This is a genomic window from Streptomyces sp. NPDC002838 (genome assembly GCF_040295365.1).
Lineage (GTDB): Bacteria > Actinomycetota > Actinomycetes > Streptomycetales > Streptomycetaceae > Streptomyces.
Map to the genome: position 1 here is coordinate 276,020 of NZ_JBEOVF010000004.1, position 56,740 is coordinate 332,759.

Below are 56,740 nucleotides of genomic sequence, written 5' to 3' on the forward strand. Positions count from 1 at the left end.
TCCTCGGTGAACTCGGACGACTTGCGGACCGAGCGCGGCAGCGCCGGTACCTGGTCCGGCGGCAGGAACGTGAGGAAGATCCGTCCCTGTGCCGAGGACGTGAGGTCGAGACGCGAGCCGACCCGCACGCTGATGCGCACCATGTGGGCGGTGTTGTCCACCGAGCGCACCACGGTCGGCGACTCGCCGTCCCACACCGACAGCACGATCGTCTCGTCGATGCGCCGGACCAGCTCCTCCATGTACGGCTCGGCGGCGGCGACGATCGGCAGGCCCGCCCGCGCGGCCGTAGCGAGCGTGAGCACCTGGGGGCCGAGGGAGTAGAGCGAGGTGCGCTCGTCGTACCGCAGCAGGTTCGCCGCCCGCAGCGCCTTCGTGTACCGGTGCGCGGTCGCCTTGCTCGCCCCGAGACGCGCGGTGATCTCATTGAGGCTCATGTGCGGCTTGCCGACCGTGAACGAGCCGAGGATCAGCGCCGCACGCTGCACCGTCTGGATGGTCGGCGCGGTCGTGTCGGGACCGCCTCGCTCGCCGGTGCCCGCCTTGGTGGCCATGGATTCTTGCTCCTGTCCCGTACTTAGTAAGTTGGTAAGACGTTGAATGGAACGCCGTATTGGAAAGCGTAACGTTGAGGGCCGCGCACATGTGCGGGAAGAGCTGAGGTGCTCCACCCGCCGGGTGCGGGCACGAGCTCGGCCGGCCCGGCCTCACACATCGGAGGAGTGCCCCGGCGTGATCGAGCGTGCCGGGTCGAGCAGGGAGGCGATGTGGTTGACGGCGAGGGCCGCCTCGCCGAAGCCGATCGAGATGAGGCTGACCTTGCCGTCGTAGTCGGCGATGTCGCCGGCCGCGAAGACGCGCTGCCGGCTCGTGCGCATCGTGCGGTCGACGAGGATGCGCCGGCGGCGCAGCTCCAGCCCCCACTGCTCCATGGGGCCGAGGTCGGCGATGAAGCCGAGCGCGGCGACGACGGACTGGGCGGCGAGGCTGATCCGGTCGCCGTCGGAGCGCGCGACCACGACCTCCGACACCGACCCGTCGCCGGAGATCTTCTCGACCTCGTAGGGCGTCAGGACCCGCACGGAGGACGCGTGCACCTGCTCGACGGTGCGTTCGTGGGCCCGGAACCGCGTACGTCGGTGCACCAGCGTCACCGACGAGGCGATCGGCTCCAGCGACAGCGCCCAGTCCAGCGCGGAGTCCCCGCCGCCGACCACCACGACGTCCTGTCCGGCGAGCTCGGCCAGCCGCGGCACGAAGTACCGCAGCCCCCGGCCCAGGTAGTCGGAGCCCACCGGGAGCTCGCGGGGGACGAAGTTGCCGATCCCGCCGCAGACGAGCACCGCACCCGCGGTGATCCGCGCGCCGGCGTCGGTGGTGGCGACGATGCCCTCGCCCGCGTCGTCCAGCCGGGTCACACCGTGCCCGAGCAGGTAGGCGGGGTTCCACCGCCCGGCCTGCTCGGCCAGCCGGTCCACCAGGTCCTGGCCGCGGACGGCGGGGAAGCCGGCCACGTCGTAGACGAGCTTCTCGGGGTAGAGCGCGGTGATCTGGCCGCCCACCTCGGGCAGGGCGTCGGCGACCGCGACGCTCATGCCGCGGAAGCCGGCGTAGTACGCGCCGTACAGCCCCGTCGGTCCGGCGCCGATGACGAGCAGGTCGACGGTCACCTCGGCGTCGGCGCCCGTGGCGGCCTGGAAGCCGCTCACGCTCCCACCTCGGGGTGGTCGCGGCCGACCCGGCCGACCTTGCGTGCGCCGCCGGGCGAACCGAGCGGTTCGGCTCCGAGTCCGAGGGTGAAGAATTCGGCGTTGATGCGCTGGGACTGCTCGGCCTCCGCCGGCAGGTCCTCGTGGTGGAAGATCGAGATCTGCGGGCAGACGGGTTCGCAGCGCCCGCACTCGACGCATTCGTCGGGCTGGATGTAGAGCATCCGGTCGCCCTCGTAGATGCAGTCGGCCGGGCACTCCTCCATGCACGACTTGTCCATGACGTCGAGACATGCCTGGGTGATGACGTACGGCACGGGCTTCTTGCCCTTCACACGGTCGCACGGAATGCGAGATGGTGTCTTCTAATGTGGAATGGATGATGACGGCGTCGGCCCGGGGTGTCAACCATCGGGCGATTGCTTGACACTGTCGCGTGTGCTAGGCGAAGCTAGCGCGACATACGAGATGGCGTCTCATAACGCGCCACTCGGGTCGGGACTTGTGAGAGGCAAACTCCGTAATGGGAAGCAACCCCCGGACCGTCCCAGCACCGATGATCGTTGAGGACTGGGACCGGCTCACCTTCCGGGTCAACCGCGAGGCCTACCGCAGCGCGGAGATCTTCACCCGGGAACGTGGCTGGGTATGGACGCACACCTGGCTCTACCTCGGCCACGAGACCGAGATACCCAACCCGAACGACTTCAAGGCCCGCACCCTCGGCGGCCGACCGCTGATCTTCTGCCGGGACACCGCCGGCGAGGTGCACGCGTTCCTGAACTCCTGCCCGCACCGCGGCACCGTGCTGTGTCGCGAGAGCGAGGGCTCGACCCGGCTCTTCCAGTGCTTCTACCACGCCTGGACGTTCCGCAACAACGGTGAGGTCGCCGCGATCCCCGACGCCGGCGCGTACGAGTCGAGCGACGAGTTCCGGGAATCCATGGCGCTGCGCAGCGTCCCGCGCCTGGAGATCCACGAGGGATACGTCTTCGTCGCCTTCGACCCTGACGTTCCGCCGCTGCTCGAGCACCTCGGCGACGCGGCCGACTACATGACGATGATCGAACAGCAGCACGTCGGCGGCATGACCACGCTGCCCGGCACACAGCAGTACAGCGTGCGGGGCAACTGGAAACTCGCCGTCGAGAACGCGATGGACGGATACCACTTCGCGCCGACCCACAACACGTTCGTGGGCTACCTGCGGGAGAGCGGCTTCGCCGTTACCGACGACAACCAGTACGCGTACAACCTCGGCAACGGCCACGGGCTCCTGGTCCTGACCGGGCACGGCGGGCGGATCAGCATGATCTGGGAACCGCGCTTCGGCGAGGACGAGCGGGTGCGCACCGAGCAGCACCGAGCCGAGATGACACGGCGGCTGGGGGAGAAGCGGGCGCACTACGTGGCCGACGAGAGCCACATCCTGTTCGTGTTCCCGAACCTGCTGCTGTTCGACATCGAGGGGCTGTCGATCCGGCAGCTGGAGCCGGTGGCGCCCGACCAGACCGACGTGCGCGCCTGGCAGCTGGTCCCGCGCGACGAGGACCCGGCCGCGCGCGCCCTGCGCATGAAGACGGTCGTCAGCTTCGTCGGCCCGGGCGGGCTCGCCACGCCGGACGACATCGAGGCGTACGAGGCGGTCCAGCGCGGCATCCAGGCCACGGCGGCCACCGCTGCGCCCGAGCTGGACTACAGCGACATGTCCCGCGGCATGGCCGACGAGGTCAAGGGCGTGCAGGGCAGGTCGACCGACGAAGGCGCGATGCGGGGCTTCTGGCGGCACTGGATCGAAGCCGTCGGGCTCGATGAGGGCCTTGAGATCCACGGCGAGCGCCCGACGTCCTTCCTCGAGGGGAGGGACGTGCGATGACCACCATCAACAACAGCAACTCCGTGCGGTGCGGGGGACGCACCGTCACCCGGCCGGAGGTGGAGGACTTCCTCTACGCCGAGGCGGACATCCTCGACCACTGGGACTACGACGGCTGGCTGGCCCTCTTCGAGCCCGGCGCCCGCTACGAGATCCCGACCACCGACTACCGCCCCGGCTGGTCGCCGCACGAGACCGGATCCTTCGTCGACGACGACTGGGACCTGCTGCGCGCCCGGGTCAAGCGCCTGAAGTCCCGCAAGGCGCACGCCGAGAACCCGCACTCGCGCACGCACCGGCTGGTGTCCAACGTGCGGCTGTCCGAGCACACGGAGGATTCCCTCCGGGTGGCGGCGTCCTTCGTGGTGCACCGCGCCCGCGACGGGCACTTCGACGCCTACGTCGGGTGGTACGACCATCTGCTGGTGCCGACCGAGGACGGACTCCGTTTCCGGTTGCGGCGCTCGGTCCTCGGCCACGAGTCGCTCGCGGCAGGCGCCCGGCTCAGCTTCATCCTCTAGCCGGCGACGGAAGGTGACCCGATGATCCGACACACCCTGTCCTTCCGCTTCGCCGACGGAATCGACCAGGCCACGCGGGAGTCCGTGCTGGCCGAGCTGCGTACCTTTCCGGACCGGTACCCGGCCATGCGCGGCTTCGTCCTCGGCGAGAACATCAGCACCCGCGACCGGACCTTCACCCACACGATGGCCGTCGACTTCGACAGCCAGGACGACCTGCTCGCCTATCTCGGCAGCGAGTCCCACGAGAGCTTCGTGCACACGCGCTGGCGACCGGTCATCGGCCGGCAGGCCATCACCTCGTTCGAGTACGCCGAGCGTCCGTCGCTCGCTGCAGGAAGGACATCCCCAGTGAGCACACGCCCGCACGGCCCGTACGGCATGGAGTACGCCCGGATCGAGGTTCCGGACATGCAGGCCACGATCGACTTCCTCGAGTACCACGTCGGGCTGCAACTGGAGCAGCGTACGGACGAGTACGCCTACCTGCGCGCCGATATAGAGCACCACGCGATCGAGCTGATCCACGCGCCCGAGCGCACCGACGGGTGGACGACCGCGGTCGGCTACAGCGTGGAGAGCGAAGAGGTCCTCGAGCAACTGCACAAGAGCGTCCTCGACGCCGGCCTCGAGGTCCTCGAACTGCAGGAGCGGCAGCAGGCGCTGTGCGAGAACGGCTTCGCGGTGAAGGACCCCAACGGCCTCGTCGTCGAGCTGTTCACCGAGTTCCAGGAGTACGCCGAGCCACCGCACATCGAGATCCGGCCGCTCAACCTGGTGCACCCCTTCATCGCCACCGCCAAATACGAGGAGACGCAGGACTTCTACCGGAACGTCCTGAGGTTCCTGCCCTCGGACTACGTCGTCGGCTCGACCACGTTCTACCGCGGCGAGGACCGCCACCATCACAGCCTCGCGGTGCAGAACAACAAGGAGCACTACGTCGCGCACCTGTGCTTCGCGATGAAGAGCCTCGACCACGTCATGCGGATGCGCGCCCGCGCGCTGTACAAGGGCGCGCCGATCGCCTCCGACATCGTCAACCACTCGGCGTCGACGTCGATCGCGTTCTACCTGCACGACCCGCGCTTCGGCCCGCGCTTCGAACTGTGCGACCGGCACCGGGTGTTCACGCCGGAGGAGCACGAGACGCACCGGGCCCGCAGGATGCCGGCCGACCCGCGCAACATCGACGTGTGGCGTCCGGCGTCCGACGACTGGGGACGTTTTTGAGACAGCGGCTGCTCGACGTCCTGCACCTGCTCGACGCGACTCCCGCCCCACGCGGGAACGAGCGCACTGCGGCCCACCGGCTGCGCGCCTGGTGCGCACACCGGTGGCCGCACGTCGAGTGGCGGGTACTGGAGCACGGCCCCGCCGGCGGCAGCCTTGTCGCCACGCACGGGGCCGGGCCCCTGCTGTATTCCCACCTCGACACGTCGCTGGACGACGGCGGGGCGCACAACGGGCTCGTCACCGGCGACGCCGCGCCGGTCGGTCCGCTCGGCTTGGACGGCGACGTGGTGGCCGGATTCGGTCTCGGGGTCGCCCGCGGGCCGGTGGCCGCCGCGCTGGTCGCGTTCGCCGAGGCGGGTGCCGGGCGGCTGCTGCTCGCAGGCTCCGGGACGCACCGCCGCTCCGGCGGGATCACCGGCCTTGAGGCCTACGCCGACGCGTACCCGCTGCCGCGGTCGGCGATCGTCGCCAAGTGCGGTCCGCCCACGCTGCTGTGGCACGAGCCGGGCGCGCTCTATCTGACCGTCAGGGTGACCGGCCGCTCCGGGGCCGCGATGGTGGCGGAGTCGGCCACGCCGCCCGGGGGAGTCGTCGCCTCGGCCGGCGTCGTCCTGGACGAGCTGGCCCGCTGGCGCACGGACTACCTGGCCGCCGACCCGCGGGCGGGGCAGACCGGCCGGGCGTGCGGCGTCGGCGCGATCAGCGGGGGATGGCCGGACAAGCCGGACCTGCTGCCGGCCCAGCTGCGGATCGATCTGTACGTCGTCGCCGGTGACCGCGTGGATCCGGCGCTGCTGGCCGCCGAGCTGGCCGACCGGCTGCGGGCACGGTGTGCGCGGTCGGTGCTGCGGGACTGCGCGGTCGTTGTGGAGGCCGAGCCGGTCGCGGCAGCCGCGGCGACGCCGGCCGACGCCCCGGTGGTGACGGCCGCCCGGGCGGCCTGGCTCGACGAGTTCGGTGCGCAGCCGCCGCCGATCACCGGCTGGACGGGATCGACCGACGGCGTCGTGCTGCGCGCCCGCGGCGTCGACACCGTGCGCCTCGGCCCGCAGGCGAAGCCGGCCGCCGACGATCCACGTCGCGATGCCCTGTCGTTGGGGCGGCTGACCGCCTGCGCGCGCATCTACCGCCGGTTGTTGACCGAGCTGCCGGCGTAAAGCCGCAGATCCAGCGAACAATCAGCGCAGGGCGCAATCGTCCCGCAGAAGAGTGGGCAGGCGGATGGCCAAGGTTGTCGCCTCCGTGGCCGAGGCGGTGGCGGACGTCCCCGGGGTTTGGTTCAGGGCGCGGAGTGCCCGTACCGCTGTCGGCATCGCCGAAGTGGTCCGAACACGCGTTCCCATGATCGCTGGTCGGGGTGGTGGCTGTGCGATCGGGGTGCGTTTGTGCTGCTGTCGTACATACGGTCCTTAGGAGAGTTCGGGACGGCGCAGTGTCCCGGCCGGGGCCGTGAGGGGGCGAGATGGTGCAGGTGGCGGCGGCTGCGGAGGACGGGCGTGCCCGATATACCTACCGGCTGCGCGTGTCGTCCACCGCTCGCACCGTCCTGGCGGCGGAGTGGGACCGATGCCGGTGGGTGTGGAACGAATGCGTTGCCAAGTCCAAGGCTGTACACCTGCACAACAAGTCCACCGGCCAGAAGGCCACGTGCGGCCCGGCTCAGCTCGACAGGATGCTGACCCAAGCCCGCGCCCGTACGCCATGGCTGCGTGAGGGCTCATCGGTTGTCCAGCAGCAGATCATCCGCGAGGGGGCGACCCGCCGCAGGCCGAAGAAGGGCCGGCCCGGATCGAAGGGCTACCGCGAGGCGAAGAAACTGCGGGCGAAGGCATATAAAAAGGTCGCGAGGCAGCGTGAGGATACCGGCCGCAAGTGGGCCAAGAAGGTTGTACGCGACCACGACGCCATCGCTGTCGAGGACTTCCGTCCGAAGTTCCTCGCCAAGACCACCATGGCCCGCAAGGCCGCTGACGCCGCCATCGGCGCCACCAAGGCCGCTCTGACCGAGATGGGCCGCAGGCATAGGCGGAACGTCCGCCTGGTACACCCCGCGACACACGACGATGGACTGCGCGCACTGCGATGCGAGAGCCAAGCATCGTCTGCCGCTGGGTGAGCGCACCTACACCTGCACCGCGTGCGGAACCGTGTCCTCACGGGACAAGAACTCCGCACGCGTCATGCTCGTCCGGGCTGGTCTCAACCCGGCTGGTGCTGATGGCGGAAGGCCTCCTGGAGCGCTGCTCCAGGAGGCGGCCTGAGCCAGGAATCCCCTTCCCTTCAGGGAGGGGAGGATTCAAACTCCCCAGTCGTCGTTGACGGTGACGGCGTCCGCGATGCGGAAACGGCCGCCGGTCACCAGAGGTGTGGTGGGCTCACCCATCACGACGACGTGCTTGCCGAACTGGGGGGCCAGCGGTCGGCCGACGTCGCGCTTGAGCCACAGACGCAGCAGGTGCCGGCGGCGCTCCGGTTCCGGGTGGTCGATGTAGCTGGTGCGCGAGTGCAGTGCGGCGTAGTTGAGCAGCCACTGCACGTCCCCCGGCTGGAAATCCATGTCGATCGGCAGGCCGGGCTCCTGCGAGATCTCGTCGAAGAGGGTGATGGCCGCGGCCTGGTCGGGCGTCAGTTGGGGGACACCGGGGTACTCCTGGGCGCTGAAGATCATCGAGCTCCCCGCGTAGGTGCTGAAGACGCCGTTGACGTGGCTGATGATCGGCGAGGTGTAGGTGAGTTCCGGGGAGTCCGGGTCCTGGCGCCGCCAGTCCCAGTGGTAGGTGTCGAAGAGCCGCGGAGCGAGGTCCGGCCGGCGGCGCAGCATCTCGTTGTAGATCGTGGTGCCGCTGACCAGGCTGGAGGCCCCGCCTTCCTTGGCGCCGCGCAGGCACATGAGGGCGACGACGTCGGAGCTGTCCGAGTGGAACGGCAGCCGGTCCCGCACGCGGGAGGGCAGCGCGCCCTCGTCGGACATCGTCTTGTTCGACGTGGCGATCACGTGGTCGAGCAGGTCGCCCCTCTGGTTCTGCCCGATCGGCTGGCCGAGGTGCAGGCCCATGATGAAGAAGATGGCCCCTGCCATCGCGTTCCCGTACTCCTCGGTGCGCAGGCCACGCACCAGGATGAAGCCCCGGCCGGCGTCCATCTGGTGGGCGCACTCGTCGTTGAGGGCGCGACAGGCGTCGAACGGGTAGTCGGCGGCGGTGACGGTGCGCAGGTCGGGGTCGTCGGCGACGAAGCGCCGTCCCAGGTCTTCCAACTCGGCGCGCTCGGCGTCGCTGAGTACGTAGATCCATTCGGTGGACTTCGACAGCTCGTCGCCGCGCCAGGCGGACGGCCCGGAGATCGGCTGGAGGCCGACAGTGGTGGTCACGGTGATGCACTCCTCGAACATGATGGAAAGCCCGTCGGCGAAGACACGACGGACGACGAACGTTTCGGTACGGCGGGGCTCGTCGCGCGGCGACGAGCGGCGCTCAGAAGGGGGTCTGAGGCTCGCCGACAGCCGTGCCGGGGCGCAGTCCCTCCCGGGGCGGGAAGTAGCTGAGCGGCTCGTCGTAGGTCCGGCGGCCGGCGCACGACACGAGCAAGACGCCGATCAGAGCGACTGGCCTCATGCTGGTCCCGTCCTTTCGAGAAGTGCCTCAACCATAGGAGACGCCCGAGCCTCGGTCAATGGACGAGACACCGTCTCGTGATGCAGTACGTCAGGGTGAATGGCGGCACCGTGGAGCTTGGGGGCGGGGCGCCCCCGGAACCCGGCGCCAACCGCCCGGCACCGGGCGTGCGTTCTCGGGCCGGTGCCCGTGCGCCGGCGGGCACGTGCCGTCGTTCCCGCGGCTCTGGCCTCGGCCGCACCTTTCATGGCCACGAGCAGAGGCACGGCTCTGGGAGCGCTGAGCGGAACCGAGATCACCGGCTCGCTCGTCCTCGCCGCAGGCGTCCGACGCGCGTTCGAGGAGGGTGACCCGCGGGTCATCACCATTGGATACGTCGCGCTGCGGACGACGTTGGCCGCGCTGTGGCTGCGCGCCGCACTGTCCGCCCTGGGGGGCGGGCCTGGCGGCGTACGCCGACCACGTCACGCGCCACGGCGACGCCTCGTCGGCCGCCGCGGGCGCGGCGGTCATCGTCCCGGCGGCTGTCTTCCTGGTCACCGTCCGGGCGGTGATGCTACGGACCCACCAGCGGCGTACGGCCGAGTGGGTGCCGTGAAGAAGGAAGAAGGCGGTGCGGGCGGACACCGTACGGGAGTCCGTCCGCACCGCCCGTCGCCCCGTCAGCGCGTAGCGCGTACCGCGTCCCGGATCAGGTCGGCGACCTCCTTGGGCTGGGACACCGCCACAGCGTGCGAGGCGCCTTCGAGTTCGACGATCGTGGCCCCGGCCCGCTTGGCGCCGAAGCGCTCGACCTCGGGGTTGATCGCCTGGTCCGCGCCGGCCACGAGGGCCCAGGACGGCTTCGTCTTCCACGCCGCCGCCGAGGCCGTCTCCTCGAACGCCGCCGCGGCCAGCGGGCGTTGTGCCGCCGCCAGGACCTTGGTGACGGGGGCGGGGACGTCCGCGGCGAAGATCTCCGGGAACGCCTCGGCCTTGATGGTGACCTCGACCGCGGGCTCCGCGCCCTCGACCGGGTACGTCCACTCCTTGAGGTTGCTGACGAGCGGCGAGAGCGGGAAGCGGCCCTGCAGCTCGCCGAGGCTCTCGCCCTCTTCGAGGACGTAGGCGGCGACGTAGACCAGGCCGACCACGTTCTCCGTGGTGCCGGCCATGGTGATGAGGGCACCGCCGTAGGAGTGGCCGACGAGGACGACCGGGCCGTCGATCTGGGACGCCACAGAGGCGACGTACGCGGCGTCGGAGGCCAGGCCACGCAGCGGGTTGGGCGGCGCCACCACGGGGATGCCGTGGTTCTGCAGCTCCGCGATGACGCCGGACCAGCTGCCGGCGTCCGCGAAGGCGCCGTGCACGAGGAGGGCGGTGGGGAGGGGAGTGGTGGACATGGCGAGGTTCCCTTCTCGGTGTCTCAGCGTCCGTGCAGCGCGGTGCGCAGGGTGTCGACGGCCAGCGTGATCGCGGCCTCGGCGGCGTGGGTCCCGCGCAGGGCGTTGAGCATCACGAAGTCGTGGATGATGGCCTGGAAGCGGACGGCGGTGACCGGGACTCCGGCCTCGCGCAGCTTGTTGGCGTACGCCTCGCCCTCGTCGCGCAGGACGTCGGCCTCGCCGGTGATGACCAGGGCCGGCGGCAGCCCGGCGAGCTGCTCGGTGGTGGCCCGCAGCGGGGACGCGGTGATCTGGGCGCGCTCCGCCTCGTCGGTCGTGTACTGGTCCCAGAACCACTGCATGCCGTCGCGGCGCAGGAAGTAGCCGGTGGCGAACTGGTGGTAGGAGCCGGTGTCGAAGCTCGCGTCGGTGACCGGGTAGAACAGCACCTGCTGGACCAGCGGGACGTCGCCGCGCTGCTTGGCCATCAGGGTCAGCGCGGCGCTCATGTTGCCGCCGACGGAGTCGCCGGCCACGGCCAGGCGGGAGGCGTCCAGGTCCTTGGACGCGCCCTGCTCCACGACCCACTTCGCGACCGCGTAGTTCTGTTCGATGGCGACCGGGTAGCGCACCTCGGGGGAGAGGTCGTACTCGGGGAAGACCACGGCGGCGTTCGCGCCGACGGCGAGTTCGCGCACCAGGCGGTCGTGGGTGTGGGCGTTGCCGAACACCCAGCCCGCGCCGTGGATGTAGAGGATCACCGGGAGCGTTCCCCCGGCGCCGGCGGGCTTGACGATGCGGGCCCGGACGCTGCCCGTCGGACCGCCCGAGACGGTGATCCACTCCTCGTCGACCGCGGGCTTCTCGATCTCGCCGGACTGCACCTCGTCGACCGCCTTGCGGCCCTCGGCCGGCGGCAGGTCGAAGAGGTACGGCGGATTGGCGGTCGCCTCCACGAAGGCGGCTGCCGCCGGCTCCAGCACCGGCTGAACCGGTTCGACGGTTTCGGACATGTGGTTCTCCTGGGTTTCGTGTGAGAGCTGCTGAGATCTGCGGAGTCCTCGATCAGCACGTTAAGAGCGCCGGGGTGGCGAGAATTGCCCCTCCGCGCACAGATGCTGACCTGGCAGTGCACGGGAAGCCAGGATGTGCACTTCAAGACCGGATTCAGTGCACTGACGACGAACTCGGCTGCTCGGTCTCGGAATAGCGTGGCGGAGCCGCAGTCACGAACGGCTGCGGAATTCGCCGTCATTCATTCCGCAGGAGGTTGCCGAAAGGTGTCCACGATGCCGGTCGGTGGGCTGGTTGCCCATGCCATCGACGACGCCGCGGATCTCGTCGTCCGCAACGCGAAGATTCACACGGGAGACCCGCTCCGCCCGCAGGCAGGGGCGATCGCCGTCCGCGACGGTGTCATCACGGCCGTCGGCGACGACAACGACGTGGCTCCCCATGCCGGCCCGGACACGCAGGTGGTCGACGCCCTCGGCCGGCGGATGATCCCCGGCCTCAACGACTCCCACCTGCATGTGATCCGAGGCGGGCTCAACTACGTACTGGAGCTGCGTTGGGACGGTGTCCCCACTCTGCGCCAGGGCCTCGCGATGCTGCGTGAGCAGGCCGCACGCACGCCGAAGGGGCAGTGGATACGGGTGGTCGGCGGCTGGTCGGCCGAGCAGTTCGCGGAGCGGCGGCTGCCGACGGTCGCCGAGCTGAACGCCGCCGCGCCGGACACCCCGGTGTTCGTCCTGCACCTGTACCAGTCGGCGGTGCTCAACCGCGCGGCGCTGAAGGCCGCCGGGTACACCGGGGACACCCCCGACCCCAAGGGCGGCCAGATCGTACGGGGCCGCGGAGGCGAGCCCACGGGCATGCTGCTGGCCGCGCCCAGCGCCCTGATCCTCTACTCGACCCTCGCCAAGGCGCCGGTGCTGGAGGGTGAGGACAAGAAGACCTCAACCCGGCACTTCCTGCGGGAACTGAACAGGTTCGGGCTCACGTCGGCGATCGACGCGGCCGGGGGATTCCAGAACTTCCCCGACAACTACGCCACCGTCGTCGAACTGGCGAAGGCTGCTCAACTGTCCCTTCGTATCGCTTACCATCTCTTCCCGCAGACCGCCGGGCAGGAAATCGACGATCTGGCCCGCTGGATCGAAATGGCCCGCCCCGAGGACGGGGACGCATGGTTGCGCCTCAACGGCGCGGGCGAGAACCTCACCTGGGCGGCGGCGGATTTCGAGAACTTCGCCCAGCCGCGCCCGGAACTCTCCCCCGGCTACGAGGCGGAATTCGAGAAGGCCGTACGCCTCCTCATGGAGAACGGCTGGGGATTCCGGCTGCACGCCACCTACGACGAGACCATCCGCCGGGATCTCGCGGTCTTCGAGAAGCTCGCCGCGGAAGGGCTCTTCCCGGCCGGCAACCGGTGGCTGTTCGACCACGCGGAGACCGTCTCCACCGACAGCCTCGACCGCATCGCCGCCCTCGGCGGCGCCCTGTCGGTGCAGAACCGGCTGTCCTTCCAGGGCGAGGCGTTCGTACGCCGCTACGGCCCAGGCAGAGCTGCCGACGCCCCGCCGGTGCGCGCCATGCTGGAGCGCGGCCTGACCGTCGGCGCCGGCACGGACGCCACGCGCGTCTCGACGTACAACCCCTGGGTCGCCCTGCACTGGCTGGTCACCGGCCGCACGGTCGGGGACCTGGTCGTCCGCCCGCCCCACAACCGGGTCGACCGGGCGACCGCGCTGGCGATGTTCACCCGCGCGGGCGCCGTGCTGACCGGCGAGGACGACGTCAAGGGCGTCCTGCGGCCGGGAAGTTACGGCGACCTGGCGGTGCTGTCCGAGGACTACTTCACCGTGCCCGAACCGGACATCGCGCGTCTCGAGTCCCTGCTGACGGTCGTCGGCGGCCGCATCGTGTACGCCGCCGGCGAGTACGAGGGCCTCGACGAGGAACTGCCTCCCATCAGCCCGGCCTGGAGCCCGGTCGCCCACTTCGGCGGCTACCGGGCCACGCCCGGCACCGGCCGGTCCGGCGCCCGCCAAGCCGAGTTGCTCGGCCAGGCCGTCGCCGAGTCGGAACAGCACCGCCAATGGCGCGCGCGGCGGGGCCTCGCACCGGAGAGCGCGAGCACGCTCTTCGACCCCTGCTTCTCTCTCTGATCCCGCACATCACTTACCGAAAGGCACACACATGGTCAACATCTCCGAGGTCACCGCGGTCCCCAGCCCCGACCTCCTCACCCCGGACAACTGCACCGTGCTGTTCGTGGACCACCAGCCGCAGATGTTCTTCGCCGCGGGCAGCGGCGACCGCACCGCGGTCATCAACTCCACCGTGGGCCTGGCGAAGGCCGCCAAGGTCTTCGACGTGCCGGTGGTTCTGAGTACCGTGGCCGCCGAGTCCTTCTCGGGACCGCTGCTGCCGCAGTTGGCCGACGTGTTCCCCGACCAGAAGATCATCGACCGGACCACGATGAACGCCTGGGAGGACGTCGCCTTCGTCGAGGCCGTCAAGGCGACCGGCCGCAAGAAGCTGGTCATCGCCGGGCTGTGGACAGAGGTGTGCGTCGTCCTGCCCGTGCTGTCGGCGATCTCCCAGGGCTACGAGGTGTACGTCGTCACCGACGCGTCCGCCGGTGTCAGCCCGCAGGCCCACGAGCACGCCGTCCAGCGCATGGTCCAGGCCGGGGCCGTGCCGGTGACGTGGGTGCAGGTGCTCCTGGAGCTCCAGCGCGACTGGGCCCGGACCGAGACCTACGTCCCCGTCACGGAGCTGGTGAAGGAGCACGCCGGCGCCTACGGCCTCGGTGTCGTCTACGCGCAGTCGGTCATCGGCGCCCACGCGGCCGGCTGACCGCACGACGGAAGCAAGGCAAATGGACGCTGGACTGTTGATCCTCCGACTGGTGGCGGGTCTCCTCATCGCCGGCCACGGAGTGCAGAAGGTCAGTTTCCGGCTCGGAGGCAACGGCCTGGCGGGCGGAACCGAGGAGTTCCGGCACGACGGTTTCCGCGGCGGGCGCCTCACGGCGCTCGCCGCGGGCGGCAGCCAGATCGGTGCCGGTCTCTTCCTGGCGGCCGGTCTGCTCACGCCCGCCGCGGCGATGGCCGCGATGGGGGTCATGACGGTCGCGAGCACCGTCAAGTGGCGCAACGGGCTGTGGGTGCAGAACGACGGTTACGAGTATCCGCTGGTCCTCGTCGTCGTCTCAGCGGTGCTTGCGCTGACCGGTCCCGGCCGCTGGTCGGCCGACCACGCGCTGGGGCTGACCCCCTGGCCGCTGTGGATCTCGGTGGCCGCCGTCGTGGTCGGCCCGGCCGGCGGGCTGCTCACCCGTGTGGTGCTGGGCCGTCCGCCCACTCCCGGCCGGAGGGCGCCCCATGCGCAAACTGCTGACTGACGCGGCCCGCACGCTGGCCCCGCCGAGGGGGGACCGGTACGGGCCGCTGCCCCCGCTCCTGCTGACGCTGACCGTGGTCACCGGCCTCGTCGACGCCGTGAGTTATCTGTCCCTCGGGCACGTCTTCGTCGCCAACATGACCGGCAACGTGGTCTTCCTGGGGTTCGCCCTCGCGGGGGCCGAGGGCCTGTCCGCCCTTGCCTCGACCGTGTCGATGGCGGCGTTCCTCGCCGGCGCGCTCGTGGGAGGCCGGTTCGGCACCCGGTTCGCGGCGCACCGGGGACGGCTGCTGACCGTCGCCACGGCGATCGAGGCGGTGCTCGTCGCCGCGGCCCTCGTCGCGGCCGCGGTGACGCACGGCGAGGTGAGCACCACGGTCCAGTACACCCTGATCGTGCTCCTCGGCCTCGCCATGGGGCTGCAGAACGCGGTGGCACGCCGTCTCGGCGTACCGGATCTGACCACGACCGTCCTGACCCTGACCCTGACGGGACTGGCCGCGGACTCCACCCCGGCCGGCGGGGCGGCGCCCAGGCCCGGCCGGCGGATCCTGTCCGTGCTGGCCATGTTCCTCGGTGCGCTGGCCGGTGCCGTGCTCCTGCTGCACGCCGAACTCGCCCTCACCCTGGGCCTGGCGCTGGTGCTGCTCGCGGTGACGGCCGTGGCCACGCATCGCCTGTCGGCGCCGGACGCGGCCTGGATCAGGCCGACGCCCTGAACGCCTCAGTCGCCCCGCCGCCGACCGCCGCCCGCGGTGCCGCGCCACTGCGCCGGGGACATCCCGTACGCCTTGCGGAAGGCGTGGCTGAAGTGGGCGGGGCTGACGAATCCCCAACGGGCGGCCACCGCGGCGATGGTCCGGTCGGCCGCCTCCGGGCGGGCCAGTTCGGCCCGGCACGCGTCGAGTCGCCGGCGGCGCACCCAGCCGCTGACCGTCGTGCCCTGCTCCTGGAAGAGCTTGTGCAGGTAGCGCAGGGAGATGCCGTGCTCGTCGGCGAGCGCTTGGGGCGAGAGCTCGGGCTCACCGAGGCGGGCCTCGATGGCGGCCTTGACGCGGTCGAGCATCGTGGCCTGCCCCGCACCGGCCGGTTCAGCGGTGCCCAGTTGATCCGCGGCCAAGGTGGCGAGGAGGTCCGCGGCAGTGCGGGCGAGCCTCTCGCGGGCGGTCGGTGCGGCCGTGCCGATCTCCTGCGCCAGTCCGGACAGGAGCGGGAGCACAAGCGCGGCCGGTCCGTCGGGAATGTCGCCGATGGCCTTCGCGGTGACTCGGCGTATCTCCGCCTCGCCCAGCCTCAGCAACGGGCGGGGAACCATCAGGACCCGCGCCCGATGGCGCTCCGGCAGGACGAGGCTGAACGGCCGGCTCGCGTCGTAGAAGGCCAGGATTCCTGGGCGCAGGTCCGCTGAGCGGCCGTCCTTTAACAGCCGTGCCCGGCCCTGGAGTTGCAGGCGGGCGAAAACGTGCCCGTGGCCGTCCGCCGCCGCGCCCTGCGGAGTCCGGACGACCTCCACGGCGTCGGACTCCTCGGTCGCGACCTGAAGCGTGCCCAGCCGGAGCGCCTGGAGGGAGCCCTGCCAGGACTCCGGATCCGCACGGGCGACCAGTTCGAGATCGCCGTAGGCCGTCGACAGAGCCTGCTTCCAGGACGACAGCCCGCACAAGGCGGTCACGTCGCCCGGCACCAGTTCTCCTCCGTGAAGCGCCGGGCCCGCTCGCCTTGCAGCCAGTCGGTCGGGGAGATGCCGTACTCCCGGCGAAAAGCCCGTCCGAAGTGTGCGGTGCCGCTGAATCCCCAGCGGCGGGCGACGCCGCCCACGCTCGCGGCGCCTGTCAGCTCCCTGCGGCACTCCTGCAGCCGGAGCCGGCGAATCCAGCGGCCGACCGTCGTGCCCTCCTGCTCGAACAGCCGGTGCAGGTACCGCACCGAGATCCCATGGGCCCGGGCGATGACCGCAGGCGTGAGGCCCGGCTCCGCCAAGTGCCAGCGGACGAACCTCTGGATGCGCAGCAGGAGCACGCGGTCGGCGCCGGGCAGGCCGGCCGGCTCCACGCCCAGTTGCTGCGCCGCGGCTGCGGCCAGCAGGCCCACGGCGCTGTCGGCCAGCCGCTCGGCGACCGGCCCGGAGTAGGACTCGGACGTGTCCGCCAGACGGGACATGAACGGTGAGAGCAGGGTCGCGAGCCCGCCCGCCGGGCGCATGGCCCGTGCCGTGATCCGTCCCAGGGCCGCTTCGGGCTGGCCGACGAGGCGGCGCGGCACGGCGAAGATCTTCTGCTGGAACCGTTGCGGAAAGCGCATGCGGTAGGGGCGAGTGCTCTCGAAGAACGCGAGGTCGCCGGGCCGTAGTTCCGTGTACCGGCCGTCCTGCTCGACCTGGGTCGTGCCGCTGCACTGCAGGGCGACGAACACCTGCTTGCCGTCGCCGCGGGCGACGAAGCGCGGGGCCCGGTGTATCTCGCCCGGATCGCAGTCGACCGTGGTGATCTGGAGTTCGCCGAGGCGATCCGTCCGCATCGTGGCGTCGACCGTTCCGGCCTCCGTGGAGATGTCCAACCCCACCAGCGTGGCGAGGACGGCGTCATGCCAGAACTCCAGACGCTCGCGAGTCGGCACGGAACTCGTGGAGAGCACCTGGCCGCGTCGCCGCACCGCGGAGTCGTCTTCTGTGAAGGAACCGTGGAAGGCTGACATACCCGTCAGCCTGCCTTCGGCCAGGTCGCGCACGCATCAGTCGGTCGACTGGTCCGCGCCGCTCAGCAGAGAGCGCAGGAAGGCGGCGCCCTGCCGCACGGCCGCCCGGGTCGGCGGACTGTCGCGCAGTGCGTTCAGTGACACGAAGTCGTGGACCGTGCCCAGGAAGCGGGCCGCGGTCACCTCGACTCCGGCGCGGCGCAGCTGATCCGCGTACCGCTCGCCCTCGTCCCGCGTCACGTCGGCCTCCGCCGTGATCACCAGGGCCGGCGGCAGCCCCGCCAGCTCCGCCGGGCTCGCCCGTAACGGGGACGCGGTCGGCTCGGCCAGCTCCCGGGGATCGTCGCTGTACTGCCGCCAGTACCAGCGCAGGGCATCCCGGGTGAGCAGATACCCCGTGGCGAACTGCCGCTGGGAGGGGCTGTCGCAGTGTGCGTCGGTGATCGGGTAGTACAGCAACTGCGCGCGGATCCCCGGGCCGCCGCGTGACTTCGCCAGCATGGTGAGCGCGGTGGCCATGGTGGCGCCGGCGCAGTCCCCGGCGACCGCCAACCGGTCCGTGTCGAGCCCGAGTTCCGTCGCGTGACGGACCGCCCAGGTCAGCAGGGCGTAGCACTCCTCGACGGCCACGGGATAGCGGGCCTCGGGAGTGCGGCCGTACTCGGGGACGACGGCGGCCACGCCCGCGCCGAGTACGAGTTCGCTGATGAGCCGGGCATGGGTCTGCGCGTCTCCCAGCATCCAGCGGCCGCCGTGGACGTAGAGCATGGTGGGGAGCGGGCCTTCCGCGCCGGCCGGTCTGAAGATCCAGAAGCCCACCAGCCCGGACGGTCCCACGGGTGTCAGCAGGAAAGTGGCGTCCATCTCGAAGTCCTCGACCAGGTGGGCCTGGGACTCCCTCAGGGCCTGCCGGCCGTCGACCGGTCGCAGCTCGTGCAGAAAGGGCGGTGCCGAGGACGCGTCGACGAGCCGCTGCGCCAGCGGGTCGAGAACCACGGGGGACGGGCGCTCCCGGTAGGTCACCTCTCGTGCACCAGCAGGTCGCGCAGCTGATGGCGGCTGCTGATGCCGAGTTTGGGATAGACGTTGTACAGGTGCGAGCCCACCGTACGCGGCGAGAGGAAGAGCCGTTCGCCGATCTCGCGATTGGACAGGCCGTCCGCGGCCAGCCGCGCGATCTGCTGTTGCTGGGCGGTCAGTTCGGTCAGCGGATCCGCCGACCTGGGCGCACGGGCCACCCCGCTCGCGCGCAGCTCGCTCCGGGCCGACGCGGCGAGGTGACGGGCACCGATCCGGGCCGCCTCCTCCAGTACGACCGTCAGCTGGGCGCGTGCCTCCAGCGGCCTTCTGCGCCTGCGCAGCCAGATCGCGTAGTCCAGGCGGGCCCGGGCCCGTTCCAGGGGCCACCGGGCCGCCTCCGGATTGACCACGGCCAGCCGGAAGTGGTGCTCGGAGTCGGCATCCGCGTCGACGAGGGCCGCCGCATGGTGCATGAGCAGCGTCATCCGGGTCGTCGGCCGGTCACCCTGGCCTCGTCGGACCTCCGCGAGGACGCGCGCCGCCTCCCGCTGCCGGCCCGTGCGCTGGGCTGCGGCGGCGAGTTCGGCGATGCAGCGGGGGGAGAGGAAGGGGTCGAGGGGGGAGCCGTCGGCCGTGAACAGCGCCCGTAAATGCCGGAAGGCACCGTCTCCGTCTCCGAGGACCATGGCCGTCAGACCGGAGGCCCGAAGCATCCGGGCATGGGTGGCCCGGTTCTCGTCCAGGCCGACGGAGCGCCGGTTCGGGCCGGTGAACTGCGTGCCCGGCACGCTCTCGCCGCGCAGTGCGCGCAGGGTCGCTCCCAGAGCTTCGAGGTCCGCCTCGACCCGGGTCCACCGATGGACGACGGCGTAGGAGAGGCCCTCGTCGATCAGGTCCTCGGCCTCCGCCCACCGCCCGGTGCCGAGCAGCGTGTCCACCTGGGCCGGGAGGACCCAGGCATACGGGCCCAGGGCGCCCTGCGCACGCAGCAGCTCGCCCGCCTGCCGGTACCGCTCCGCGCACAGGTCCGACTCGTCGGCGCAGTAGGCGACCGAGGCGGTCGCGAGCAGCCGGGTCGGCCGGCCCGGACCGTCGAGGGCACCGAGTCCCGGCACCGTCAGCCTGCGCAGTGCGCCGGGGGCGTGGGCGGCCGGATCGACTCCGGTCGCGACGACGGCTTCCAGGGACGCCAGGACGTCGGCACCGGCGAGTTCGGGCAGGGGCCGGTGGTCCTGCTGACCGCTCCGGTCGTTCTCCGCCCGCGCCGTCCGTACGGCCTGGTCGAGCAGGCGCGGCAACTGCCGCCGGTGCTCGGGGCGTCCGGACTGGCAGGCGATGCCCGTGGCGACCGCCGCGAGCGCGAGGGCCGTCGTGGCGCTGCCCGGGGGTGTGTCCTGCGCCGCCCTGAGCAGGAGGTCGAAGGCCTCCCGCTGGAACGAGAGCAGTGACAGCGCTCCGCTCATGGCGCAGGCCGCGACGCACATCAGTTCCGGGTCGGGGCTCATCTCGCTCAGCGCCGTGTACAGGTCGCGCACCCATCCGGGGTCGCCGAGATCACTCGCGGCGATCAGGGCCTCGGCGAGACGGCGGGCGCGGTCGTCGTCGCCGGGACTCAGGCGCGCGGCCTGTTCCAGGGCCGTAGCCGCGGTGAAACGGTCCTCCCGAGCGCGGTCGGCGGCTTCCTCCAGGGCGGCTGCCACGGACTCGTCCGGGCCGATGGCCGCCGCGGCCAGATGCCAGGCCCGCCGCGCGGGGCGGTGCCCGCATACGGCGGCCAGATCCCGGTGTGCCCGCTGGCGCAGCTTCGCGGAGTGCCCGTGGAACGCCGCCGTGCGCATCAGCGGATCGCGGAAGGCGAGACGGCCGTCGGCGATGGCGATCAGGCGGGCCTCCTCCGCGGGGACCCATACCTTCAGGTCATGGGTGCCCAAGGCGGCCATGACGGTCGTGAGCTCCTCCTGCGTCGCGGCGGCTGCCGCGTACAACAGCGCGCGCTGTGTCCCTTCCGGCAGGGCGCCCAGTTGTGCTGCGAACATCTGCTGGACGCGGCGGGTCTGCAGCGGTTCCCGACCCGCCGGTGACGGCCGGGTACCGCTGTGTGCGGCCCTGCTCAGCTCGATGATCGCCAGCGGGTTCCCCTCCGCCTGCCTCAGCAGGTCCAGCCTGGCTCGTCCGGTGGGCGCACCCGGCTGAGCGTCCAGCAGCCGAGCCGAGGCCCGCCGTGACAGCGGTCCGAGGCACAGTACGGGGAAATCCGCGGGAACCCCGACGGGGGCAGCCTCGCCCCGTGCTGTGAAGAGCACGGTCACGGCCTGGTCGGTAAGTCGTCGGGTCACGAAGAAGAGAACGTCCAAGGAGTCACGGTCGCAGTCCTGGAGGTCGTCCACGGTCAGCAGGACCGGGCCTGCCTGCGCGAGGTGACTCAGCAACGCCAGGACCGCGACGCGCAGGACCATTCCCTCCGGCCGAGCGGCGTCCGGAGCCGGCCCGAAGACGGCGCGAAGTGCCGGCCGCTGGTGCTCCGGCAGCGCATCGATCTCGCCCAGCACCGGAAGGAGGAGCTGGTGCAGGGATGCGAACGACTGCCGCGCTTCCGAGGAACACCCCCGCGCCGACAAGACCCTGGCCCCGCATCCTGGGGCCTTCTCCTCGGCGACCCGGAGCAACCGGGTCTTGCCGGTGCCGGCCTCCCCCAGCACGAGCAGGGCCTGTGGCAGGCCGCGGCGCCCGTCGACGGACCACAGGATCCGGTCGACTTCCGACTCCCGGCCGATCGGCGTCGTGTCGCTGAGCACCTCGAATCCCACCACCGTTTCCGTGTCCTGCCCCGGTGATCGGATGCTGTCAGGGACTCGGAAGGCATCGCTTCTGTCATGTGACCAGTCATGCGCGCCTGTCCGGAAAGCGAACTCCTGCCCGAGCCGGGCAACAGGCCTGGCAGGATGCCGATTTGTCGACGCGGTGGGTTGGGGGAAAGGGAACATCATGGTTTTCGGTGCCGAGCGGGAGCGCAGCCTGGAAATCCTCGGCAGGGACCACGAGATGTCGCGGATCACGCAGCTGGTCGACACCGTGGACGGGAGCGGCCCCAAGGTGCTCGTGCTGACCGGCGAGCCGGGAGCGGGCAAGAGCACCCTGGTCGACTGGGCCGCCTCGCAGGCCACGGCGCGCGGTCGACGCGTGCTCCGGGTGCGAGGCTGCGAAGGCGAGAAGGACCTCGGTTTCGCGGGGGTGCATCAGCTGCTGAGCCCGGTCCTCGCCGGCGTCGACCGGCTTCCCCCGCCGCAGCGCGACGCCCTGCGCCACGCGTTCGGCCTGGACCGGACCGACGGATCACCGGCGCCGGACCCGCTGTCCATCAGGGTCGGAGTGCTGACGCTGCTCTCGGACACGGCGGCGGAGCGCCCGTTACTGATCGCCGTCGACGATGCCCAGTGGCTGGACGTCGGCTCGCTGGACGTGCTCGCGTTCGTCGCCCGGCGCCTGGACGGGGAACCCGCCGCCCTGCTGCTCGCCGCACGCGACGAGGCGGTGCCGGCGCGCTTCGACCGCGACTTCCCGCATCTGCCGGCCGGCCCGCTGAGCCGAGCCGCGGCCGGGCTCCTGCTGGACACACAGCCGCAGCCGCCCCGGGGCCGGATCCGGACCCAGATCCTCCAGCAAGCCGCCGGGAACCCCCTGGCACTCATCGAACTCGCGCGAGCCTTCGCCAAGGATCCGGGCAGCAGTGACATCGGCTCCTTCGGCTCGCTCCCGCTCACCGCCCGGCTGGAGCACCTCTTCGCCGCCGACCTGCCCACCCTGCCGCCCACGACCCGACGCGTCCTGCTCCTGGCGGCAGCCGCGGGCACCGCACGAGGATCGGACGTCCTGCACGCCGCCCCCGGCGCGGAGGGGCCCGAGGTCTGGCAACCCGCCGAACAGGCAGGGCTGGTGCGCGTCGAGAGCGGCCAGGTGCGACTGCGCCACCCACTGGTCCGCTCCGCCGTCTACCAGGCCGCGACCTTCGCGGAACGCCGCGAGGCCCACCTGGCGCTCGCCGACGCGTTCGCGCACGAACCCGATCGCCGCACCTGGCATCTCGCCGCCGCCGCACTCGGCCCCGACGAACAGGTCGCCCGCGCGCTGGCAGAGAGCGCGGAACGCTTCCAGCACCGCGGCGGACACGCGGCCGCGGCGACCGCCCTGGAACGCGCCGCCGAACTCACCCCGGAGCCGCAGGAGCGCGCCCGCCGCCTGCTCGCCGCGGCCACGTCCGCCATGTACGCGGGCCATCCGCAGTGGGTCGGGGAGATCGCGGGCCGGGTCGATGCCCTGACCGACGACCCCCAACTCCTCGCCGAGGCATCCCTGCGTGCCGGCTGGTCACTCGCCGTCACGCTGCGGCACGACGACTCCCTGGCCTTCCTGCTGCCCGTGGCCGAGTCCATGGCCGCCCCGGCGCCGGCCCTGGCGCTGAGCGCCCTGGGAACGGCCGCGACCCCGGCGTACAACTCCGGCGACCCCCGCTACCGGCACGAAATCCGGCGCGTCAACGGTCTCATCGCACCGCAGCCCGACGAATCCGACCGCGTCTGGCAACTGGCGGCCGGCCATCCGTTCACGGACCGGCAGCAGACCCTGAAGAGCCTGACCCACGCGGTGGACACCATGCCGGACGGCTCCCTGTCCGACCTCGTCGCGCTCGGCGCCGCGGCCTGGATCCTGGACGAGACCGACGAGGCCGTACGCCTGCTCGACCGGGCCATGGACCAGCTGCGCCGGGCCGCGACGGCCGGCACCAACTGCACCGTCGCACAAGCCCTCGCTCTGGCCCTGTTCGAGAGCGGAGCCTGGACCGCGGCCCAGTCCGCCGCCGAGGAAGCCTTCTGGATGGCAACGGAGGCAGGCGCGGACAACGTCACCGTGGGAGCGCCGATCCTCCAGGCCACACTGCGCGCCGCCCGCGGCGACCACGCGGCCGCGCGCGCCCAGGTGGACGACGCCGTCCGCGGCCGGGACCTGCGCAAGTCCCGCAGCCTGTACGTGCGTCACCGCCACGCGCTCGGCATGGCGGCCCTCGCGGAGGGCGATCACGAGCAGGCGTACGAGCAGCTGCGCCGCGTCTTCACCCGGGACGCCCGTCCGGCCCCCGTCCACTACCACGCCTCCCTCTACTACCTCGCCGACCTCGCCGCCGCAGCCGTCCGCGCAGGACAGACGGACGACGCCCGCACCGTGCTCCACACCGCCGAGCGGACCCTGGAGAAGTCCCGCTCCGCCCGCCTGGCCGCGATCGTGCACCGCGCCTCGGCCCTGCTGAGCGACCCCGACGACGCGGAGCCCCATTTCCGTGCGGCGACGAGCGGCGACCCGGCCGGCGCCCGATGGCCCTTCGAATACGCCCTCGCCCACCTGGACTTCGGCGAGTGGCTGCGACGCCGCCGACGGGCAGCCGAGGCGCGACCGCTGCTCGGCACGGCCCTCGACATCTTCGAACGCCTGGACGCACGCCCCTGGGCCGAACGCACCACCGCCGAACTCCGTGCGGCGGGCGTGATCGTGGCGCCATCCGCCGCGCACGAGACCCCGGCCGACCTGACGCCGCAAGAGCTGCAGATCGCCCAACTGGCAGCGGAAGGCCTGACGAACCGCGACATCGGGGCCCGGCTGTACCTCTCCCCGCGCACCATCGGCTTCCACCTGCACAAGATCTTCCCGAAGCTGGGCATCACCGGCCGCGCCCAACTGCGCGACGCACTCGGCTCCGGCCCCGGCGAGCAGCCGCGATGAGCTTCGGGCGGGAGGCGAGCCTGTCGGGGATCTCCGGCGGTCCGGGACAGCAAGGCACTGTAGGTCGGATGCCGCACCTGACGTGTGGAGAAGTACAAAGCAGTGGAGCGCCCCCGGCAGGACTCGAACCTGCGGCCAAGCGCTTAGAAGGCGCCTGGTGTTTGCGATGCAAGGCGCTCCCGACCTGCGGCGCTGTTCGAGGTCAGCTTCGCGGGCCGCCAACTTCGACACGCATTCGACCAGCGGCAGCCAGACTGACGGGCGGGTCCTGTGAAACTGATTGAGCTACTGCGTGATCTTGCGATGCCGGGTCACCTCTTCGTCTCGGGTGAACCGCACCGCTCGCACGGCCTGTAACCCACCGCCTGCGCGTCGCCCAGCAGCATCCAGCTGGCGTCATCCAACTGCCGGCCTTCGCCGACCATGAGCCCGCACTGTTCGTCGCCGTGGAACACTTCGCGGCTGGTTGGAGCGCTCGCGCGCACTAGCACCGCGGGCTCGCCGGAGCGGTCGACGCCCTCACTGGCGTAGCACTCCTGCATCCACTGCGCCGCGTCCTCTTGGCCGAACCCGTCTGGGTACGGCAGTTCCCTTCCGCGCATTTCTGTCCCGTCCTTCTACCTGGCTTACGTGCCGTCCTGCTCGGTCAAGCAGGTGTATATCAAGTCCGCTGCCGGGCCAGCTATTTCAGCGAAACTGAGGACAGTCAGCACAGATGCCGTGGGCTTCTGTCGTTGATGGTCGGCGTTGGGTCACCTCGGACGGCCCAGCGACGGCCCGGGCGGCCTCGACCAAGCGCTTAGAAGATGCGGGCACGCCGTAGTGGGGCGGTCGGACTGTCTCGTGCCGCCACCACGCCGGGTCGCCGAGTACCGCCGCTGCCTGCCGTCGTTGCCGTCACTGCCAGTGGTGGAGCGTCCCCCCTTTACACATGCCTTGCCGATGAGCCCTGCTAACCCGAAGCAACTTGGACGGGCGTCTAAGCACCGTTGTCTGCTGCTGATCGTCCGCGTCGTCACGCAGTTAGACACTCACCTCGGGCGCGGGCCTCTTGCCCCGGCGACTCCTAGGTGACGTTCAGCTGCAGTTACCCGAAGAGAGTCACTCAGAGGGTGGAGACTTAGCCGAAACTTCATTCTCGTCCGCCTTCGAGTCTTCCATTAGCTGTGCAACAACTCGCTGCACTTCCTCTTCATCGTTAGCATCGCCTACCGTGATTGCGATCGTTTTACCATTCCGTTCGATGGTGATCGTTGCACCTTCCCTACGCCCACGTGCCGCCCTCCAAGCTGTGATGGCCGCTGCGACAGATGCTGCAGCGACCCCGCTGGATAGAGCGCTTCCGATAATTGCGAGAAGTGACCCCATCACTGCTCCAACTCCGCCACTAGGGCACCACTAAAGCTCGTGACGAGAGCAGCCGAGAAAAACCACAAGGAATACGTGCGCACAAAGGATTCGTCGATTTCCCGCTTATCTCCCAGCGCTGCGGAGATGTCAGCGAACCACAGTGTTGTGAAAACGGCGATTAGGACGTTGCCGCAGCCCAGGAGTCGAGGTAGCACTCCGAATTTCGCATGCTTCATCGTAAACGCCTGCCCCGCAGCGGCAGCGGACAGCCCGGTTGCAACGATCAGTAACTCGCCGTGGCCGATAAGGTCCGTGAGAGTTCTTTCACTACCGCGCGTTGCACCGATGAAGTAACCAGCAATGATTGGCATGACCGCGAAAACAACACCGAACGTAAACCAGTTGACCATCTTGACGGTCGCCAGCTTCCATTTCGGATGCGTGGTTGCGCCCGGTGTCGAGGGACCGGGCGGAGACGTCCCTGCGGTGCTACTTCCAGGCGTGCCGGTTGAAGAAGACGACATGAGCCCCCGTTCTGCGCTAACTGCAGCATCGTCCCCCATTTGTAGCGCAGAGCGTGGCGGCCCGGCAGTGGTTTCGTCAGTCTCGGCGCCAGAAGGGGTCTCGGCGCCAGAAGGGCTCGAAGCAACTTCGGTAGACGTGGCGCCTTGGGGCAGGCGTGGGGTCTCAGGGCAGAGCGGGGTGGGGGTAGTCACCTGTGGTACCGACGGTCAGCGTTGGTCGACTTCGCACGGCCCAGGGGCAGGCCTGGGGGGGATCAGATGTCGCGATCAAGCGGCCCAGATGGGGAGCGGGGCAGGCAGGCCACCAGACAATGGAGCCACCTTTCATTGCACACCGGGGCAGTAGTCGATTACCTACCCCAAGAGCAACACCGCCAGGCGCCACTCGGGATGGATCTTGATGTTAGTCACATACGACCATACCTCTTCAAGGATCTCATTCTCCCACAGCCCTGTTATGCGCGAATGCAGGCGAATGGTTGCCAAGGTAAGCGCGTCCTGAACAAGGCAAACGCCAAAAAGCATGTCAACATCGTCACCGATAAGGGGGTATTCCTTTTTGTAGTCCTCCTGAAAGATGAGAGAGGCAGGAACACCCCATGCGGTCTTGAAGTACTTCCTCCAGGCGAAATCCGCGACTGCCGTCTCGAATTTAAGTCGCCGCAAGGGTGGGTCTTCGATGGCGAAGGAACCCATCATTCCGACTGAAGCCATGGCACCCACAAGGAACTGAATGTGCACCATCATCCAGTTCAGCGGCTCTTGACCGAGGCGATCGAGCCATTCGTTCGTCAGTTGGTCGTACTCGGCCTTTTGGCATGTGATCCGAGCTGAGAGTCGACGGTAGGTGAGCGTGGCCTCCTCGCTAGGTAGTGCTGTATCCTCCGGCACAAAATGAAGAGGGGCCAGCTCCTGCACCTTCTTCTCGACTGAACCGAACTCGGGTAGCAGCAGATCAATACGTGCGAATATTAGGAACTGCTGAGTGAGGTCGTAGCGGCTCCAGACCGCGACCGTCAGGCCGGGATAAAGTTCCTCAAATTCCTGAGCTAGAGCCAGCATGGATGGGTGTACCCCGGGGTAGTTGACAACGAAAGTCCACTGCTTCACCTGCTTCGGTATCTGCCAACACTCTTCGAAGCGGGCAAGGTCCGCCTTCATTTTGTTGCGGGCTTCAGCGAGCTTGAAATAGGGGCTCGGCGAATAGACGGCAAAGAAGACTTTCCGTGACCTAAGGAATCCATCGCACCCGAGGTCCCCTTCATTCCCATACGTAGCTGTGGCAGTGTAGTCGTCACCGTGAATCGATCGCATGATTCGATCGAATAGGAACTGAAATGACGTTCCGTGGGTCCGACGGTATTCCACCTCTAGCTTGAGCCTATAGGCGTTCTTTATCCAATCAGGTCGGTCTTCCAGCCATTCAAAGTCGCTTCTCTTCGGCATGGCGGCTCCCGCTAGTCCGGCCTACAGCGTGCTCTCATGTTGCCCGACCTGACAGGTGACCACACGGTCGGTGGAGCGGCTTTGGGCTGGAGCTGCTTTGGGGCGAGTGATCATGGCCCCGTAAGCTTCCGGCGCGTCGGGCAGTCTGTGGACCTGCCCGTTAAAGCACGACGTTGGGGCCATGATCTTAGAGGCTCGCCCCAAAGTGGCTGCCTAAAGCCGTGGAGCCGACCGCCCCAGCCACAGAGGGTGTCTCCCCCCTTCATGCCCGCAGCCGCCGAGCGCGCCGCCGGGCGCGGCCAGCCGGGGCGAAGACAGGAGGCAGGCCGCGCCGCATAGGCGGCGCGCGCCCGCGCCGTGCGCGGGCCTTGATGAAGTAGGGAAAGTTCTATCCCGCTGGGATGAGGCGTTTGCCGTCGTGGCTCCGTACATGAGGGCGTTGCCGTCCAAGGCGTCCATGACCCGGATCGCGAAGACCTCGGACATGCGCTCGCGGATTTCGTCGGGCGTGAGCCAGTCGACCGCGGTTGATTCGCTGGACAGGCGCTCGGTGCCGGCCGATGGGTCACAGCGGAAGACCAGAGCCACGACGCCCAGATTCATGTTCTTGTAGACGCCCGTGAGTTGGCGGACGTCGACCTTGATGCCGGTCTCTTCGAAAACCTCGCGTACGACGCCTGCCTGTGGGGCCTCATGCAGTTCCAGGACACCGCCGGGTGGCTCCCAGGTGCCGTTGTCCGCCCTGCGGATGGCGAGGATCCTGCCGTCTGCCCGGACGGTGATCCCTGCGACTGAGACTGAGTGTCTTGGGCTCTCCGGCACTCCCCGCGCTCCCCGCCGCTCTTACGCCGCTGCGTCGCCCGGCACCTGGCCGTGCTCGAGATAGACCGGCGTGCTCTCGGCGCGGGCCTCGATCGCTGCGAGGATCCTGCGGGCCAGTCGCGGGATAGTCCGCTCTGTGATCTCGCTCGGGCGGACGAACCTGACGGCCTTCAGCTCGTCGGCCTGGAGAAGGATGCCCTCCACTGTCTCCGGCGTGAGCTCTCCGCCGTCGAACAGGTACAGCACCTTGTCGCCCTCGGCAGCATTGGGCGCCCAGTCGACGACCAAGAGACGACCGAGGGCGGGCGTGATCCCCAGCTCTTCGCGTACCTCTCGGCTGGCAGCTTGCAACGGCGATTCGCCGGTCTCGACGTAGCCACCGGGGATGTCCCAGTAGTCCTTGTACGTGGGCTCCACCATGAGGACGTGCCCGTCCGCATCAAAGAAGAGCGCACCCGCGGCCATGCGCGGATGCGCCATCTTCGCTTCGTGCTCGTTCGCTGCCATGCAGCCGAGCGTACCCACCTAGACCACGTGCAGCCGATCGGCCAGTCCCGCCATCTCCTGGCTCGGCCGTCCCCTGTGGTTCCGGACCCACGTGAGGACCAGCTCACGCGCGAGGTAGTGGCTGCGTACCTGCTCAGGGGCCCAAGACTCTGCCTCAAGGATCATCGCCAGCGCGTCATCGATGCGATTGTGCGCACTGAGCGCGCGAGCAACCTCGATGTTGTGTCGCGTACGACGCTCAGTGGGGAGGCCGCTGGTGTCGATCTGTGGGCCTAGGTCGATGGCGACCTGCATGTCCCCCATCTCCGCCGCCGTGGCCACGCGGTGGATATCGACGTTGGTCGGGCCGAACGCGGTCCACATGTGGTTCGCGTCCCGCCCGAGCTGGCGAGCCGCCTGGTCGGCCTCGGCGAGGAACTCCCTCACAGTCGAGCGGTCATCTGCTCGGGCCGCCCCCATCGAACCAGCGAGGAACAGCGTGCCGTAGATCGACAGGAAGTCATGGCTGGCGCCGGTGAGCCCGGGCCGAAGGTAGTCGGCTGCGTCGCCGACGAGCTGCACGGCAGCGTCGAAGCGGCCAGTTGTGAGGAGACAGTGGGCCACGGACCGGAAGAGTGATCCCGTCACCGCAGAATTGCCGGACTGCTGTGCTGCGCCCAATCCGCGATCGGCTGCGATCCATGCGAGATCTACCTCGCCCACTTTGCCGAGGACCATGGCGGCACTCTGGTAGGTCAGCGCCAACAGCTCGTTGGCCTCCTCGCGGTCGGTGCCTTCGTACGCCTGCGCAGCTATGAGCGCGTCGGTTAGCAGCAGAGGCAGGCGGCGGGTCGCGAAGGCATAGCGGGAAGCCTGGTAGGCGTCCATCACCTCAGTGACGCTGCTTCGCAGTTCCTCCAGCTGCGTGGGTTCCCCTTCGGTCGGCAGTCCCAACAGCGGCGTGAGCTGGCGGTAGTTCATCAGGGCCGACCGGAGTGCCGGCACTGTGCGATTGCCGCTGTCCTGGGTCCAGTCCATGAGAGTTGGCTCGGCGAGCAGATCTCCGAGAGACACGTCGAGCGCGTCTGCCAGGGACTTGATGACCGAGAGGCGGTCCAGCTCCAGCCGGTTGTTCTCGGCCTTGCTCAGCCAGTCGACCGTACGGCCGACGAGCCCCGCCAACACCTCCTGGGGCATGCCGCGCCTACGGCGGTACCAAGCGACTCGCTCACCGATCGTCAGGTTCGTCGTCATTCCTCGCATGGGAAGAGCGTCCACCCGTCTCTCAGTACGGCCCCGGAGAGTTTTTCCGGGGTGATGAGTCGGTCCGGTCCTAGCGTTGATGACAAGCCGAGGGGCTGTCAGATCGAGAGGGCGACGAAAGGGCTGTGACAGTGCTGAGCCCGGCAGAGCGACGAGAACTGATCAACCAGATAAGGGGACTTGGTGATGAGCTGGCAGAGGTCGCACGCCGAGCCGAAGCCCTGGTCATCGCCCTTGCGCCTGCTTACGAACCAAGTCCTCCAGCTGATCCATCCGTTCCGCAAGACGGCGCACATCCTGGCGGACCTCCGACAGGTACTGCGTGATCTGCTCGAACTCAGGGCTGCGCTTGCTGGGGCCTCCTTCGCCCGGCAGCGCTGCGAAGCTGCCCTTGCCCTGGTGAGAGATCGCGTAGCCATCTTCACGGAGACGCGAGATCGCTTGGCGGGCGACGGTGCGCGACACAGAGTGCTGTGCCATCAGCTCCGCCTCAGATGGCAGCTTCTCCCCGGGTGATAGCTCTCCGTCGCGGATCCGGCGCTTGAACTCGTCAGCGATCTGCAAGTACGCGGCGCGCCCGGCGGTGAAGTCGGCCATAGCCCCTCTCAGTGGTTGTCGTACCTAGTGCAGCACATCGCGCGGACACCCGTCGAGAGAACCACTTGACACACCAAGTAGTACAGGTTCATCCTCTAATCCAAGATGACGTACTAAGTACGTCAAGTTCATCGACCTTTGGAGCGCACCATGCGTCAGATCCCCGTCGACACCTCCGCCGCGACCGTGATGGTCGCCAAGACCCCGCAGCCTAAGGTCAAGGACCGCCGTACCGGCGAGATCGCCACCGATGCCGAGACCGGCGCGAAGCTGATGACCGTGGACGTGATGTTCGCGGCGAACGACGAGGTGGAGATCCTGTCCATCACCGTCCCGGAGCCGGGTATCTCCGGCGAGCTGGCCATGGGCACTCCGGTTGCCCTCACGGGCTTGATCGCCCGGCCGTGGGAGAACGAGTTCAACGGCCAGAAGCGGCACGGGATCGCCTTCCGGGCGGTCGCCGTCACCTCGCTTGTCGCCGCTGCCTCTCAGTCTGAGGCGGCCTGATCATGACCTGGTTAATGGTCGCGCTGGTGCTGGTCGTCGCTGCTGCGGGTCTCCTGCGGTGGCGGCGCCCCGCCTGGTACTGGCTGACCTTCGGGGTCACCTTCGCCGTGGTGCGCGTCCTGGTCCGGTACGGCTCGGTCATGGATGCCTGTGGGCTGACCGTCCCGCCCTCGCGCTGGCGTCTCACCCTTGCTCGGGTCGCCAACCGGCCCGTGCCGGAGTCCCGCCCGCCGCGCATCCTGCGGCTGCGGCCCACCCGGACCGGCCTGGTGCTGCGGCTCAAGCTCCGGCCCGGACAGGACGCCTTCGACATCGCTGCCGCGTCCGACCGGCTGCGGCACTCGTTCGCGATGTACGGCGTCACCTCGCGCGAACTCCGCTCGGGAGTTGTCGAGTTGCGGATGACCGGCTACGACGTGCTCAAGCGGGTGCAGATGCCCGCTAAGACCGACACGGCGCCGATGCGCGTTCCGGTCGCCCTGCGTGAGGACGGCTCCGTCCACTACCGCGACTACCGGGCGATACCGCACGCGCTGACTCTCGGCGCCACCGAATCCGGCAAGTCCGTCTATCAGCGCAACCTCGTTGCAGGGCTCGCACCCATGGACGTCGCGCTCGTTGGGATCGACTGCAAGCAGGGTGTTGAGCTGTACCCACTGGCCCGCCGATTCTCCGCACTGGCCGTCGCCCCAGACACCGCCGCCGAACTCCTCGACGCTCTGGTGAATCACATGGAGGGCGTCTACCAACTGATACGCGCCGAACAGCGCATCACCGCCGATGTCCCGGACGCCGAGATCGCCGCTGGTATCTGGGACCTGCCCGACCACCTGCGCCCGGTCCCGATCGTGGTCCTGGTCGACGAGGTCGCCGAACTCGCCCTGTTCGCTACCAAGGACGAGGAGAAGCGCCGGGACCGGATCATCACCGCGCTCGCCCGGCTCGCCCAGCTCGGCCGTGCCGCCGGGATCTACCTGGAGATCTGCGGGCAGCGCTTCGGCTCCGAACTCGGCAAGGGCATCACCATGCTCCGCGCCCAGCTCACCGGCCGAACAGCGCACCGCGTCAACGACGAGTCCAGCGCCAACATGGCTTTCGGCGACATCGCCCCGGACGCCGTCCTCGCCGCCATCCAGATCCCCGCCGACATGCGCGGCCTCGCCATCGCGGGCGACTCCACCGGAGGCTGGCACCGCATCCGCGCCCCGCACACCTCCCTGCGGCAGGCCGTGAACACCTGCAACCGGCACGCCGACCGAACCCCATACCTCCCCGAGCTCGCGGCCTTCCGGCCCCTGCTGCCCGGCATCCCAGCGGCCCCGGTGCCGCTCTCCAAGGCCGCCCCCGCGACGGCCTGACCACTCCACCCCATCGGTCGGCGCGACCGCACCGCGCCAAGTCCCTACCCGAGCCATGCCCAAAGAAGGGAGAGCACTCATGTGCCCCCACTGCGAGGACTTCGCCCGCACCGTCGTGATGCTCGGCCAACTCGCCCTATACGCCGAGACGCTCGGCGCTGACCAGGACTTCATCGACTGCATGGGTCCGTCCCTCGCCGCGTCCCTGCCGGAGCCGCCGCCCGGCACGCTCCCGGCCGACTACGACCCCACCGACGGCCCCGAGCACCCCGGTGAGGGGTGACAACATGCCCCGCAAGATCCGCCTCGTCGTCCTCGTCCTGGCCGTGATTGCCGGCGCCCTGTCCTTCGCCCACCTGCATGACCTCGCCGCCGCTGCCGGGCAGACCGGATGGAAGGCCTGGGCCTATCCCGTCTCGGTCGACCTGCTGCTGGTCTGCGTGTTGCACCGCCTGCGTACCGACCGCTCCATGACGGCCTGGCTGTGGTTCCTGGTCGCCCTGGTCGCCTCGCTCGGCGCCAACATCGCCACCGCTGGTGTCCTCGACCTGGACCACGTCCCGGCCTGGCTGCGCATCGTCGTCGCCGGGTGGCCCGCGCTCGCCTTCCTCGGCGGCACCCTGCTCGCCCACGCGCCGACTGAGACCGGGGACCGGGTGCTGGTTCCGCCGGCACCCACACCCGCACCCGGCATCGAGCCTGAACCGAGCCCCGATCCGGAGCCGGAAGCCGCTCCGGTCACCGCCCCCGAGCAAGCCCCGGCCCTGCCAGCCGCCAAACCTGCTCCGGCGCCAGCGGTCCCTGTCCCGGCCGCCCTGGTCGACCACGCCCGCAAGGTCGCCCGCGACCACCACGCCCGCACCGGATCGCCAATCGACACCGACACCTTGCGCACGCGCCTTGGCGTCCCGCCCCACCTCGCCGACGCCATCGCCGCCCAACTCGCCTGACCAGAGAGGAGAACCGCCCGCCATGCCCTCCCGCGACCACTTCCACTCGCTGATGCAGATCGGCCCCGTGCAGATCGGCACCCACCGCGACCGCCACGGCCAGACCAAGCACGCCGCCGTGTGCACCGCCGACCGCTGCGGCTGGTCCGCCGACTACACCAGCCAGACCGCCGCCCAGCTCGCTGCCCGCACCCACCGCTGCCGCGTCCGCTAGGAGACCGCCATGGAAGTCCCGCTCTGGCTCGCCCTGCTCGCCGTCGGCTACCTCGGCGTCAAGCTCATCCGCCCGCCCGCCTGGCTCATCGCGGTGCTCCTGCTCGGCGGCTTCCTCCTCGCCGACAGCGTCCTTGCTCCCGCGATCAACACCTTCGTCAAGTAGCTCACCACTGAAGGGAGTTCACCCATGCTCCGTCCGAAGGTCCCGACCATGCCGACGCCGACCGGCCGTGTCACCCTGCCCGCCGTCGTCGAGCCGACCACCATCGTCCCCGGCACGCAGACCTCGGCGCCTCAGCCTCCGATGGCCTCGGCGCCGTCCCGGCCGGTCGTCCAGCTCACCCCCGGCACCGTGATCGCCCTCGTCGGCGGCGGCACCGCCGTGGTCCTGGTCGTCGGTGCCGTCCTGGTCTCGATGCTCCTGGCGGTCGCCGTCACCGGCGTCTCAGTCGCCGTGTGCGCCGTCGTCCTGCGCTCGCTGCTCGCCTCCGAGGCGAGGCGTCGCTGACCGGCCCCCGGAGCGGCCTCAACCGCCAAGTCTCGTCCGCTCCGGGCGCCGTCCCTATCCGATCCAAGAACCGGAAGGAACCTCCATCATGACCAGCCCCACCCCGGCCAGGACCACAACCGCCAGGATCTGCCCGAACTGCGACGGCTTCGCCTCCGCCGCCGTCACCGTCGGCGGCCGCGATCGGCACGGCCACCTGCGCACCATCACCGCGCACTGCCCGGCCTGCAACGGCCTCGGCATCACCCGCACCCGCCTTACGCGGGAGGGTGCCCGTGCCTGACCAGTTGCTCGACCCGACCACCCTCGGCGACCTGCTGAGGGTGGCTTCGGCATCCGACTTCGACCGCTGGCAGGACCAGATCCGCCGTACCGGCGGCTGCGCCGACCCGATCCACCTGCGCGGCTGGGTCCTGCACAAGGACAAGACGACCGGCGAGACCCTGCACCACTACTCCACCGAGACCGAGCCCGGCGGACGCCTCCGCGTCGCCTGCGGCAACCGCCGCGCCTCCCGCTGCCCGGCCTGCGCCTGGACCTACGCCGGAGACACCTACCACCTCATCCGCGCCGGACTCGCCGGAGACACGGACAAGGACATCCCGGCCGCTGTCCGCGACCACCCGAGGGTCTTCGCCACCTTCACCGCGCCCTCGTTTGGCCCGGTCCACAACCGGCCCGACCGGGGTACCTGCCGCTGCGGCACCCGCCACGCGACCGATGACTCCGCCCTCGGTACGGCCCTGGACCCGATCACGTATGACTACGCGGGCGCCGTCCTCTTCAACAACCACGCAGGCGATCTCTGGCAGCGCTTCACCACCCGCCTACGTCGCGAGATCGCCGCCCGCGCCGGACTCACCCGCCGCGAACTCCCCAACCACGTACGCCTCTCATACGGCAAGGTCGCCGAGTTCCAGAAACGCGGCGCCCTCCACTTCCATGCCGTGATCCGCCTCGACGGCCCGGAGGGACCCGACACCCCACCACCCCCCTGGGCCACGGTCGACCTCCTGACCGACGCCATCCGCGCCGCCGCGACGCACTCGTACACCTCGGTCTCAGTCCCGGCCGCCGACGACCAACCGGCTCGCACCTTCCGCTGGGGCACACAGCTCGACGTCCGCCCCGTGAAGGCCTTCGGCGATGGCTCCGACATCACCGAACAGGCCGTTGCCTCGTACGTCGCCAAGTACGCCACCAAGGCCGCTGAGAGCACCGGCACCCTCGACCGCCGAATCGGCGAACTCTCCGAACTCGACCGCTACCAGGTCCCCGACCACACCCGCCGCCTGATCGAAGCGTGCAAGGCACTCGATCCGCTCTACCCGGACCGGCGGCTGTGGGCCTGGGCACACATGCTCGGCTTCCGCGGCCACTTCTCCTCGAAGTCCCGCCGCTACTCGACCACCCTCGGGGAGCTCCGCCAGGCACGCGCCGACTACCGCGCCGCCCAAGAACGCGCAGCCCTCGGCTTGGACGACCGCGAGCCGGACACCGTCCTCGTCCTGGCCGACTGGCAGTACGCCGGACACGGCCACACCCCCGGTGAATCCGCGCTCGCGTCCACCATCCGCCGGCATATCGAGCTCAACCGCGAAACCGCCCGCGAAGCCCTGCTCAGTGAAGGGAGCACAACATGACCACCGCCGTCCGATCACGGAACATGCTCACCCTCGCCGAGGTCTGCGAGGAACTGGGCATCTCGCGCTCGACCTTCTACGACTGGCGTGCCAAGCGGCGTGCACCTCGCTGCATCAAGCTCCCGAACGGCGACCTGAGGATCCGGCGGACCGAGCTCGACAACTGGCTCGACGACCGGGAGGACGTCGCCTGATGGAGACGACCTACGACGTCAAGGTCTACAAGATCCTCACGTACAAGGGGGCTCGAAAGACCACGTACACGGTGCGCTGGGTAGTCGCTGGCAAGCGCTGGCGGGAGCCGTTCGACACGATCGCGCTCGCCGAGGGCTTCCGCTCCGGACTGATCCAAGCCACCGGTAAGGGCGAGGCGTTCGTCATTGCGACGGGGCTGCCTGTGTCCCATCGCACCAAGTCGGCGGCTATGAGTTGGTACAAGTTCGCCGTTGAGTACGTGGACGCCCGGTGGCCTCAACTTGGGGGCAACAGCCGCAAGAACACTGCCAAGACCCTTACGGCAACCACTCTCGCCCTGCTCCGCACACGGCCCACCCAGTTTGATCCAGTGGCTGTACGGACTGCTCTGCGCGAGTGGGCGTTCAACGCCAGTCGTCGATCGAAAGCACCGCGGGACGTGGTGACCATCCTCAGATGGGTTGAGCGGAACTCCCTTCCGGTCTCGGCCTGGGAGGACCCCGAGAAGGTCGACGACGTTCTACAGGCCATCGACACCCGGCTCGACGGCAAGCAGGCGGCCGCCTGGTCCCGCAAGCGGCATCGGCGGATCCTCAACGTCGTCATGAAGTACGCCATCCGGCGGCGGATCCTGCGGACCAACCCTCTTCCCAAGGGCAAGGACGCCACGACTGTCGTCAAGACGACCAACGCCGTGGACAAGCGCTGCTTGCTGAACCCCGACCAGGCGGCGGCGCTCCTCGACTGGATCCGCCGGCGGCCCCGTGGTGGCAAGCGGCTGCATGCCTTCTTCGCCACGCTGTACTACTGCGGACCGCGCCCCGAAGAGGCGGTCGCCATGCGCGTAGGGGACGTGAGCCTGCCCGACGTCGATGCCGACGACCAGTGGTGCGAACTGATGATTCACACCGCGACTCCGGAAGTCGGCAAGCAGTGGACCGACACCGGCGAGATTCACGAGCAGCGTGACCTCAAGGGCCGCGCCGAAGGGGACACGCGCACCGTGCCGGGGCATCCCGCTCTGACTCGCATCCTGCGGCAGCACATCGAAGACGAAGAGCTCAAGCCCGGTGACCTGTTGTTCCAGGGGGAGAACGGCGGCATCCTCGCGGGCTCGGTCATCCGCCGGGCCTGGCGCAGCGCTCGCCTGGCGGTACTGCCTCCGCACGTCTTCGACTCGCCGACCGGGAAGCGCGTGTACGACAACCGGCACACCCGCTTGACCAAGTGGCTGAACGACGGAATCCCGCCCGCTCAGGTGGCCGAGTGGGCCGGGAACAGCGTGCCTGTGCTGCTCGCCACCTATGCCCGGTGCGTCGACGGGCAACTGCCGGACCTGAAGAGGCGGCTTGAAGCTGCCGGGGATCTCCCCGACGTGTCCGGCGCTGGCTGATCCGCGGCCGAGAACTTCGACACGTATTCGACACAGCGACCCGCAGAAACCCGGTGACAGCCGGACAGCCCCGGAGTCCTCCCATGATCGGTAGGGGAGGGACCGGGGCTTCGTCGCACCCGGCGACACTCGCTCTGACCAGCAAAAACGCCCTCCCGAAGGAGGGCGGAGAGAGGGCGCCCCCGGCAGGACTCGAACCTGCGGCCAAGCGCTTAGAAGGCGCCTGCTCTATCCACTGAGCTACGGGGGCCGGGTGTGGTGGCCTCTGTCTTGGGTGCCCGGGTGTGGGCCGATCCGTGACGTTGCCGGGGACAAGGATAGGGCTCCCGCATCCTGGTCCCTGTTGCTTCGCCTCCGTGGCTCGATGTGGAGGTTCGGTGAAGCGGTCCTGATAATCGCAGGCAGGTACGAATCGTGCACCGCTTTTGGCGTCTTGCGCATCGGGTGTTGTCCACTCGTTATGCCTGGACTGTGCCTGCGTCCCAGTCGTCCCTTCCGTCCGTTGTGTTCTGTCGGCGCGCAGACATGCTCATATGCTTCAGAAATCCCCCAAAATTGGGCATTCTTCGCATGTGGTGACCTTGGACGTACGGCCTCAGCTGCTTGACGCACTCTCCGCACTGCGCGACCGTGTCGCCGCCGCACGCTTCCCGCTGCCCCTGGCGGGGGCCCCACGCGCGCGTGCCAACCGCGACGAACTGCTCGCCCAGCTCGACGACTACTTGGTGCCCCGGTTGAGAGAGCCCGAAGCGCCCTTGCTGGCGGTCATCGGCGGTTCCACCGGGGCCGGGAAATCGACGTTGATCAACTCCCTGGTGGGGCGGCGGGTGAGTGAGGCGGGCGTGCTGCGGCCGACCACACGGACCCCGGTGCTGGTGTGCCATCCGGAGGACCATCACTGGTTCAGCGGGATGAGGGTGCTGCCCGACCTCACGCGCGTGTGGGTGCCCGAACAGGATCAGGCGGAGGAGCTCCTGCTGCCCGGCGAGGACCCCTCGCGCGTGCTGCGGGTCCAGACCGCCGACACCCTGCCGCCCGGCCTCGCCCTCCTCGACGCGCCCGACATCGACTGCCTCGTCGCCGACAACCGGGTCCTCGCCGCCGAGCTGATCTGCGCGGCCGACATCTGGGTCATGGTCACCACGGCCGCCCGGTACGCCGACGCCGTCCCCTGGCATCTGCTGCGCACCGCCAAGGAGTACGACGTCACCCTCGTCACCGTCCTCGACCGGGTGCCCCACCAGGTCGTCTCCGAGGTGTCGCGGCAGTACGGGGCGCTCCTCACCAAGGCCGGGCTCGGCGACGTACCCCGCTTCACCGTGCCCGAGCTGCCCGAGTCCGCCTGGGGCGGCGGGCTGCTGCCGGCCACCGCCGTGGCGCCGCTGCGGACCTGGCTCCTCCAGCAGGCGCAGGACCCGGCGGCCCGGCAGCACGCCCTGGCCCGTACGGCGTACGGCATCCTCGACTCGCTCAAGGCCCGGCTGCCCGAGCTGGCCGGCGCCGCCGCCGCACAGTACGCGGCCGCGCTCAGGCTCACCTCCGCCGTCGACGGGGCGTACGACAGCGAGTACGCGCGCGTACGGGGCCGTCTGCAGGCCGGCGCCGTGCTCGCCGGTGACGCCCTGAAGCGCTGGCGGGCCTTCCCGCTCGACTGCACCGCCGCGGAGCTCCTCGACGCGCTCGTGGAGAGCCTGGGCGCGCTCCTGCTGTGCGCCGTCACCGCCGCCGACGAGCGCGTCGACGAGGCCTGGCGGCGGGAGCCGGCGGCGGACGCCCCGGAGCTGACCGGCCGAGATCCCTACCCGGAGAGCGCCGAGCACCGCATCGGGGTGGCCGTACGGCGGTGGCGGCGGGAGCTGGAGGAGTACGCCGAGGAGGAGGTGCGCTACCTCGACCGGAACGTCGTACCCGACTCCGAGGCGGTCGCCGCTCTCGTCGCCACCGCGCTGCTGGGCGGGCGCCGGGCGCGGTCGGCCGGCGAAGGGCTCGCCGAGCGGATCGGTGCGCACGGCGCGCTGCGGCTGCGCGACCGGGGCGGGCGGCTGCTCGCCGACCACCTGGACCGGGTCATGCACAACGAACGCGAACGTCGCCTCGCCCCGCTCGACGCCCTCGAAGTCCACGCGGAGCCCCAGGCCGAACTCATCGCCGCGCTGTCCGTACTGCAGAAGGAGAGGTGACCGGTGACCGCCGTCACGGACCAGGACCACACGGACCAGGACCACACGGACCAGGACGAGCGTCCTGAAGACATCGTCCCCGCGCAGGGTGTCGCCGGTGGTGACGGTCCTGAAGCCATCGAGGAAGTCGGCGCGCACGAGGAGCTTGAGGAGCCTGAGGTGACCGAGGTACCCGAGGTACCGGAGAACCGTGCGGAGGATCACCACACACGTGAGGTTGACGTGACGGACGCGGGGGACAGCGACCGCCCCGCGCGCGCGAAGGACGGCGATGAGTGCCACGCGCGCGTGCAGAGCGATGACCGCCCAGCGCGCGCGCAGAAGGACGACCGCCACACGCGCGTGCAGAACGAGGACGCCTCCGGTCGCACGAACGCTCCTGCTCGTTCGGACGTTCCTGCTCGTTCGGACGTTCCTGCTCGTTCGGACACTTCTGCTCGTTCGGACACTTCTGCTCCTACGGAGTCCCCCGGTCGTACAGACCCCGAGGACACCTGGGACGACGGGTTGATCGCGCGCAGGGCCACCGAGGAGACCGCCGCGCAGCACGTCGCCGTCGTGGAGACCAGGACGGGCGGTGCGCAGGTCGTCCTCCCGCTCGCGTACGACGGGCCGCTGCGGTCACGTCTCGACGCGCTGCGCGAGCTGGTGGGGCTCTCCCGCACCCGGCTCGACAGCAGGTCGCTCGCCGAGGCCGGCCGGGTCCTGGACGAGGCGGCGGCGCGGCGCAGGCTCTCCGGGCAGCACACGGTCGTCGCGATCGCCGGCGCGACCGGCAGCGGCAAGTCGCAGCTGTTCAACGCGCTCGCCGGAGTGGCGATCTCGGAGACGGGCGTACGACGGCCGACCACCGCGGCGCCCATCGCGTGCAGCTGGAGCGACGGGGCGGCGACCCTTATCGACCGGCTCGGCATCCCGGGGCGGCTGCGGAGGCGCCCGATGCAGAGCCCCGAGGCGGAGGCGGAACTGCGCGGGCTCGTCCTGGTCGACCTGCCCGACCACGACTCGGCCGCCGTACAGCACCGTGAGCAGGTGGACCGCGTCCTGGCGCTGGTCGACGCCGTCATCTGGGTCGTCGACCCGGAGAAGTACGCCGATGCCGTCCTGCACGAGCGCTATCTGCGGCCCATGGCGGGACACGCGGAGGTCATGTTCATCGTCCTGAACCAGATCGACCGGCTGCCCGGGGAGGCCACCGAGCAGGTGCTCGACGACCTGCGGCGGCTGCTCGACGAGGACGGGATCGCGCTCGGCGAGCACGGCGAACCGGGCGCCACCGTGCTCGCGCTGTCCGCGCTCACGGGAGACGGGGTCGGTGAGTTGCACGAGGCGCTCGCCCAGTTCGTGGCGGAGCGCGGGGCGGCGGCGCGCCGGATCTCGGCCGATGTGGACAACGCCGCGTGGCGGCTGCGGCCCCTCTACGCCACGGGGCGCCGCACCGGCCTCAGCGAGGAGGCGCGGGACGAGTTCGGCGCGCGGCTCGCGGACGCGGTGGGAGCCACCGCGGCGGGCGAGGCGGCCGAGAGGGCGTGGCTGCGCAACGCCAACCGTGCGTGCGGGACGCCCTGGCTGCGGCTGTGGCGGTGGTACCAGGACCGGTGCGAACCGCTCACGGGTCGGTTGCCGTTGCGGGCCCAGGCGGACGAGGAGGCCACGGCCCGCCAGCGTGTCGAGCAGGCGGTGCGGACGCTGTCCGACCGGGCCTCGGCGGGGCTGCCCGCGCCGTGGGCACAGGCGGTGCGGGAGGCGGCCGTACGCGGCTCGCAGGGGCTGCCCGAGGCGCTGGACGAGCTGGCCGCGCGGGCGGGACTGCCGCCGGGGCGGCCGCCGCGGCCGGGCTGGTGGCCGGCGGCCGTCCTCGCCCAGGCCTCCATGACGATCCTTCAGGTCATCGGCGGGCTGTGGCTGTTGGGGCAGATCATCGGGGTCATGTCACCCAACCTGGGAGTGCCGGTGCTGCTGATGTTGGCCGGGATCTGCGGTGGGCCGCTCGTCGAGTGGAGCTGCCGGATGGCGGCGCGCGGACCGGCCCGGCGCTACGGACTGGAGGCGGAGCGGCGGCTCAGAGAGGCGGCCGCCGGGTGCGGACGGGCACGGGTGCTGGACCCGGTGGCGGCGGAGCTGCTGCGGTACCGGGAGGTGCGGGAGCAGTACGGGCGGGTCGTGGGGGCGGGGGCGAGGTGATCCGGGGCTGGGTTCACTCGTCGGGGTGACGGAGTTTTCCACAGGCAGGCGGTGGTCCACAGCGCTCAGCGGGCTCGGCCCGGCGGAGGCAGTCTGGCTTCGCGGCGATCGCGACGGAGGCGGTCGTCACGGTGACGACAGCGGGCGTGCGGCTCGCGGTCGGCACGGCAGACGCAGCCGTACGGGAGGGGCCCGTACGCGTATCCGCCGGGCGTGAGCGCTCGGGTGAGGGAGGGGTTCGCGATGAACGAGACGAACGTCTGTGTGGTGGGCAACGTGGCGACGCGGCCGGTGTACCGGGAGCTGGCGTCGGGAGCGTCGGCACGCTTCCGGCTGGCGGTGACGTCGCGCTACTGGGACCGGGAGAAGAGCACGTGGACGGACGGGCACACCAACTTCTTCACGGTGTGGGCCAACCGGCAGCTCGCCACGAACGCGTCGGCATCGCTCGAAGTGGGCCAACCCGTGATCGTGCAGGGCAGGTTGAAGGTGCGCTCGGACGTCCGCGAGGGACAGAGCTGGACCTCGGCGGACATCGACGCGGTGGCCATCGGCCACGATCTCGCGCGGGGTACGTCGGCCTTCCTGCGTTCGGGCAGGCCGGAGACGCAGACGGCCGGCTCGCCGCAACAGCCCGAGCCCACCTGGGAGACGCCGCCCGCGGAGACACCGACCGAAGAGGCGGACGCTCAACAGGCGCAGGAGGCAGTTGCGGTGACGTGACGTCAGGCACTGGCAGCCGGAGCTGAGCGAAGTGCCTGAAGTGCGGCTTATCGGCGAATGCGTTCCGAACGACCCCGGTGGATTTGTCGATAAGCCCTGCTCGCGGGCGATCTTGGCGATAACGATTCCGAGTCGGATCGGTCGACCGGCGGGATCACTGGGAACCGTGGTGCGCCACGTCCCTAGGATGCCCAGCGTGGCCCGTGGGGCCTGAAGATTCTGCTGGTGGGACCGTGCCCCCACGTCAACGGGTCCTGCTCGAAGGGGAATTCTGTGTTTACTGCGTTCTCGGCGTTCTCCGCGTTCTCTGCGCTGTCGGTGCGCAGGCGAGGGGCGGCCCGCCTCGCCACCGCGACGTTGGTGTCCGGGCTCGTCGCCGCCGGTGCGCTGGCCGGTGCCGGGGCGGCCGCCGCGGACGAGACGGCGCAGAACCAGGGCGGCGCGATCGCCACCGTGAGTGGCCTGAAGACCTACGGCGACGCCGTGATACACGGCGCCGCCGGGGACCTGAAGGTGCCGGCGGGCCTGTTCGAGATGTCCGTCGAGGGCGGCGGCACCCTCCAGACGTACTGCGTCGACCTCCAGAACCCCACGCAGCGGGACGCCAAGTACCACGAGACGGCGTGGAGCGGCACCTCGCTCGGCGTCAACAAGGACGCGGGCAAGATCCGTTGGATCCTGCAGAACTCCTATCCGCAGGTCAACGATCTCGCGGCGCTGGCCGACGCGGCGGGCGTGGGCAGTGGGCTCACCGAGCAGGACGCGGCGGCCGGCACCCAGGTGGCCATCTGGCGCTACTCGGACGGGGCGGACGTCGACGCCGCCGACCCGCAGGCCGAGAAGCTCGCGGACTACCTGGAGAAGAGCGCCCGCGACCTGGCCGAGCCCGAGGCGTCCCTGACCCTGGACCCGCCCGCGGTCTCCGGTCGCCCCGGCGAGCGGCTCGGCCCGGTGACGGTGCGCACCAACGCCGACAGCGTGACGGTGACGCCGCCGGCGGACGCCGCCACGACCGGGGTACGGATCGTCGACAAGGAGGGCAAGGCCCTCACGTCCGCGGCCCATGGCAGCCAGGTGTTCTTCGAGGTGCCCGAGGACGCGGCGGCCGGCTCGGCCGACCTGACCGTGCAGGCGTCCACGACCGTGCCGGTCGGCCGCGCCCTCGCCTCCGAGGGCCGCAGCCAGACGCAGATCCTGGCCGGCTCCAGCGAGTCGACCGTCTCGGCGACGGCGAGCGCGACCTGGGCGAAGGAGGGCGCGATACCAGCGCTGTCCGCGGTGAAGAACTGCGCCAAGGGCGGCCTGGACATCACCGCGGCCAACGAGGGCGACGAGGTGTTCACCTTCGCGCTGCTGGGCGTCGAGCACAGCATCGCGGCGGGCGAGTCACGGACGGTGACGATCCCGCTCCAAGAGGACCAGGCGTACGACTTCACGATCTCGGTGCCGGGCGCCTTCGAGAAGCGGTTCACCGGCGTCCTCGACTGCCGGACGCAGGGCAGCGAAGCCGGCGACTCGCCTCAGACGCTCAGCGAGCCGAGCCCCGCCACGGTGGGCAGCCCCGCCACCGACGTGAACCTCGCCGCAACCGGCGGCTCCAGCGCGACCCCGATCATCGCGGGCGTCGCCATCGCCCTGGTCGTGATCGGCGGCGCGGCCCTGGTCGTCGTCCGCAGGAAGAACGCCGACGCGTGACCGAACAGCGAGTGGTACGGCTCCTTGGCAACTCAACAGAGAGTGACTTAAAGGTGACTCTTGATCATACCTCTCACTGAGCCGCACCGGCCAGCAGCCAGCGTCGTACGGGGACTTCGAGCAGGACCCGGTCGTCGCCGGGTCTGTGCGGGGCGGAGACATCCCACCCGTACGTCGCGGCAAAGGCACCACAGCCAGACGTTCCTCTCCCGGGCCAGCCGGTCGCGAACAGTGGCCTCGGGCAGAGGTGCGGGATCACTCATGCCCCCGTCATGGGACCAGGCCGAGCCCCCAGGTCCCGGGCCCTCGGCTGAACGGGTTTCCTTCGAGGGGTGGCAGTCAGGCAAGATGGGTTGTATCTGCCCACTGCCAGATTTCAAGCTGCCGGACGGTTTCTCTTGGCTGAGTTCATTTACACCATGCGCAAGGCGCGCAAAGCGCACGGCGACAAGGTGATCCTCGACGACGTCACCCTGAGCTTCTATCCGGGTGCGAAGATCGGCGTCGTCGGCCCGAACGGTGCCGGTAAGTCGACCGTTCTGAAGATCATGGCGGGGCTGGAGCAGCCGTCGAACGGGGACGCTTTCCTGTCGCCCGGCTACAGCGTGGGCATCCTGCTGCAGGAGCCCCCGCTGAGCGAGGAGAAGACCGTCCTGGAGAACGTCCAGGAGGGTGTCGCCGAGATCAAGGGCAAGCTCGACCGGTTCAACGAGATCGCCGAGCTGATGGCCACCGATTACTCGGACGCACTGCTGGAGGAGATGGGCAAGCTCCAGGAGGAGCTCGACCACGCCGAGGCCTGGGACCTCGACGCCCAGCTGGAGCAGGCCATGGACGCGCTCGGGTGCCCGCCCGGTGACTGGCCCGTCACCAACCTCTCCGGTGGTGAGCGCCGCCGCGTCGCGCTGTGCAAGCTGCTGCTGGAGCAGCCCGACCTGCTGCTGCTCGACGAGCCCACCAACCACCTCGACGCCGAGTCCGTGAACTGGCTGGAGCAGCACCTGGCCAAGTACCCGGGCACCGTCGTGGCCGTGACCCACGACCGGTACTTCCTCGACAACGTCGCCGGCTGGATCTGCGAGGTCGACCGTGGCCGCCTCCACGGCTACGAGGGCAACTACTCCAGGTACCTGGAGACCAAGGCCGCCCGCCTCAAGGTCGAGGGCCAGAAGGACGCCAAGCGGCAGAAGCGTCTGAGGGAAGAGCTCGAGTGGGTGCGCTCCAACGCCAAGGGGCGGCAGGCCAAGTCCAAGGCGCGCCTCGCCCGGTACGAGGAGATGGCGGCCGAGGCCGACAAGATGCGGAAGCTGGACTTCGAGGAGATCCAGATCCCGCCGGGGCCGCGGCTGGGCAGCATCGTTGTCGAGGTCAACAACCTCACCAAGGGCTTCGGTGAGAAGGTCCTGATCGACGACCTGAGCTTCACGCTGCCGCGCAACGGCATCGTCGGCGTCATCGGCCCCAACGGTGCCGGCAAGACGACCCTCTTCAAGATGATCCAGGGTCTGGAAGAGCCCGACTCCGGCACCATCAAGGTCGGCGACACCGTCAAGATCTCCTACGTCGACCAGAGCCGCGAGAACATCGACCCGAAGAAGACCCTGTGGGCCGTGGTCTCGGACGAGCTCGACTACATCAACGTCGGGCAGGTGGAGATGCCCTCGCGGGCCTATGTCTCCGCCTTCGGCTTCAAGGGCCCGGACCAGCAGAAGCCGGCCGGCGTCCTGTCCGGCGGTGAGCGCAACCGCCTCAACCTGGCGCTCACCCTCAAGCTGGGCGGCAACCTGCTGCTCCTCGACGAGCCGACCAACGACCTGGACGTCGAGACGCTGTCCAGCCTCGAGAACGCTCTGCTGGAGTTTCCCGGGTGCGCCGTGGTCGTCTCCCACGACCGGTGGTTCCTCGACCGTGTCGCCACGCACATCCTCGCCTACGAGGGCGAGTCCAAGTGGTTCTGGTTCGAGGGCAACTTCGAGTCGTACGAGAAGAACAAGATCGAGCGGCTCGGGCCGGACGCCGCGCGTCCGCACCGCGCCACCTACAAGAAGCTGACCCGGGGCTGATCTTGCGGCACCTCTACCGCTGCCCGCTGCGCTGGGCGGACATGGACGCATACGGCCACGTCAACAACGTGGTCTTCCTCCGCTACCTGGAGGAAGCCCGTATCGACTTCCTGTTCCGCCCGGACAAGGATTTCCAGCAGGGGTCCGTGGTGGCGCGCCACGAGATCGACTACAAGCGGCAGCTCGTCCACCGGCACACACCCGTGGACATCGAGCTGTGGGTCACGCGGATCAGGGCGGCCTCCTTCACGCTCACCTACGAGGTCAAGGACCCGGACCAGGTCTACGTCCGGGCCTCGACGGTGATCGTGCCGTTCGACTTCGAGTCGCAGCGCCCGCGCCGGATCACGGCGGAGGAACGCGAGTTCCTGGAGGAATACATGGACGACGTGACCGACGCGGCCGGCGGGGCCGACCACTCCGACGAGGAGGAGGCCACCGCCGCATGACGGTCCTCCACCTCGCGGACGAGGGGGAGGCGGCGGATCTCGCGGCCTTCCTCTCCCGGCTGCTCCATTACGACCGTGGGGCCGCGGTGCGCCTCCAGGCGGCCGGCACCGCGCTCGCCGTCTTCGGACGGCCGCCGTCCTTCGAGGTGCTGGCGATCCGCGCGGTACGGCTCGCCAAGCCGTACGAGAACGGGCTGGACGTCACGCTGGATGTGACCGTGTCCGCGGGGGAGCTGTTGGAGTCCGTCGACGAGGCGGCGGGTACGGCCGTCGTCCCCTCCGCGGTCACCGGGCCGCCGTGGGCCGGGGTGCTGCCGCCGCGCGGTGGCTGGCGACCCGAGCCCGGACTGCCGGCGCCGGACGCGCTGCGTGCGATGGTCGCCGCGGCGGTCGGTGAATTCCGGTCCCGTACACAGGAGTTGGCGCCCGAGCAGCGTACGAGGGCCGAACTCGACCGGGTCGGGCGGGAGATCTGGTCCCGGACGGTGGGGGACACCGCGCTGCCGGTCCGGGCCGTGCACGCGGCCCAGTCCCTGGGGTTCCTGGGCGTGGCGGGGGCCGTGCGCGAGGAGGAGCTGGGGCTCTTCTCGTCGGGGGCGTGGCTGAGGTTGCGGACGCCGTACGGGTCGATCGCCGTACGGCGAGGGGGGCTCGGGGCGTTGGGCGTCAGCGTGCGCTGAGCCCTTTGGGGCGGCCGGCGGTTGTCGCCGGTCAGTCCGGTTCGCTGTCGTCGGGCCAGACGCCGATGTGGTCGGTTTCCAGTTCCAGGGCCACACGGTCGCGCATGCCCAGCGCGCGGGTGTAGTCGGCGGGGAGCTGGAGGCGGCCCGCGCGGTCGAGCATGGCGTACTCACGAGCCACCACCGTCTCGTGGCCGGTCGTCGCGTCGACCTCGCTTCGGCGCAGGACCTCCGTGGAGGTGCGGCCGTCGCGGATGGCCACCGTGCGGCGGACCTCGCCGGCCACCGCGTGGTCGTGCGTGACGATGACGATGGTCGTGCCCAGCTGCTCGTTCGCGGTGCGGAAGGCGGCGAAGACCTGTTCCGCGGTGTGGGAGTCGAGTTCGCCGGTGGGTTCGTCGGCGAGCAGGACCGCGGGGTTGTTGGCGAGGGCCACGGCGATGGCGACGCGTTGTTGCTGACCGCCGGACATCTGGTGGGGGCGGCGGTCGCGGCAGTCTCCCACCTCCAGCAACTCCAGGAGTTCCAGGGCGCGTTCGGCGTGGGTGTGGCGGGCCTCGCGGGTGCGGGCGCTGGTGCGGGTTCGGCCGGAGAGCTGCATCGGGAGGGCGATGTTCTGGGCGGCGGTCAGGTAGGGGAGGAGGTTGCGGGCGGTCTGCTGCCAGACGAAGCCGACGACTTCGCGGCGGTAGGCGAGGCGGTCCTTGGCGGTCATCGTGAGCAGGTCGCGGCCGGCGACGCGGGCGGCGCCGGCGGTGGGGGTGTCGAGGCCGGCGAGGATGTTCATGAGCGTGGACTTGCCGCTGCCGGAGGCGCCGACGAGGGCCATGAGCTCGCCCTCTCGGACGAGGAGGTCGAGGCCTTGGAGGGCTTGGACTTCTATGCCGTCCGTGGTGAAGATGCGGACGAGGCGGTCGCAGGTGATGAGGGCGTCGTGGCCGTAGGTGGGGCGAGTGCGGTGTTCTGTGGCTCGTTGGGCCAGGTCGGTGAGGGTGGGGTTGGCTGTCATCTGGGGGCTCCTGAGCGGGGGTCGTTTGACAGTGGCCCGGGGTGGGGGCTGGGCGGGGGTTGGTCGCGCGGCCCGGCGCTACGGGGTGCCGCCTGCGCCCACCCGTGCCGCCCTGGGCGGCACGAATGCCCGCAGCTTGACGGGTGGGCGGGGTGGCACCCGCAGCCTGACGGCCGGCGGTGGCATCGCGGCAGCCTGGCGCCGTTGGCTGCCTGCGGCGGGGTGGGATCGGCGTCCGCAGGCTGCCTCGATCGGCTGACCGCAGCCTGACGGGGAGGCGGCGTCGGCACACGGCTCATCGGGCATCACCCGCCCTCAACTCCTTCACCGACCCCCTCCGCCCCGACCACCACGCCTGCCCCACCGCCACCCCCACCGCCAGCAGCAGGACCGAGAGCGCCGGTACTGCCAGGGACAGGGCGTCCGTGTGCAGCTCCGCCTCTCCCGGAGGGGATGGTGTCGAGGCCAGGGCGATGGTGGTCAGGTCGATGCCGGGGGAGAGGAGGCGGATCGTGGCCCAGCCGGTCAGGGTGCCGCCCGCCGCGGCCAAGAACGCCTGGGGGAGGGACTCCAGGATCAGGAGGCGGCGGCCCTGGGCGCGGGTGAGGCCCATCGTGCGGAGGCGGGCCAGCAGGGCGATCCGTTCGGGGGCGGTGCGCAGGAGGGCGAGGAGGAGGGCAAGGACGGCGTAGCCGGCGCCGGCCGCCACCGCGGCGGCGTAGACGCGCTCGGCGCCGGACTGGAGGGGTGAGTCCACGTACCCGGCGCGCTCCTCGGCCCGCAGTTGCACATGCCCCGACTCGCCCGCCGCCCGGCGCAGCGCACCCGCGTCGAGGTGGTCGCCGGTCACGAGCAGGGCCGTCGGGCGGGCAGCGGCGTCGCTCAGCCCGGCGCGGTCCACGACCAGGAAGTCGGCGCCCGCGATCGCCGGGGTCCGGTCCCGGACGAGGGTGATCCGGACGGTGACCGTGGTGCCGTCCTCCAGGCGCACCGGGAAGGGCCGGGTGCCGTACGTCCGGGCGGTGGACGGAGAGGCCAGGGCGGGGAGCGGCGCTTCCCGACGCGCCCCTTCGCCGGTCCCGCCCGCGGATTTCCCGGCGCCCGGCTCCCCCAACTCCCCCTCCCCGAAGGCCCCGAGCCCCGTCCGCCCCGCCAACGCCGCGTACGGGCCCGGGTCCACGCCCACCATCGGTATCGTCTGCTCGCCCGCGTCCGGCCTCGCCTGGTACGTGATGCTCGCCTCGACCAGGTCACGCACGCCGGGGGCGCGGCGGATCCGGTCGGGAAGGGGGGTCGGGAGAGGGGTGGTCGACTCGATGCGGGCGTCGGCGCCGACCGCGAGGAGTGCCGCGTGGTCGCGGGCCTCACGCACGCCCGCCAGGACCGAACCGCCGAAGGCCGCGCTGGTCAGTGCGGTGAGCAGCGCCAGCAGGGGGAGCGCCGCGGAGACGGACGTACGGCCCGCGCGGGCCAGGGAGAGGTGGCCCACGACGCCCCGGAGGCGGCCCGCAGGACGGGCCAGTGCGCGCAACGGGAGCGGGTAGAGCCGGACCAGGACCAGCGCGGCGATCACCCCGACCAGGACCGGCGCGAGCGAGGCCAGTTGGTCTCCGGCGGAGCCCGACGTGCCGCGCCGGCGCAGGGTCTCGACCGCGCCGGCGCCCAGGACGACGAGGGTGAGCTCCGCGACCGTACGGCGCCGGGACGGACGTACGGACATGACGTCCTCGCGGCCGCCGTGGACGCGTACCACCCGGTGGGCGGCCGCGGCCCGCAGAGGCAGGGCGGCGCAGGCGACGGCCGTGACCGCGGCGGCCGCCGCGGTCGCCGGGACGGCGCGGTCGCCGGGGAGCGCGAGCAGAGCGGCCGCGAGGCCGAGCGCGCCGGCGGGCAGGGCGACCACTGTCGTCTCGGCGAGCAGCCGCCCCGCCACACCGCGCAGGGAGGCGCCACGGGCGCGCAGCAGGGCGAGTTCGGTGCGGCGGCGGTCGGCTGCGAGACCGCCCGCCATCAGCAGGACGACGGCGGCGACCGTGCCGGTGCCGACCGCGGCGACGGCGACGAGCGGCTGGACGCCCTCGCGCAGGCGGCCGTAGGAGGCGAGGACCTCGTCGAGATCGGTGGTGACGTTCGTGAGCGGGTCGGTCGCCGCGCGTGCCCGGCGCAGGCCCGGGCCGGATTCCAGGGAGGCGATCGCGGAGCGGAGTTCCTCCAGCTCGTGGGCGTGCAGCGCGTCGGCTGCGGGGGCCAGCTGCCAGTACCGCCAGGGGTTTCCGGTCGTGCCCAGCATGGCCGGGGCCGCCTCCGGGGGCAGCAGCAGGGCGCCGAGCCAGTACCGGCTCGCCTCCAAGGTCGGGCCGGGCAGGCGTACCAGGCTGGGAGTGCGCAGAAGGGGCTGGGTCGACCAGTAGGCGCCGGCCGGGTCGCGCGGGGTGACGATCCCGGTGACGCGGACGACGAGCGGGGCGCGTTCCACGCCGGGTACGTGCATCACCGAACCGACCTTGATGCGCAGGCTCTTGGCGGTCTCGGCGCTGACCGCGGCCTCCACCTCGGCCGTCGCCGCAGTCACCTGTCCGGCCGCGCGCGGAAGGCGTCCCGTGCGCACGTCGGCGTGGTCGGCCAGGCCCTGCTGCGCCACGAGGGCGACCTGCGCGGGCAGACCGGACGGCCTCGGCAGCCAGGGGTCCGGCACGGCCTGGTCCCGGGTGGTGCGCACGCCGTACGTCGACTGGGCGCGGTCGGTGACCAGCGGCCGTTCGACGGTGGCGAGGGCGCGGGCGTACTGCCGGGACAGGGGGCCGGGGCGCAGGGCCTCCTCCCGTTGCTCCTGGGTCAGGTCGAGGTCGGGCAGCGGGGCGGCGAGCTGCACACCGATCTCGTCGGGGCGGTTCTGTTCGAGGGCCCGGTGCAGGCCGGCGTCCTCGTACCGGTCGACGGCCCGTGGGAACGCGGCGGCCAGGCACGCGGTCAGCGCCACCAGCAGCGCGAGGGCGCACGCGGCACCGGGGGCGGACCGCAGCCGGGTGCGGACCCAGGGAGCCAGGACCGGATTCACCTCACTCGCCCTCCCGTCACTGGCCCTCCTGCCACTCGCCCTCCCGTTCGCATCACGCGCGCCCCCGTTCGCGTCACTCGCCCTCCCGCTCGCAAGCTCCCGCCCCCGCTCGCCTAGCTCCCGCCCCCGTTCGCGTCACTCGCCCTCCTGTTCGCGCAGTGACGTCACCGGATCCGCCCGGCGCAGCCCGAGCGCCGCCGTGACGAGCACCGGGGTGATGGCCACGGCCACCAGCAGGACCGTCACGTCGGGAACCGGCAGCTCGACCAGCACCCGCGGGACCGGCTGCGCGGCCTCGGAGGTCAGCACGATCAGCGGGACCACGGCCCGCGTCAGCACCGTGCCCAGAACCGTGCCCACCAGCAGCGCCAGCGCCACCAGGACGCCCTGCTCGACGGCGATCGTGCGGGCCAGCCGGCGACGCGGGGCGCCCAGGGCACGCAGTACGGCCAACTCGGTGCCCCGCTCCCGCAGGGAGCCCGCCGCGCTCACCGCGAAGCCCACCGCGGCCAGCGCCGCCGCCACTCCGGCCGCCGCCGTGAACGCGGCCTCGGGGCCCGCGCCGAACGGGTCGTCCCGCAACTGCTCGGCGATCTCTTCCCGGACCACGACCTGCGCCGGATCCATGTCGGGCCGCGCCCGCAGGGCAGCCGCGACGTCGGCCGCCTCGCCCGGCGCCGCCCGCAGCCACCACTCGGTGGGCGTGACGCTCGTGCCGTACCGCGCCTGAATCACCCGGTTCACGGCCCGCAGGTCGACCAGCAGGGCCCCGCCGTCGGCACCGGATCCGGCCGCGGCCGTGGCCGGCAGTGCCCGCACCGAGGCCACGATCCGCACCGGGATGGTCCCGCCGCCGAACGGCACGTCCACGCGCTGCCCGGAGCGGGCCCCCGCCGAGGACAGGAAGCGGTCGGTCGCGACGGCCGTGACCTCGGGCGGCGCGGGCTGCGCGACCCGCAGCCGCACCGTCAGCGAGGAGATGACCCACCTCTCCTCGCGCGGGACGTACCCCGTGCGGTACTCGACCGTCGGCGGTCCGGACGACGTACTCACGCGAGGTTTGGTCGGTTCCGTACGCCCGTCCGGCGACGACACCTCCCCGTCGCTCTGCACGGTGGCCTTCCAGGCGTCGGGCAGGGGCAGTCGCCGTACGGTCCCGTCGGCGTCCGTGGCGGTCAACTCGCCGAGCGTGAAGCGGTGTTGTTCCGCGCGGCCGATCGGCTGGGTCATGACCAGTTGCAGGTCGGTGAGGGTCAGCGGGCCCCGCGAGGCAGGCAGGTTCAGCGTGTGGCTGCGGCCGTCGGCGGGGAGTTCGCCCGCCGACACCCGGTAGGGGGTGCCGTAGCGGTCCTCCAGGGTGGCCGTCACGTCCGCCGTCGTGCCGGATCCCGAGCTGTCCAGGGTCGCCGTCAGCCGCAGCCGGGCGGTGTTCGCCGGTACCTTCGCGCCCGCCGTCGTTCCCTTCGGGCCCAGCCCCGCCAGCAGCGGCCGTACCGGCTCGGACGCCAGGTCGGGGCGCATCAGCACGGCGCCCGCCGCGTGCGCGGTGTCCAGCGCCAGCACCGTCGCGGTCCGGTTGCCGGACAGCGGCAGCTCCGCACGCACCGCGGGGGCGACCTGCCGTACGTGCGGGACGGCCGCGTACTCCTCGGTGCGGCCGAGCCCCGCGTCCCCGGCGGCGAGGACGCGCACCGGCACCCCGGCCCGGAAGTCGGCCTGGTCGTCCTGCGAACGGTCCCAGGAGGCGCCCTGCCCGATCGCCAGCATGCCGAGCGCGACGGCCAGGACCAGCAGCAGCACCGGGCCCGCGCCGCGCATCGGGCGGCGGGCGATCTGCCAGCCCGCCAGCGCCGCGGTCAGCCCGCGCCCACCGGCCGCCCGGCGTTCGGCGAGCCGCGCCACCGGCGGCAGCAGCCGCAGCGTCAGCACCGTCCCGGCCAGCAGCGCGAGCGCGGGCGCCGCCACCAGCAGCGGGTCGATGCCGAGTGTGCCGGACCGGTCGCCGGTGACGGCGCCGGAGGTCTGCCGGTCGAGCTGCCAGTACGCGACACCGGCCACCGCCAGCAGCCCGAGGTCCGCACCGGAGCGCACCGCGGCGGGCAGCGCCCGGGCCCGGCCCGAGGTGAAGGATTCGGTGGAGGAGGTCAGCGCGGGTAGCGTCACCGCCAGCGCGCAGCCCAGCGCCACGCCCGCCGCCACCAGCCACACCCCCACGCGCCCGCCGGCCGGCACGTCCAGGTGCAGCCCGATCCGGGACAGCGGCCCCTGCCCGGCCAGCAGCCGGGTCAGCGGACCCGCGAGCAGCGGGGCGCAGAGCACCGAGGGGACCGCCAGCAGCAGCGCTTCCAGGGCGGCGAGCCCCGCGATCCGGGCGCGGGAGGCGCCGCGGGCCCGCAGCAGCCGGGTCTCGCCCGTGCGTTCGGTACTCAGCAGCCGGGCCACCAGCAACAGGGCACACGCGGCGAGCAGCACCAGCTGGAGGGCGACGATCAGCAGCGTGGAGCGGGAGACGAGCAGCGAGCGGTCGACACGGTCGAGGACGGCGGGCAGCGCGGTGGACGCGGCCGTGGTGCCGCTGAGCGCCGACTGCTCGCGCAGCGCCGCGTTCCCGGCGCGGGCCGCCTCGCGCAAGGCGTCGATCCGCTCGGTCGTCAGCGTCGAGAAGTCGGCCGACGCGAGCCAGGCGGAGGGCCCGGCGCTCACCTTTCCGCCGGTCACGACGCCGGGATCGGTCAGGAGCGGGCCGTACGTGGTGAAGTCGAGCTTGATGACGCCCCGGCCGCGCAGATCGTCCAGCTGCCAGTACGGTGCGTCCGCCCGGGCGGGCCGGTACAGGCCGGTGACCGTGACGGACACCTTCGGCCCGCCCAGCCGGTCGGTGACCGCGAGACGGGCGCCGGGCTCCAGACCGAGGCGCTGGGCGGCGGTCTGTGGGAGGGCGACCTCGACGCCGTGTTCCGCAGGGCGTGGGTATCGCCCGGCGACGAGCCGCACCTGCGACCGGTCCAGGGCGGCGAAGTGGGTCAGGTCCGGGTCCCCGGACCGTTCGGCGGGCGGCTGCAGGGAGCGGGGCAGGGCGTACGGACCGGACCGAACCAGGGTTCGCACGGTCACCGGCAGCCCGTCGAAGGTCTTCCGGGCCCCGTCGCGTACGGCGGTGTCGGCGGCCTTGCGACCGTCCGCGGGCACGTCGGCCTTGACGATCAGCGCGGTGTCGGCGGCGTTGCGGGCATCCCGCAGGGAGTGGCGCAGGGCGGCGTCGCCGATCGCGCCGGAGTAGGCGGCGAGGGTCGCCAGGACCGCCGTGGTCAGCAGGACGGTGAGCAGTGCGGCGGCGAGCAGCAGGCGGTGCGCCCGTGCGCGCAGGAGGACGAACCTCGCGGCCACGCCTAACCCCGTCACCCGGCCCCCCGCCGTTTACCCGCTGCCGTTCCCGCGCTGTTGTCCAGACCTCCGGGTGATGTTGTCAGAGGGCGCGGGCCTCGGGTAAGCGCTTGTGGACCGTACTTGACCGGATTGTGATCGTGATCAGTCGGGGGTGTTCACCATCGAGGCCGCCGCGTACGTCAGGTAGCTCCACAGCGTGTGCTCGTGCTCCTCGGACAGACCCAGTGAGTCGACGGCGTCCCGCATGTGCTTCAGCCAGGCGTCGTGGGCCTCGCGGTTCACGGTGAAGGGGACGTGGCGCATACGCAGCCGGGGGTGGCCGCGGTTGTCGCTGTACGTCGTCGGGCCGCCCCAGTACTGGATCAGGAAGAGCGTGAGGCGCTCCTCGGCCGGGCCCAGGTCCTCCTCGGGGTACATGGGCCGCAGGACCGGGTCCTCGGCGACTCCCTCGTAGAAACGCTGGACCAGGCGGCGGAAGGTCTCCTCCCCGCCGACCTGCTCGTAGAAGGTCTGCTCCTGAAGCGTGCCGCGCCGAATCTCTTTCACGTCACCCATGGTCTCAGACGGGGTGACCGAGGACTCAAGGCTTAGGACCACCCCGTATCGGCCGTTCCGAGTGACCGTACTGAGCGGTCGATTCCGGATTGGCCGGCCGCGGCGCTCGCCTCGCGCCGCGTCGCGCAGGACAGTGGAGTCATGAGCGCGCACGCTCTCGATCAGTACGACAGGGACGACAAGGACGACAAGGGCCTCGCCGACCTCGCCGCGTCGGCGCGGGCGGCACTGGTGCGGGAGATCGACGCGAGCGGCGCCTGGGCCTCCGACCCGGTGTGGCGGGAGGTCTTCGCGGCGGTCCCGCGCCATCTCTTCGTGCCGTACTACTACGTCGGCGGTGGGGGTCCCCCCGCTCGAGCGAATTCGGGAGTGGGGGAGAGCGGCTACGAACGCCGCTGGTGCGAGAACCCCGATCCGGACGCCCGCGAGCGCTGGGTGCGCGGCGCGTACGCCGACGTCCCGTTGGCCACGCGGCTGCGCGACGGCGAGCTGGTCTCCTCCAGCAGTCAGCCCTCGCTGATGGCGATGATGCTGGCCGAGCTGCGGGTGGAGGACGGGAACAGAGTCCTGGAGATCGGCGCGGGCACGGGGTACAACGCGGCCCTGCTGGCCCACCGGCTCGGCGACGACGACCTGGTCACCACCGTCGACCTGGAACCGGAGATCACCGAGGCGGCGCGGCAGCACCTGGCCGCCGCCGACTACCACCCCGTCGTCGTCACCGGCGACGGGGCGCGCGGGGTGCCCGAACGCGCCCCCTTCGACCGGATCATCGCGACCTGCACCCTGTCGTCGATCCCGCACGCCTGGCTTGCCCAGTGCCGCCCCGGCGCCCGGATCCTGACCCCGCTCGCCACGGGCCTGGTCGCCCTCACTGTGCGGGACATCGAGCATGCCGAGGGGCGCTTCCTGCACACGCCCGCCTACTTCGTCCCGCTGCGCGGCGACGTCCCGCCCGAGCCGGAACGGGCCCCGCTGGGCGGGGTGCCGCGCCGGGCCAGGGAGCACGAACTCTTCCGGTTCCTGCTGGCCCTGACCCGCGGCAGCCTCGATCCGCAGGAGGCGCACGCGCTGTGGGAGCGCGAGGGGCAGCCGCAGCGCGAGCGGTACGGCATCACGGTCAGCGGCGGCTACGAGTGGGCGTGGCTGGACGATCCGGAGGGGCCGTACTCCTGGCCCCTCACCTGAATCTTCCCAACCGGGGGTCAGCCCCTGCGAATGGTGATCGTCGTCCAGGCGCCGACGTGCACCCGGTCGCCGTCCTGCAACGGCACCGGCAC

52 protein-coding genes, 2 tRNA genes and 2 pseudogenes (2 of these 56 cut by a window edge) are annotated in these 56,740 nt (G+C 70.8%); 30 read left to right on the forward strand and 26 right to left on the reverse strand.

Annotation, left to right across the window (positions count from 1 at the left end; genetic code table 11):
* The 3 genes from ABT063_RS08290 to fdxA form a co-directional block, all read right to left on the reverse strand.
* Window positions 1-554 carry the 5' portion of an IclR family transcriptional regulator gene (locus ABT063_RS08290; protein ID WP_351056398.1) on the reverse strand. 238 nt of this gene lie to the left of the window's left edge, so only the first 554 of its 792 coding nucleotides appear in the window; the start codon lies at window positions 552-554; its stop codon lies beyond the left edge, outside the window.
* A gap of 153 nt (window positions 555-707) precedes the next feature.
* A complete protein-coding gene (locus ABT063_RS08295) occupies window positions 708-1,709 on the reverse strand; it encodes an NAD(P)/FAD-dependent oxidoreductase (RefSeq protein WP_351056399.1) in 1,002 nt (333 codons plus the stop codon).
* Window positions 1,706-1,990, reverse strand: coding sequence for a ferredoxin (fdxA, locus tag ABT063_RS08300; RefSeq protein WP_502990778.1), 285 nt, complete (start codon window positions 1,988-1,990; stop codon window positions 1,706-1,708). Before fdxA ends, ABT063_RS08295 begins: the two co-directional genes overlap by 4 nt.
* Window positions 1,991-2,265: 275 nt before the next feature.
* Here fdxA and ABT063_RS08305 point away from each other — a divergent pair, with 275 nt between their 5' ends.
* The 5 genes and pseudogenes from ABT063_RS08305 (at window position 2,266) to ABT063_RS08325 (ending at window position 7,603) form a co-directional block, all read left to right on the forward strand.
* Window positions 2,266-3,585, forward strand: coding sequence for an aromatic ring-hydroxylating oxygenase subunit alpha (locus ABT063_RS08305; RefSeq protein WP_351056400.1), 1,320 nt, complete (start codon window positions 2,266-2,268; stop codon window positions 3,583-3,585).
* On the forward strand, window positions 3,582-4,106 hold the full coding sequence (locus ABT063_RS08310; RefSeq protein ID WP_351056401.1) for an aromatic-ring-hydroxylating dioxygenase subunit beta: 525 nt from the start codon (window positions 3,582-3,584) through the stop codon (window positions 4,104-4,106). The genes ABT063_RS08305 and ABT063_RS08310 overlap by 4 nt, the downstream gene beginning before the upstream one ends.
* 21 nt (window positions 4,107-4,127) lie before the next feature.
* Complete coding sequence (locus ABT063_RS08315; protein ID WP_351056402.1) at window positions 4,128-5,339, forward strand: Dabb family protein; 1,212 nt, start codon at window positions 4,128-4,130, stop codon at window positions 5,337-5,339.
* A complete protein-coding gene (locus ABT063_RS08320) occupies window positions 5,336-6,499 on the forward strand; it encodes a hypothetical protein (protein ID WP_351056403.1) in 1,164 nt (387 codons plus the stop codon). The genes ABT063_RS08315 and ABT063_RS08320 overlap by 4 nt, the downstream gene beginning before the upstream one ends.
* 305 nt (window positions 6,500-6,804) lie before the next feature.
* Window positions 6,805-7,603: pseudogene (locus tag ABT063_RS08325) on the forward strand (zinc ribbon domain-containing protein).
* A 35-nt stretch (window positions 7,604-7,638) separates the two neighbouring features.
* Here ABT063_RS08325 and ABT063_RS08330 read toward each other — a convergent pair.
* Entirely contained in the window at window positions 7,639-8,712 is a 1,074-nt protein-coding gene (locus tag ABT063_RS08330; protein ID WP_351056404.1) for a TauD/TfdA family dioxygenase, read from the reverse strand.
* Window positions 8,713-8,815: 103 nt separating this feature from the next.
* Window positions 8,816-8,956, reverse strand: a complete 141-nt coding sequence (locus ABT063_RS08335) for a hypothetical protein (protein WP_157857388.1) — start codon at window positions 8,954-8,956, stop codon at window positions 8,816-8,818.
* A 367-nt stretch (window positions 8,957-9,323) separates the two neighbouring features.
* Between ABT063_RS08335 and ABT063_RS08340 the strand changes: the two genes are divergently transcribed.
* On the forward strand, window positions 9,324-9,554 hold the full coding sequence (locus ABT063_RS08340) for a hypothetical protein (RefSeq protein ID WP_351056405.1): 231 nt from the start codon (window positions 9,324-9,326) through the stop codon (window positions 9,552-9,554).
* Between the two features lie 64 nt (window positions 9,555-9,618).
* On the opposite strand, the gene ABT063_RS08345 is transcribed toward ABT063_RS08340, so the two are convergent.
* Window positions 9,619-10,341: an alpha/beta fold hydrolase gene (locus ABT063_RS08345; RefSeq protein WP_351056406.1), complete on the reverse strand. Its 723-nt coding sequence runs from the start codon at window positions 10,339-10,341 to the stop codon at window positions 9,619-9,621.
* A gap of 23 nt (window positions 10,342-10,364) precedes the next feature.
* Window positions 10,365-11,336, reverse strand: a complete 972-nt coding sequence (locus tag ABT063_RS08350) for an alpha/beta hydrolase (protein WP_351056407.1) — start codon at window positions 11,334-11,336, stop codon at window positions 10,365-10,367.
* A 276-nt stretch (window positions 11,337-11,612) separates the two neighbouring features.
* On the opposite strand from ABT063_RS08350, the gene ABT063_RS08355 reads away from it, so the two are divergent.
* The 4 genes from ABT063_RS08355 to ABT063_RS08370 are packed head-to-tail and all read left to right on the forward strand — an operon-like array spanning window position 11,613 to window position 15,452.
* Window positions 11,613-13,493, forward strand: coding sequence for an amidohydrolase (locus ABT063_RS08355; protein WP_351056465.1), 1,881 nt, complete (start codon window positions 11,613-11,615; stop codon window positions 13,491-13,493).
* 31 nt (window positions 13,494-13,524) lie between these two features.
* Window positions 13,525-14,187, forward strand: a complete 663-nt coding sequence (locus ABT063_RS08360; protein WP_351056408.1) for a hydrolase — start codon at window positions 13,525-13,527, stop codon at window positions 14,185-14,187.
* A gap of 22 nt (window positions 14,188-14,209) precedes the next feature.
* Window positions 14,210-14,734 (forward strand): DoxX family protein, encoded by a 525-nt coding sequence (locus ABT063_RS08365; RefSeq protein WP_351056409.1) that lies wholly within the window; start codon window positions 14,210-14,212, stop codon window positions 14,732-14,734.
* On the forward strand, window positions 14,715-15,452 hold the full coding sequence (locus tag ABT063_RS08370; RefSeq protein ID WP_351056410.1) for a YoaK family protein: 738 nt from the start codon (window positions 14,715-14,717) through the stop codon (window positions 15,450-15,452). The genes ABT063_RS08365 and ABT063_RS08370 overlap by 20 nt, the downstream gene beginning before the upstream one ends.
* A 5-nt stretch (window positions 15,453-15,457) precedes the next feature.
* On the opposite strand, the gene ABT063_RS08375 is transcribed toward ABT063_RS08370, so the two are convergent.
* The 4 genes from ABT063_RS08375 to ABT063_RS08390 form a co-directional block, all read right to left on the reverse strand.
* Window positions 15,458-16,417, reverse strand: a complete 960-nt coding sequence (locus tag ABT063_RS08375; protein ID WP_351056411.1) for a helix-turn-helix domain-containing protein — start codon at window positions 16,415-16,417, stop codon at window positions 15,458-15,460.
* Entirely contained in the window at window positions 16,402-17,367 is a 966-nt protein-coding gene (locus ABT063_RS08380; protein WP_502990779.1) for an AraC-like ligand-binding domain-containing protein, read from the reverse strand. The genes ABT063_RS08375 and ABT063_RS08380 overlap by 16 nt, the downstream gene beginning before the upstream one ends.
* 96 nt (window positions 17,368-17,463) lie before the next feature.
* The gene (locus ABT063_RS08385) at window positions 17,464-18,450 is read right to left on the reverse strand and encodes an alpha/beta hydrolase (RefSeq protein ID WP_351056413.1); all 987 of its coding nucleotides are present in this window, start codon (window positions 18,448-18,450) and stop codon (window positions 17,464-17,466) included.
* Window positions 18,447-21,254 (reverse strand): AAA family ATPase, encoded by a 2,808-nt coding sequence (locus ABT063_RS08390; protein WP_351056414.1) that lies wholly within the window; start codon window positions 21,252-21,254, stop codon window positions 18,447-18,449. Before ABT063_RS08390 ends, ABT063_RS08385 begins: the two co-directional genes overlap by 4 nt.
* 178 nt (window positions 21,255-21,432) lie before the next feature.
* Here ABT063_RS08390 and ABT063_RS08395 point away from each other — a divergent pair, with 178 nt between their 5' ends.
* A complete protein-coding gene (locus ABT063_RS08395; protein WP_351056415.1) occupies window positions 21,433-24,219 on the forward strand; it encodes a helix-turn-helix transcriptional regulator in 2,787 nt (928 codons plus the stop codon).
* A gap of 103 nt (window positions 24,220-24,322) precedes the next feature.
* On the opposite strand, the gene ABT063_RS08400 is transcribed toward ABT063_RS08395, so the two are convergent.
* From ABT063_RS08400 to ABT063_RS08440, 9 genes and pseudogenes are all read right to left on the reverse strand, one after another.
* Window positions 24,323-24,412 (reverse strand) — tRNA-Arg (locus ABT063_RS08400).
* A gap of 118 nt (window positions 24,413-24,530) precedes the next feature.
* Complete coding sequence (locus ABT063_RS08405) at window positions 24,531-24,821, reverse strand: hypothetical protein (protein ID WP_351056416.1); 291 nt, start codon at window positions 24,819-24,821, stop codon at window positions 24,531-24,533.
* A 499-nt stretch (window positions 24,822-25,320) separates the two neighbouring features.
* Window positions 25,321-25,587: an effector-associated constant component EACC1 gene (locus tag ABT063_RS08410; protein WP_351056417.1), complete on the reverse strand. Its 267-nt coding sequence runs from the start codon at window positions 25,585-25,587 to the stop codon at window positions 25,321-25,323.
* Window positions 25,587-26,093, reverse strand: a complete 507-nt coding sequence (locus ABT063_RS08415; RefSeq protein WP_351056418.1) for a hypothetical protein — start codon at window positions 26,091-26,093, stop codon at window positions 25,587-25,589. The genes ABT063_RS08410 and ABT063_RS08415 overlap by 1 nt, the downstream gene beginning before the upstream one ends.
* A 354-nt stretch (window positions 26,094-26,447) precedes the next feature.
* Complete coding sequence (locus tag ABT063_RS08420; protein ID WP_351056419.1) at window positions 26,448-27,539, reverse strand: hypothetical protein; 1,092 nt, start codon at window positions 27,537-27,539, stop codon at window positions 26,448-26,450.
* A gap of 388 nt (window positions 27,540-27,927) precedes the next feature.
* Window positions 27,928-28,361: pseudogene (locus ABT063_RS08425) on the reverse strand (NUDIX hydrolase).
* 21 nt (window positions 28,362-28,382) lie between these two features.
* Window positions 28,383-28,868, reverse strand: a complete 486-nt coding sequence (locus ABT063_RS08430) for an NUDIX domain-containing protein (RefSeq protein ID WP_351056420.1) — start codon at window positions 28,866-28,868, stop codon at window positions 28,383-28,385.
* A gap of 18 nt (window positions 28,869-28,886) precedes the next feature.
* On the reverse strand, window positions 28,887-30,101 hold the full coding sequence (locus tag ABT063_RS08435; protein WP_351056421.1) for a helix-turn-helix domain-containing protein: 1,215 nt from the start codon (window positions 30,099-30,101) through the stop codon (window positions 28,887-28,889).
* 234 nt (window positions 30,102-30,335) lie between these two features.
* Window positions 30,336-30,707 (reverse strand): GntR family transcriptional regulator, encoded by a 372-nt coding sequence (locus ABT063_RS08440; protein WP_351056422.1) that lies wholly within the window; start codon window positions 30,705-30,707, stop codon window positions 30,336-30,338.
* A 150-nt stretch (window positions 30,708-30,857) separates the two neighbouring features.
* Between ABT063_RS08440 and ABT063_RS08445 the strand changes: the two genes are divergently transcribed.
* From ABT063_RS08445 to ABT063_RS08495, 11 genes are all read left to right on the forward strand, one after another.
* On the forward strand, window positions 30,858-31,214 hold the full coding sequence (locus tag ABT063_RS08445) for an SCO3933 family regulatory protein (protein ID WP_351056423.1): 357 nt from the start codon (window positions 30,858-30,860) through the stop codon (window positions 31,212-31,214).
* 2 nt (window positions 31,215-31,216) lie between these two features.
* Window positions 31,217-32,572 (forward strand): FtsK/SpoIIIE domain-containing protein, encoded by a 1,356-nt coding sequence (locus tag ABT063_RS08450; RefSeq protein WP_351056424.1) that lies wholly within the window; start codon window positions 31,217-31,219, stop codon window positions 32,570-32,572.
* Between the two features lie 79 nt (window positions 32,573-32,651).
* Entirely contained in the window at window positions 32,652-32,855 is a 204-nt protein-coding gene (locus ABT063_RS08455) for a hypothetical protein (protein WP_351056425.1), read from the forward strand.
* A gap of 4 nt (window positions 32,856-32,859) precedes the next feature.
* Window positions 32,860-33,522, forward strand: a complete 663-nt coding sequence (locus ABT063_RS08460) for a DUF2637 domain-containing protein (protein WP_351056426.1) — start codon at window positions 32,860-32,862, stop codon at window positions 33,520-33,522.
* 22 nt (window positions 33,523-33,544) lie between these two features.
* Window positions 33,545-33,736, forward strand: a complete 192-nt coding sequence (locus ABT063_RS08465; RefSeq protein WP_351056427.1) for a mobile element transfer protein — start codon at window positions 33,545-33,547, stop codon at window positions 33,734-33,736.
* Window positions 33,737-33,745: 9 nt separating this feature from the next.
* Complete coding sequence (locus ABT063_RS08470; RefSeq protein WP_351056428.1) at window positions 33,746-33,901, forward strand: hypothetical protein; 156 nt, start codon at window positions 33,746-33,748, stop codon at window positions 33,899-33,901.
* 24 nt (window positions 33,902-33,925) lie between these two features.
* A complete protein-coding gene (locus ABT063_RS08475; protein ID WP_351056429.1) occupies window positions 33,926-34,246 on the forward strand; it encodes a SpdD-like protein in 321 nt (106 codons plus the stop codon).
* Between the two features lie 88 nt (window positions 34,247-34,334).
* Window positions 34,335-34,529, forward strand: coding sequence for a hypothetical protein (locus ABT063_RS08480; RefSeq protein ID WP_351056430.1), 195 nt, complete (start codon window positions 34,335-34,337; stop codon window positions 34,527-34,529).
* Window positions 34,522-35,889 carry a replication initiator protein RepSA gene (repSA, locus tag ABT063_RS08485; protein WP_351056431.1) on the forward strand — a complete coding sequence of 456 codons (1,368 nt, stop codon included), beginning with the start codon at window positions 34,522-34,524 and terminating at the stop codon, window positions 35,887-35,889. The genes ABT063_RS08480 and repSA overlap by 8 nt, the downstream gene beginning before the upstream one ends.
* On the forward strand, window positions 35,886-36,083 hold the full coding sequence (locus tag ABT063_RS08490) for a helix-turn-helix transcriptional regulator (RefSeq protein WP_351056432.1): 198 nt from the start codon (window positions 35,886-35,888) through the stop codon (window positions 36,081-36,083). The genes repSA and ABT063_RS08490 overlap by 4 nt, the downstream gene beginning before the upstream one ends.
* Window positions 36,083-37,477, forward strand: a complete 1,395-nt coding sequence (locus ABT063_RS08495) for a tyrosine-type recombinase/integrase (protein ID WP_351056433.1) — start codon at window positions 36,083-36,085, stop codon at window positions 37,475-37,477. Before ABT063_RS08490 ends, ABT063_RS08495 begins: the two co-directional genes overlap by 1 nt.
* A gap of 177 nt (window positions 37,478-37,654) precedes the next feature.
* On the opposite strand, the gene ABT063_RS08500 is transcribed toward ABT063_RS08495, so the two are convergent.
* A tRNA-Arg gene (locus tag ABT063_RS08500) sits at window positions 37,655-37,727 on the reverse strand.
* Window positions 37,728-38,049: 322 nt separating this feature from the next.
* Here ABT063_RS08500 and ABT063_RS08505 point away from each other — a divergent pair.
* The 7 genes from ABT063_RS08505 (at window position 38,050) to ABT063_RS08535 (ending at window position 47,451) form a co-directional block, all read left to right on the forward strand.
* Window positions 38,050-39,657, forward strand: a complete 1,608-nt coding sequence (locus tag ABT063_RS08505; protein ID WP_351056434.1) for a dynamin family protein — start codon at window positions 38,050-38,052, stop codon at window positions 39,655-39,657.
* A 3-nt stretch (window positions 39,658-39,660) separates the two neighbouring features.
* A complete protein-coding gene (locus tag ABT063_RS08510) occupies window positions 39,661-41,841 on the forward strand; it encodes a GTPase (protein ID WP_351056435.1) in 2,181 nt (726 codons plus the stop codon).
* Window positions 41,842-42,084: 243 nt separating this feature from the next.
* On the forward strand, window positions 42,085-42,564 hold the full coding sequence (locus tag ABT063_RS08515; protein ID WP_351056436.1) for a single-stranded DNA-binding protein: 480 nt from the start codon (window positions 42,085-42,087) through the stop codon (window positions 42,562-42,564).
* A gap of 273 nt (window positions 42,565-42,837) precedes the next feature.
* The gene (locus tag ABT063_RS08520; RefSeq protein ID WP_351056437.1) at window positions 42,838-44,259 is read left to right on the forward strand and encodes a Cys-Gln thioester bond-forming surface protein; all 1,422 of its coding nucleotides are present in this window, start codon (window positions 42,838-42,840) and stop codon (window positions 44,257-44,259) included.
* 398 nt (window positions 44,260-44,657) lie between these two features.
* On the forward strand, window positions 44,658-46,322 hold the full coding sequence (gene ettA, locus ABT063_RS08525) for an energy-dependent translational throttle protein EttA (RefSeq protein ID WP_351056438.1): 1,665 nt from the start codon (window positions 44,658-44,660) through the stop codon (window positions 46,320-46,322).
* Window positions 46,323-46,324: 2 nt separating this feature from the next.
* Window positions 46,325-46,771: an acyl-CoA thioesterase gene (locus ABT063_RS08530; protein ID WP_351056439.1), complete on the forward strand. Its 447-nt coding sequence runs from the start codon at window positions 46,325-46,327 to the stop codon at window positions 46,769-46,771.
* Entirely contained in the window at window positions 46,768-47,451 is a 684-nt protein-coding gene (locus tag ABT063_RS08535) for a DUF8185 domain-containing protein (protein ID WP_351056440.1), read from the forward strand. Before ABT063_RS08530 ends, ABT063_RS08535 begins: the two co-directional genes overlap by 4 nt.
* A 31-nt stretch (window positions 47,452-47,482) precedes the next feature.
* On the opposite strand, the gene ABT063_RS08540 is transcribed toward ABT063_RS08535, so the two are convergent.
* From ABT063_RS08540 to ABT063_RS08555, 4 genes are all read right to left on the reverse strand, one after another.
* Window positions 47,483-48,460, reverse strand: coding sequence for an ABC transporter ATP-binding protein (locus ABT063_RS08540; protein WP_351056441.1), 978 nt, complete (start codon window positions 48,458-48,460; stop codon window positions 47,483-47,485).
* Window positions 48,461-48,755: 295 nt separating this feature from the next.
* The gene (locus ABT063_RS08545) at window positions 48,756-51,518 is read right to left on the reverse strand and encodes an ABC transporter permease (RefSeq protein ID WP_351056442.1); all 2,763 of its coding nucleotides are present in this window, start codon (window positions 51,516-51,518) and stop codon (window positions 48,756-48,758) included.
* A gap of 135 nt (window positions 51,519-51,653) precedes the next feature.
* Entirely contained in the window at window positions 51,654-54,905 is a 3,252-nt protein-coding gene (locus ABT063_RS08550) for an ABC transporter permease (protein WP_351056443.1), read from the reverse strand.
* A gap of 141 nt (window positions 54,906-55,046) precedes the next feature.
* Window positions 55,047-55,460 carry a globin gene (locus tag ABT063_RS08555; protein ID WP_351056444.1) on the reverse strand — a complete coding sequence of 138 codons (414 nt, stop codon included), beginning with the start codon at window positions 55,458-55,460 and terminating at the stop codon, window positions 55,047-55,049.
* A gap of 141 nt (window positions 55,461-55,601) precedes the next feature.
* Here ABT063_RS08555 and ABT063_RS08560 point away from each other — a divergent pair, with 141 nt between their 5' ends.
* Window positions 55,602-56,648, forward strand: a complete 1,047-nt coding sequence (locus tag ABT063_RS08560; RefSeq protein ID WP_351056445.1) for a methyltransferase domain-containing protein — start codon at window positions 55,602-55,604, stop codon at window positions 56,646-56,648.
* 17 nt (window positions 56,649-56,665) lie between these two features.
* On the opposite strand, the gene ABT063_RS08565 is transcribed toward ABT063_RS08560, so the two are convergent.
* On the reverse strand, window positions 56,666-56,740 hold the final stretch of the coding sequence (locus tag ABT063_RS08565) for an FHA domain-containing protein (RefSeq protein WP_351056446.1). Its footprint extends 1,314 nt past the window's final position; only the last 75 of its 1,389 coding nucleotides appear in the window; its start codon lies off the right edge, out of view; it ends in the stop codon at window positions 56,666-56,668.

Bases quoted from the DNA above. Each gene is read 5' to 3' on its own strand.
- ABT063_RS08315 (WP_351056402.1), top strand. From the start codon at position 4,128: ATGATCCGACACACCCTGTCCTTCCGCTTCGCCGACGGAATCGACCAG.
- ABT063_RS08355 (WP_351056465.1), top strand. From the start codon at position 11,613: ATGCCGGTCGGTGGGCTGGTTGCCCATGCCATCGACGACGCCGCGGAT.
- ABT063_RS08345 (WP_351056406.1), bottom strand. From the start codon at position 10,341: ATGTCCACCACTCCCCTCCCCACCGCCCTCCTCGTGCACGGCGCCTTC.
- ABT063_RS08490 (WP_351056432.1), top strand. From the start codon at position 35,886: ATGACCACCGCCGTCCGATCACGGAACATGCTCACCCTCGCCGAGGTC.
- ABT063_RS08495 (WP_351056433.1), top strand. From the start codon at position 36,083: ATGGAGACGACCTACGACGTCAAGGTCTACAAGATCCTCACGTACAAG.
- ABT063_RS08440 (WP_351056422.1), bottom strand. From the start codon at position 30,707: ATGGCCGACTTCACCGCCGGGCGCGCCGCGTACTTGCAGATCGCTGAC.
- ABT063_RS08480 (WP_351056430.1), top strand. From the start codon at position 34,335: ATGACCAGCCCCACCCCGGCCAGGACCACAACCGCCAGGATCTGCCCG.
- ABT063_RS08415 (WP_351056418.1), bottom strand. From the start codon at position 26,093: ATGTCGTCTTCTTCAACCGGCACGCCTGGAAGTAGCACCGCAGGGACG.
- ABT063_RS08420 (WP_351056419.1), bottom strand. From the start codon at position 27,539: ATGCCGAAGAGAAGCGACTTTGAATGGCTGGAAGACCGACCTGATTGG.
- ABT063_RS08430 (WP_351056420.1), bottom strand. From the start codon at position 28,868: ATGGCAGCGAACGAGCACGAAGCGAAGATGGCGCATCCGCGCATGGCC.
- ABT063_RS08460 (WP_351056426.1), top strand. From the start codon at position 32,860: ATGCCCCGCAAGATCCGCCTCGTCGTCCTCGTCCTGGCCGTGATTGCC.
- ABT063_RS08305 (WP_351056400.1), top strand. From the start codon at position 2,266: ATGATCGTTGAGGACTGGGACCGGCTCACCTTCCGGGTCAACCGCGAG.
- ABT063_RS08475 (WP_351056429.1), top strand. From the start codon at position 33,926: ATGCTCCGTCCGAAGGTCCCGACCATGCCGACGCCGACCGGCCGTGTC.
- ABT063_RS08395 (WP_351056415.1), top strand. From the start codon at position 21,433: ATGGTTTTCGGTGCCGAGCGGGAGCGCAGCCTGGAAATCCTCGGCAGG.
- ABT063_RS08435 (WP_351056421.1), bottom strand. From the start codon at position 30,101: ATGACGACGAACCTGACGATCGGTGAGCGAGTCGCTTGGTACCGCCGT.
- ABT063_RS08560 (WP_351056445.1), top strand. From the start codon at position 55,602: ATGAGCGCGCACGCTCTCGATCAGTACGACAGGGACGACAAGGACGAC.
- ABT063_RS08365 (WP_351056409.1), top strand. From the start codon at position 14,210: ATGGACGCTGGACTGTTGATCCTCCGACTGGTGGCGGGTCTCCTCATC.
- fdxA (WP_502990778.1), bottom strand. From the start codon at position 1,990: ATGGACAAGTCGTGCATGGAGGAGTGCCCGGCCGACTGCATCTACGAG.
- ABT063_RS08350 (WP_351056407.1), bottom strand. From the start codon at position 11,336: ATGTCCGAAACCGTCGAACCGGTTCAGCCGGTGCTGGAGCCGGCGGCA.
- ABT063_RS08405 (WP_351056416.1), bottom strand. From the start codon at position 24,821: ATGCGCGGAAGGGAACTGCCGTACCCAGACGGGTTCGGCCAAGAGGAC.
- ABT063_RS08445 (WP_351056423.1), top strand. From the start codon at position 30,858: ATGCGTCAGATCCCCGTCGACACCTCCGCCGCGACCGTGATGGTCGCC.
- ABT063_RS08540 (WP_351056441.1), bottom strand. From the start codon at position 48,460: ATGACAGCCAACCCCACCCTCACCGACCTGGCCCAACGAGCCACAGAA.
- ABT063_RS08310 (WP_351056401.1), top strand. From the start codon at position 3,582: ATGACCACCATCAACAACAGCAACTCCGTGCGGTGCGGGGGACGCACC.
- ABT063_RS08465 (WP_351056427.1), top strand. From the start codon at position 33,545: ATGCCCTCCCGCGACCACTTCCACTCGCTGATGCAGATCGGCCCCGTG.
- ABT063_RS08515 (WP_351056436.1), top strand. From the start codon at position 42,085: ATGAACGAGACGAACGTCTGTGTGGTGGGCAACGTGGCGACGCGGCCG.
- ABT063_RS08410 (WP_351056417.1), bottom strand. From the start codon at position 25,587: ATGGGGTCACTTCTCGCAATTATCGGAAGCGCTCTATCCAGCGGGGTC.
- ABT063_RS08470 (WP_351056428.1), top strand. From the start codon at position 33,746: ATGGAAGTCCCGCTCTGGCTCGCCCTGCTCGCCGTCGGCTACCTCGGC.
- ABT063_RS08535 (WP_351056440.1), top strand. From the start codon at position 46,768: ATGACGGTCCTCCACCTCGCGGACGAGGGGGAGGCGGCGGATCTCGCG.
- ABT063_RS08450 (WP_351056424.1), top strand. From the start codon at position 31,217: ATGACCTGGTTAATGGTCGCGCTGGTGCTGGTCGTCGCTGCTGCGGGT.
- ABT063_RS08455 (WP_351056425.1), top strand. From the start codon at position 32,652: ATGTGCCCCCACTGCGAGGACTTCGCCCGCACCGTCGTGATGCTCGGC.
- ABT063_RS08360 (WP_351056408.1), top strand. From the start codon at position 13,525: ATGGTCAACATCTCCGAGGTCACCGCGGTCCCCAGCCCCGACCTCCTC.
- ABT063_RS08555 (WP_351056444.1), bottom strand. From the start codon at position 55,460: ATGGGTGACGTGAAAGAGATTCGGCGCGGCACGCTTCAGGAGCAGACC.
- ABT063_RS08370 (WP_351056410.1), top strand. From the start codon at position 14,715: ATGCGCAAACTGCTGACTGACGCGGCCCGCACGCTGGCCCCGCCGAGG.
- ABT063_RS08335 (WP_157857388.1), bottom strand. From the start codon at position 8,956: ATGAGGCCAGTCGCTCTGATCGGCGTCTTGCTCGTGTCGTGCGCCGGC.